Below are 54015 nucleotides of genomic sequence, written 5' to 3'. Positions count from 1 at the left end.
CAGGTCGGTCCGTCCAGTGGGAAACGGGTCCCCGCCTGAACGGGTGATGCGCCCCAGCGAGGCGAGCAGTTCGGCGTTTTCGACGGCGGCACGCGAGGCTGTGCGTGCACCAGCCGCCTGGATGGCGGCGCGTTGCTCTTCCGGGAACGCGTCCAGCGGTTCGTAGACCCGCAGCGTGGAGGAAAAAGGCAGGCCTGCCTGGCCCCGGTAGAGGTTTCCCGTCATCGCGGTCTCCTTATCTGGGTCCAGGTGGCCGTCATCAGTCCGCCAGTTCCACCAGCACGGGGGCGTGGTCCGAAGCGCCCTTGCCCTTGCGTTCCTCGCGGTCAATGGAGGCACCGGTAACCCGGCTGGCCAGCGCGGGGGAGGCGAGGACGAAGTCGATGCGCATGCCTTCCCGCTTGGGGAAGCGCAGCTGGGTGTAGTCCCAGTAGGTGTATACACCGGGGCCGGGAGTGTAGGGGCGCACCACATCGGTGAAGCCGGCGGATTCGAAGGCGTGGAAAGCGGCGCGCTCCGGTGGGCTGACATGGGTGTAGCGGTTGTTCACGAACAGGTCGATGTCCCAGACGTCCTCATCGAACGGCGCGATGTTCCAGTCGCCCATCAAAGCCACCTGAGCCTGCGGGTTCTCGGCGACCAGGCCCTGGGCGTGCGTCTTGAGGCTCTCCAGCCATTTAAGTTTGTAGGGCATGTGCTCGTCATCCAGCGACCGGCCATTGGGAACGTACAGGCTCCAGATCCGGATGCCGGCGCAGGTGGCGGCCATGGCCCGGGCCTCCTGCACGGGGTCCTTTCCGGCCTTGCCGAACGAGGGCTGGTCAAGGAAGGTCCGTTCGACGTCCTCCAGACCCACCCGGGAGGCGATCGCCACGCCGTTCCACTGGTTCACACCGAAGTGGGCCACCTCGTAGCCCATCCGCTCAAACAGTTCCCACGGGAAGTTATCGTCCTTGCACTTCGTCTCCTGGATAGCCAGGACGTCGCAGTCGCTGCGCTGAAGCCAGGCTTCGACGCGGTCTGCGCGGGCACGGAGCGAATTTACATTCCAGGTAGCTATCTTCACAGTTCCTAACTTACCGTGGCTGCACTGCAGCAGGTAAAGCAGGGCGGGGCGTTCCGAAGTTCCCGCGGGCGGGGTATCCGGCTAATGGAACTTAGTTGGAAGTCCGAGTATATTCGCAACCAGAGATGACCTGGGCCACAAAAACCGGAACACTGCGAAGGAGCATCAGCCATGGTGCGCGAGCTGTCCCATTACGTCGGAGGCCGGCATGCGGAGGGTAGGTCCGGACGGTTCGGGGATGTCTTCGACCCCTGCACTGGCCGCGTCCAGGCCCGGGTTCCGCTGGCGGGCCGGGATGAGGTGCAGGACGCCATAGCCGCCGCCGGGAAGGCGCAGCCTGGATGGTCGGCCATGAACCCCCAGCGGCGGGCCAGGATCCTCCTGAAGTTCGTGGACCTGGTGAACTCGCAGATGGACGAGCTGGCGCGGCTGCTGTCCGCGGAGCATGGCAAAACCCTTGCCGACTCCAAGGGGGATATCCAGCGCGGCCTGGAAGTGGTGGAGTTTGCCGCCGGCGCTCCCCACCTGGTCAAGGGCGAGTTTTCCAGTGACGCCGGGGCCGGGATCGACATCCATTCGCTCCGCCAGCCGCTCGGCGTCGTGGCCGGCATTACGCCGTTCAACTTCCCGGCCATGATCCCCCTGTGGAAGTCCGGCCCGGCCCTGGCGGCGGGGAACGCCTTCATCCTCAAACCCTCTGAGCGGGACCCCTCGGTACCGCTCCGGCTGGCGGAACTCTACAGCGAGGCGGGCGTTCCGGACGGCGTGTTCAGCGTGGTCAACGGGGACAAGGAAGCCGTGGATGCCATCCTTGAAGACCCGCGGATTAAGGCGGTCGGCTTTGTTGGGTCCACCCCCATTGCCCGGTACATTTACGCGACGGCGGCCGCGCACGGGAAACGGGCCCAGTGCTTCGGCGGAGCCAAAAACCATATGGTGGTCATGCCGGATGCGGACCTGGACCAGGCCGCGGATGCACTGATCGGTTCCGGTTACGGCTCCGCCGGCGAACGCTGCATGGCCATCTCCGTGGCAGTCCCGGTAGGCCGGGAGACCGCGGACCGGTTGGTGGAAAAACTGCAGGAACGGGTCAAGGAACTCCGGGTGGGCTCCAGCATGGCGCCGGACTCGGACTTCGGGCCCGTGGTGTCAGCCGCTGCCAAGGAACGCATCGAGGGCTACATCGGGGCGGGCGTGGACGAGGGCGCCACCCTCCTGGCCGACGGCCGCGGATTCACTGTGGAAGGCTACGAGGACGGCTTTTGGGTGGGCCCCACGCTCTTCGACCATGTCAGTCCGGATATGGCGGTGTACCGCGAAGAGATTTTCGGGCCGGTCCTGAGCGTGGTCCGCGCGTCCGGCTACGAGGAAGCGCTGCGGCTCTGCACTGACAACCCGTACGGCAATGGCGTCGCCATCTTCACCCGCGACGGTGACGCTGCCCGGGACTTCGCCACCCGCGTGGACGTCGGCATGGTGGGCATCAATGTCCCCATCCCCGTGCCACTGGCCTACTACACCTTCGGCGGCTGGAAGGCGTCCGGCTTCGGCGACCTGAACCAGCACGGCGCGGACGCCTTCCGGTTCTACACCAAGACAAAGACCGTCACCACACGCTGGCCCTCCGGCATCCGGCAGGGATCCAGCTTCATCATGCCGGAAGGAAGCTGATGACGGAACGTGCGCCAGACGGACCGGAGGTGCTGTTCGAGCGGCGGGGCCCGCTGGCGGTGATCACCCTGAACAGACCGCGGGCAGTCAACGCACTCACCGCCGGCATGGTGGGCATGATCCTGCATCAGCTCACTGCGTGGGCGGGCGACGACGGCGTGGCCACCGTCCTGGTCCAGGGCGCCGGAGAGCGGGGCCTCTGCGCAGGCGGGGACATCGTGGCCATCTATGAGGACATCCCGCACGGCGGCAAGCGGACCGCGGACTTCTGGCAGGCCGAGTACCGGATGAACTCCCTGATAGCGCGATACCCCAAACCGTACGTGGCCCTCATGGACGGCCTGGTCCTTGGCGGCGGGGTGGGCATTTCCGCCCACGGCTCCGTCCGCGTGGTCACCGAGCGGACCAGGACAGGGATGCCGGAAACCACCATTGGCTTCGCCCCCGACGTCGGCGGGACTTTCCTGCTCGCCCGCGCGCCGGGGGAGACGGGAACCCACGCGGCGTTGACAGGAGCGCACCTGGACGGACCGGACGCCCTGTACCTGGGCCTTGCCGACCATTACGTCCCGTCCACCCGTTTGCCCCACCTGGTGGCGTCGCTCGAAAGCGAGAGCCCGGTAGCCGCCGTCGGACGCTGGGCCGGGGACGCCCCGCCCTCCGCCCTGGCGGGCCAGCGGGAGTGGATTGACGCCTGCTATGCGGAACCGGATGCCGGGGACATTGTCAGCCGGCTCCGTACCTGGCAGGGCCACGGGTCAGCGGAGGCCAAGCAGGCCGCGGATGCGATTGAGGCAAAATCGCCAACTTCGGTCAAGGTGACGCTGGAATCGGTGCGCCGGGCCCGGGGCCTGACGCTGGATGAGGCCCTCGCCGAGGAATACCGCGTGGGCCTGCGCTTCCTCTCCGGCCCTGACTTCCGGGAGGGCATCCGCGCCCAGGTGGTGGACAAAGACCGTACTCCGCGCTGGCAGCCGCCCACACTCGGCGAGGTACTCCCGGAGCATGTGGCCCGTTTCTTCCAGCCGCTGGACGGCGGGGAACTGGACTTTGGCACAGCGTTGGACAAGGGCACAGCGGCAGACCTGAAGTTAAAGGAGACGGACCATGCCTGACAAGTACACCGTGGCGTTCCTGGGCCTGGGACACATGGGCATTCCCATGGCTGCGAACCTGGTCACGGCAGGGCATGCCGTGGCCGGCTACGACGTGGTGCCTGCCGCGCTGGAGGCCGCCCGCGCCAGGCAGATTCCGGTGGCAGCCGGCGCCACCGAGACGCTCGCCGGTGCCGACGTGGTGCTGACCATGTTCCAGAGCGGCCAGCAGGTGCTCGACGCATACCGCGGGACCGGTGACAGGCCCGGCCTGCTGGCGGCGGCTGCCCCGGAGACCATGTTCCTGGACTGCTCAACCATCAACGTTGACGAGGCACGCGAGGCGGCCCGGCTGGCAGTCGAGGCAGGGCACCGCTCCGTTGATGCCCCCGTTTCCGGTGGCGTGGTGGGAGCCGAGGCGGGAACCCTCACCTTCATGGTGGGCGCGGAGGAGGCGGACTTCGAGGCTGTCCGGCCCCTGTTGGAGGTGATGGGCAAACGGGTGGTGCATTGCGGTGCCCACGGCGCCGGCCAGGCGGCCAAGGTCTGCAACAACCTCATCCTTGGCGTTTCGATGATCGCCGTCAGCGAGGCCTTCGTCCTGGGGGAGAAGCTGGGACTCAGCCACCAGGCGCTCTTCGACGTTGCATCGGCAGCCTCCGGGCAATGCTGGGCATTGACCACGAACTGCCCCGTCCCCGGCCCTGTCCCCACCAGTCCGGCCAACCGCGACTACCAGCCCGGGTTCGCCGGCGCGCTGATGGCCAAGGACCTCAACCTTGCCGCCAACGCCCTGCGCAGCACCGGCGTCACCGGGCGGATGGGGCAGCTGGCAGCCGAGATCTACGATACTTTTGCCGCGGAAGGCGGTGCCGGCCGGGACTTCTCGGCGATCATCACCGACATCCGGGCAAAATCCGTCGCCGGAGCACCGGCGGCACCAGGCGCGGCTGCGCCACCAAACACCGCCGAGTCCGGCACAGCAATGAAAAAGGCACCAACAGAGCATGACGACGGGAGTCCTGAATGACGGAGTACGCCAACATCCTGGTGGAGCAGCAGGGGCGGGTGGGGCTGGTCACCCTCAACCGGCCGCAGGCGCTGAATGCGCTGAACAAGGCCACCATGGAGGAATTGGTCGCCGCCGTCACAGCGATGGATTCAGACCCCGGAGTGGGGGCCGTGGTGATTACCGGATCGGGCAAGGCCTTCGCCGCCGGAGCCGACATCAAGGAGATGGCGGCCCAGGGCTACATGGACATGTACGCGGCCGACTGGTTCCGCGGATGGGAGGACCTCACCCGCCTGCGCATCCCCACCATCGCCGCCGTATCGGGTTTCGCCCTGGGCGGCGGCTGCGAGCTGGCCATGATGTGCGATCTCATCATCGCCGGCGACAACGCCAAGTTCGGCCAGCCCGAGATCAACCTGGGGGTGCTGCCCGGGATGGGCGGGTCGCAGCGCCTGACCCGTGCCGTGGGCAAGGCCAAAGCCATGGACCTGATCCTGACGGGCAGGTTCATCGGTGCCGAAGAGGCCGAACGCAGCGGCCTGGTGTCCCGGGTTGTCCCCGCCGAGGACGTGGTGGCGGAATCCCTCAAAGCCGCGGAGGTCATCGCATCCAAGTCCAAGCCGGTGGCCATGGCGGCTAAGGAAGCCGTGAACGCCGCCTTCGAAACCGGGCTCGCGCAGGGCGTCCTGTTCGAGCGCCGGCTCTTCCACTCCCTGTTTGCCACCGAGGACCAGAAGGAAGGCATGGCGGCGTTCACGGAGAAGCGCCAGCCGGATTTCAAACACCGGTAAGGGCCTGCGACTCCCGGTAGGTGGCGAGGTCCCGTTCCATTTCCTCCGCCATCAGATGGTTGTTGATGGCGACGGCGGTCCATGCGGCTGATGCGGCCGACGCCAGCACCTGCGCCTTCATGTCCGTGACGTTGCCCGCGGCCCAGACGCCGGGAACTGCGGTGGCACCGTCGGCAGCCGTCTCAAGGTAGTCGCCGATTCCCATGGTGTGCGGTGACGGGGACAGGCAACGGCCGGTAAATGCCTGGACCCGGGCAGAGGTCCGTGCACCCACCACCAGGGCGTCAAGGGCAACCTCCGGGCCGCCTGCCAGTGCCACCCCGCGCAGGGCGTCGCCTTCCACCCGGAGGGTTTCCACGGCGCCGGCAACCACCCTGACGCCCCGCGCTGCCAGTTGTTCGAGTTCCGGTTCCGAAGGGATGATGCGCTCGTTGAGGAACAGGGTGATGTTGCTGCTCCACTGCCGGAACAGCAGGGCCTGGTGCACGGACCACGGCCCGTTGCCCAGGACGCCGATCGCCTGGTCCTGCACCTCCCAGCCGTGGCAGAACGGGCAGTGCAGCACGTCCTTGCCCCACCGCTCCCGCAAGCCGGGAACTCCGGCAGTTCGTCCACCAGGCCGGTGGCAACCAGGAGCCGCCGGCCGCGGATCTGCCTCCCGTCGTCGAGCTTTATCCCAAAGCCCTGCCGCACGTCGCCGGTGGCGGCAATTGCCTCTCCGCGGAGAATCACCCCGCCGTAGCCCTCCACCTCGGCGCGTCCGGCGGCCAGCAGGGCTGTGGGGCTGATCCCGTCACGGGAGAAGAAGCCGTGAACGCCGTGCGCGGGGGCGTTGCGCGGATCGCCGCTGTCCACCACGGCCACGGACCGGCGGCTGCGGCCCAGCATCTGGGCTGCACTGAGGCCTGCGGCACCGCCGCCGACGATAATGACGTCATAGAAGGGATCATGGGAGCTTGAATGCGTGTTTTCAGTCATGCGTCCATGGTCCGATCACGCGCTGACTTCCGCAAACAACTTTGCCGTTATGGCAAAATGGGCGGATGGATGAAAACCTCGACGACGTCCTGGCGGCCGTGGGCCCGCGGTTGAAGGCCCTCCGGGTCAGCCGGGACGTCACGCTGACGGCGCTGGCGGAGGCCACCGGAATCTCGGTCAGCACGTTGTCCCGGCTCGAAGCCGGCCAGCGGCGCCCCAACCTCGAACTGCTCCTGCCCCTGGCCAAGGCGTACCACGTGCCGCTTGATGAACTGGTGGGAGCGCCGGCGACGGGCGATCCGCGTGTGCACCTTCGCCCCATCGAAGCACGGGGGATGACCATCATTCCGCTGACCCGGAAACCGGGCGGTATCCAGGCCTACAAGCACATCCTGCCGGCCGGACGGCTGGAGGAACCCAGTCCGCAGGTGCACGAAGGCTACGAGTGGCTGTATGTCCTGAACGGAAAACTGCGCATGGTGCTGGGCAGCCAGGACCTGGTCCTGGGGCCAGGCGAGGCGGCGGAGTTCGATACCCGCATCCCCCACTGGTTCGGCAGGGCTGATGGCGGGGCGGTGGAGTTCCTCAGCCTGTTCGGCACGCAGGGCGAACGGATGCACGTGAGGGCAAAGCCCGCCTCCAAGAGATAGGGGGTTCGCCGGGCTGTCAGGTTTCCCCCAGCCCCGTAAAGTAGACAGGACCGCAGGAAGTTTGCAGCGGAAATGGGGGAGAAGCAGATGCGGGTACCGGCGGCGGGTACGGCGGACGGACTTGGCGGCCTTGTTGGCGTTGCTGTGCAGGCAATCGACAGGCTGGGGGAATGGGGTGTAGGAGCCTTCACCCTCGCCGAAACGGTACTGCCACCCATCCCGAGCGAGGTGATCCTTCCGCTGGCGGGCTACCTTGCCAAGCAGGGGGCCCTCAATCTGTTCCTCGTCTTTGCCACCAGCCTGTTTGGCGCCTACGCCGGTGCGCTGTTGCTCTATTGGCTGGGTGCGAAGCTTGGGCTGGAACGCTCGATCCGCGGGCTGTCCAAACTTCCCCTGGTGGACCGGGAGGATTTCGAGCATGCGGCTGAATGGTTCCGCCGCCATGGCCGGTCTTCCATCTTCTTCGGCCGGCTCCTTCCCGGTGTCCGCAGCCTCATTTCGTTGCCGGCCGGGGCCTCCGCCATGCCACTGGGAACCTTCAGCCTCTACACGCTCGCCGGAAGCGGGCTGTGGAACGGTGCCCTGATCGGACTGGGGTACGCCCTGGGCACCCAGTACCGGCTCATCGAGCAGTACTCCCGGTTCCTCAACTACGCGGTGTATGCGGCACTGGCCGTCACTGTGGTCCTGCTGGCTGTCCGGAGGGTGAAGCGGGCCAAGGCGAACCGCTGACCGGCTGCTCCCCCGCATTCAGTCCGCGAAGTCGCCCGCATTCCTGCGGAAGTCACCCAGGATCCGGATCAGGAGGTCCACGTCCGCGGGGCTGAATCCGGGATCACTGAACACCTCACTGTTCAACGCCGCCGTGGAACGTTTTGCCAGGCTGCGCCCCTCGCCGGTGAGGGCGATCAGCGTGGTGCGGCCATCCGTCGGGTGGGGGGAGCGGGCCACCAGCCCGGCGCGTTCGAGCCGGTCCACGGCGTTGGTGACCGACGTCGGATGGACCTGGAGCAGGGCGCTCGCCTTCTTCATGGGCAGGGATCCCTTCCGCGTAAAACTCAGCAGTGCCAGGAGCTCATAGCGGGCAAACGTGAGGCCGAACGGCTTAAGGGTGGCCTCGATTCTTGCAAGAAGGATCTGCTGCGTCCGCATAACGGCGGTGATGGCTGCCATGGGCGCCGCAACTTCTGCCCACCCGTGCTCCTCCCAGTTGCGCCGGGCCTCGGCAATGGGATCGCGTGGCAAATGCGTGCCCATACAGCCCCTTTCCGGAAAATCCTGTGAATATACTAGGACATCCAACGGTTTGGCGAGGGAGGAATTCCGTGCAGCCCCAGGAGCATGGCGGCAGGCCGCCCTTTCCGGACGCGGACCTGCTCCATGTTGTGGAACTCCTCCCGCCTGCAGAACGGCAACGTTATGCGCGGACCCGGGAATTTCTGCAGGCATCCGTCCGGCCGGCATCCCTCGGCTACTGGAACCGCGAGGAGTTTCCGTTCGGCCTGCTGCAGGACATGGCCGGCCACGGACTGGGGGCCCTGCAGGTGGATGGCAGCTCCGCCCTGTTCAAAGGGCTGATGTACGCGGAGCTGGCCCGCGCCGACGTCTCCCTCTCGGCGGTTGCCGGCATCCACAATGAGCTGATCGTGGGCATGATCAGCCAACTGGGCTCCGAGGAGCAGAAGAGCCGCTGGCTGCCCGGGCTCAGGGGCTTCACCGCACTGGGGGCCTTCGCCCTGACCGAGCCCGGCCACGGTTCGGACATCTCCCGGGGTCTGGAAACCTCCGCCACGCTCGAGGGCGGCGAGTGGGTCCTCAATGGGGTCAAGCGCTGGATCGGCGCCGGGACCATCGCCGATTTTGCCCTCGTCTGGGCGCGGGACCAGGCCGACCAGGAGATCAAGGGCTTCATCGTGGAGACCGGCCGTCCCGGTTTCACTGCTACCAAAATTGCCAACAAAATTGGACTGCGCATCATGCAGAACGCGGACATCACGCTGGAGGATGTCCGGATCCCGGCCGGCAACCTGCTCCCCGGGGCCGCCCACTTTGCAGCCGCCCAAGGACTCCTCCGGGATTCCCGGGCGTGGGTGGGCTGGCAGGCCGCCGGCATCCAGTTCGCCGCGTTCGACGTTGCCCGGGACTATGCGCTGGGCCGGCACCAGTTCGGCCGTCCCCTCGCGGGATTCCAGCTAATCCAGCAGCAACTCGCTGACATCCTGGGCAACGCTTCGGCATCCCTGGCATTGATGGTTCAGCTGGCGCGGCTCCAGGAGGAAGGCCGGCTGGAGATGGCGCAGGCTGCCATGGCCAAGGCCACCACCACGCGGCTGGCCCGGGCAACAGTTGCGATGGGACGGTCGCTGCTGGGCGGCAACGGCATCAGCGGTGACTACGGCATGGCCAAGCTGTTCGGTGATGCCGAGATCCTCTACACCTACGAAGGCAGTTACGAGATCAATTCACTGCTGGTGGGGCGGGCCGTCACCGGCATTTCCGCCTTCACCTAAGCCCCGCCTGTGCCTGCGTGGCGACCAGCGGGCGTTGTCCCAGGCCAACGCCCTCGCTAGCATCGAAGAGGTAAGCCTACTTACTGTTGGTCTGCTCCCCTGGGGATGCGGGAAGGGAAGCCCGATGCGCGTCAAGAACTCCGTCATTGTGATCACCGGTGCGTCGAGCGGCATTGGCCGGGCCACAGCGCTTCGCTGCGCATCCAAAGGCGCCTGCCTGGTCCTGGCCTCGCGCGGTACCAAAGCCCTAGAGGCGGTGGCCCGGGAATGCAGGAAACGCGGGGCGAAAGCCATTGCCGTAGCCACCGACGTGACGGATCCGGCAGCGGTGGACAACCTGGCCGCCCGTGCCGTGGCGGAGTTCGGACGCCTCGACGTATGGGTCAACAACGCAGCAGTGGGCGCATTCGGCCGGCTCCTTGACATTCCGGCCGCGGATTTCCAGCGTGTCCTTGACGTGAATATTTCCGGCTACGTGAATGGTGCGCGCGCTGCCCTGGCCCGGCAGGCTGCCCAGGGTTCGGGGGTACTGGTCAATGTTGCTTCAGTTGTTGGCGAAACCCCGTTGCCCTACTCCGCAGCGTATTCCGTCACCAAGGCGGCGGTCCGGTCCCTTAGTGTCAGCCTGCGCTCGGAACTGGCACTTGAAGGACTGTCCGGGGTGCACGTGTGCACAGTCCTGCCAGCCACCATCGACACCCCGTTCTACCAGCACGCTGCCAACTACACCGGCCGGCGCCCACGTCCCCTGCCCCCGGTCTACACGCCGGAACGCGTGGCCAGGGCAATCGTCAACGTCATCGAGCACCCCCGCCGCGAAACCGTGGCGGGAGGTCCCGTGGCACGCCTGCTGGTCCTGCAGCACAAGGTCACGCCGAAACTGGTGGAAGCGTCCATCGCCCGCCAGGTGGACAAAAAGCAGCTGCCCCGCGGCAAGTCCGCCTCTGTCACCCCGGGAAACCTGCACCGTACTTCGGAATCAATCAGGAAAGGCTCCGTGACCGGCGGCTGGCATGGCCGGAGTAGGACGGCCCGGCGCAGGTTCTTCACCGCGGCGGCAGTGGCTGGCGCCGTGATGGCCGCAGGCAGGCTGCGGGGATGACGGTCCCCGGACGGGTGCTCCGGGAACCTGACCCGGCCTCACGGCCGCGATTCCCGAAAGGGGAGCAAACCCTGTTAAAGGTTCTTGTCCGCGTAGGCGTGCAGGGCGTCCCGCACGAAGCCGGCGCCGGCCTCTCCGCCGTAGTTGGCCGCAAACCGGGCGTCCGCAACGTACATGTCCGCGAGCCCGGTGACGTAGCCTTTGACGTCTCCGCCGCTTTCCGCGGCCGGGGTGCCAGGAATGGACATCAGCCATTCAACGTGGCGACGGGCAAGATCCTGGGCTTCGGGGCTGCCCGGACGGACACCTGATCCGGCCGCGGCCAGCCAGTCCTTCCCCAGCCGTTCAGAGCGTGACTTCCACTCCCTCTTCTCCGCTTCGTCCATGCCCCGCCACCACGAGTCCCCTTTCGCATAGGCGTCCTTGCCCCACCGCTCCTCAACCTCGTCCTTGTACTGTGTGTGGTCGAAGCCGTCGAACATTTCTTCTGCCATGAGTTCTCCTCCTCCTCTAACCGTTTCGATTGTTTGCCGGACGGACGCGATCTGGCGGGACAGCCGGTCCTGCTCCTGCCGCAGCCACTCCAGGTGGCGGGTCAACGCCTTTACGGCGTCCGTCTGCTGCTGGAAGACCTCCGCTATGGCGGGCAGCCCCAGGCCCAGTCCGCGAAGGAGCAGGATCCGCTGCAGTTGCAGGAGGGCGGCGCCGTCGTAGTGGCGGTAGCCGTTGCTGCCCACCCGGCTGGGCTTGAGCAGCCCGATGTCGTCATAGTGCCGAAGGGTGCGGCTGGTGGTGCCGGCCATCCTGGCGACGTCCTGGATGGACCAGTCCTTCGCTGCTTCCGCCGTGGTTTCTTCCATGGTCCGAGCGTAGGGGTTGACGCAGCGTCAAGGTCAAGGGGCGGGCGGGCCAGGTTCAGCGGGCGCGGCGGTTCCGGGGTGACCGGGTGCGGGCCTGGGCCACCAGGCGGCGGAAAGCGAGGATGAAGATAGCTTCGATCAGGAGCATCAGGCACACCAGCAACCACTGCTCCCGGGCAACAAAAACAATGCAGCCGGTCAGCGCCAGGACCGTGCCCAACGCCAGGGTGTACGTTGCGAAGCCGACAGCAACCCGGGCGCTGCGCACTCCCGTGCGGAACCCGAAACCGTGCGGTTCACCGCCGGGGTATCCGGGAACACGGTCCGGCGCGGCAGGTCCCAGGGCATCAAATTCTTCCCAGGGATCCTTGTCCTGCGCTTCTGCGGCCATGCTCCAATTATCCCAAAAAGGGGTTCCCGGAGGGGCCGGGCCGGGAAGCCTCACAAAAACAGCGGCCCCTCCAGCTTTCGCTGGAGGGGCCGCTGGACGGGTACTTCCGGTGCAGGCGCCGGAAGTTGCCCAAGCCTTAGAGGGGGCGGATGTTCTCTGCCTGCGGGCCCTTGGGGCCCTGGGTCACATCGAATTCGACCTTCTGGTTCTCGTCCAGAGAGCGGTAACCGCTGCTGGCGATTGCCGAGTAGTGGGCGAAAACGTCAGCGGACCCGTCATCGGGGGCAATGAAGCCAAAACCCTTTTCGGCGTTGAACCATTTAACTGTGCCTGTTGCCATGGCTGCATTCCTTCATGTGACTCTGATTCTCTCCCCGGGCATCAGCCCGAAGTGTGCGGAGAACGTCCCCCGCTGCTCCCCAACGTACGGGGACAACGGCCTGTGTGCAAGGGGTGGCCGGGCATGGCGTGCTCAGCGCATGCCTTCACGGCGGATCGCGGTGGCTATCGCAGCCGCCCTGGTCTCCACTCCGAGCTTGGCGTATATGTGGGCGAGATGGGTCTTTACAGTGGCTTCGGAGATGAAAAGTCGCTGGCCCAGTTCCCTGTTGCTGAGCCCCTCAGTGAGGAGGCTGAGCAACTCGGCCTCCCGCGGGGTGAGGATCTCGTCCGGGTTGCGCAGCTGCTGGAATAACCGGGACGCCACGGGCGGGCTCATGACGCTTTTGCCCTGCACGGCGCCGCGAATGGCAGCGAAAATTTCCTCCGGCGCGGCATCCTTCAGGAGATAGCCCATGGCGCCGGCGTCCACGGCGCGCACAATGTCCGCATCGGAGTCGTAGGTGGTGAACACCAGGATGGCCTGCCGCTTGTTGAGCCCGCGGATCCTGCGGATGGCCTCGATGCCGTCCATGCCCGCACCCATGGCCAGGTCCATCACCACCACAGCGGGGGAGTGCTCGCGCACCTGGACCAGGGCTTCCTCGCCGGAGGCGGCCTCTGCCGCCACCGCGATGTCCGGCTGGGTGCCGAGCAGGGCGCGGAGACCGCTGCGGACCACCAAATGGTCGTCCACCAGCAGGACGGTGATGGCGCTCATGGTTTACCTCCCGCGGCTTCGCCCGCGGCTGGAGCCGCGGGCAGCTGGGCGGCCACGATGGTCCCTTCACCGGGTGAGCTTTCCACGGAGAAGGTGCCGCCAAGCTGTTCCACCCGCTGGCGCATGGCCCTCAGACCGTACCCTCCGGCGTCCGACGGCGGTGCTGCCGCCGCCGGATCAAACCCGGCGCCGTCGTCGTAAATGTCCAGGGTGACGGCCTCGGGAAGGAATCCCAGGGTCACGGTGGCGGCAGTGGCTGACGCGTGGAGCTTGATGTTGGAGGCGGCGCTTTGCACGACGCGGAGCAGGGCATGGCGGACCTCCCCGGACACGGGCCGCGGTTCGCCGGTCACCAGGAGCCGGGTCTGGGGCACGTACTGCCTCGCGGCGACGAGCAGGGCTTCGGGCAGGGGGGATCCGTCCAACCCCGGGGAGGCCAGTTCGTGGACGAGGCTGCGGGTTTCGGACAGGCTGGTGCGCAGGAGCCCGGCTGCCTGCCGGAGTTCGTCCCGGGAGGCAGGGCTTGGCCAGGCCCGTCCGGCGGCCTCGAGCAGGAGCAGGCTGCTGGCCAGTCCCTGGGTGACGGTGTCGTGAATTTCCCGTGACACGCGTTCGCGTTCGGCAATGGTGCCCGCGCGGCGCTCACTGGCGGCCAACTCGCCCTGCGCCCGCGAGACTTCAGCGTGCAGGCGGCGCTGTTCCTCGGCGTCGTGCTGGATGCGGTCGTAGATCAGTGTCAGCATCAGTCCCACTGCCAGCGGGCCCAGGAGCATGGCGGGGTCCGTGCCGTCGCTCATCCGGAACAGCCCTGCTGCCGTGGCTGCCGCCGTGGTGCCTGCCGCCAGGTAGGCGGCGGTTCCGGCCAAAGCGCTGCGGCAGAGGAAGAAGAGCGCGAACGAGCACCAGGCAAAGCTCGGGGCCGCGACCACCAGCACCGCCCAGACAGCCACCAGGGTGAACATCCACGGCATGCCCGGCCTGCCCCGCGCCGCGAGAACGGCCACGGCGGCATAGAGCATGCTCGCCGCGGCAGCCAGTCCCAGGATCAGCAGGTTGTCGGCGGGGCTGTGCCGCATGACGTAGCGCACCAGCGAGGCCACCAGGAGCACCGCGAATCCCAGGTGCACTGCGGTGCCGATGCTGCCCAGGCCGGTGCGGGGTGTATCCCGCCGGGGCGGGGTTCCCGGGGCGGCAGCGGTGGCCGGGGCAGTGCCGGCGGCTCGGGTAGGCATGGGATGTCCCGTTCTGGCTGGTGGGAAACGCTACCTTCCATGCTATTGCCCCCGCCGATGCTGGTCTCTCAGCCATTTGGCTGATTCGGCTGGCTTTTGGGTGGAGGCTTCAGCAGACGAAGGCCCGATGCCCGTCGCCCCCGCCCCCGGAAGGATTGGTGCGTACCCCCCATGACCGTCCAAGGAGACACCGTGAAGAAGTCGCACAAAGCCTTTGCCGCCGCCGCTGCCGGCGCCCTCGTCCTGACCGCCGGAGCTACGGCGGCAGCCAACGCCGGAACCAGCCCCGCACCGGCAGCGGTCCCCGCCGTCGACGTCCAGCCCGTGCCCGAAACGGTGGTGCAGCAGAACCGCATCAGCGTTGGGGCATCGGCCACAGCCGTCAGCGCAGCCCTGGCCAAATGCCAGGCGGACAAGCTGCCCTTCGTCACCGTCGCGCTGGTGGACCGGTTCGGCACCCTCCAGGCGCTGCTCCGCGGTGACAACGCCGCCGAACACACCATCGAAGCGGCCAAGCAGAAGGCGTATACCGCTGCCGCCTTCGGCGCCCCCACCAGTGAACTCACCAAGCGCATCAACGGCACCGGCCCTTCCATCGCCGACCTCCCGGATACCCTGTTCCTGGCCGGCGGCGTCCCGTTGAAGGTCAACGGCGTCTCGGTGGCGGGCATCGGCGTCGGCGGTGCTCCGGACGGTGCGCTGGATGAAGCCTGCGCCTCGGCAGGGGCTGATGCCATTGCCCGCACTGCCAAGTAGGCTCCGCGTATGAGGCGATTCCGGATGGCCGTGATGCTTGCCGCCGGCGGGCTGTTGCTCAGCGCCTGCCAGGCCGGTCCGCCGGAGCCGCAGCCGGTTGATTCTGCGTCCGCCCCCGCACCCTCCAGCCCGCTGCCCACTCCGGGACAGCCTCCGGCGGCGGCGCCCTCCCCGCCGCCTTCACCGGCCCTGTCCGCCGGGGAACAGGCGCAGCTGGACCAGGAACTGATCGCAGCCGCCAAGGCCAATAACGCCCCGCTGGTGGCCGCGCTGATCGGGAGGGGCGGGAACGTCAACGCCAAGGACGCCATCCAGGATTCCGCGTTCCTCTATGCCGGAGCCGAAGGCTTCAACGAGGTCCTCCGGCTGACGCTGGCGGCGGGTGCGGATGTTGCCAGCACCAACTGCTACGGCGGGACGGCACTGATTCCCGCGAGCGAGCACGGGCACGTGGAGACGGTGCAGATCCTGATTGCGGCCGGGGTACCGGTGCACCACGTCAACAACCTGGGCTGGACGGCCATGCAGGAAGCCATCCTGCTCAACAACGGTGGCCCGCGTCAGCTGGAAGTGGTGCGCCTGCTCCTGGACGCTGGTGGGGACCCGGACATCCGCGATCCGGAGGGCCGTACTGCCCTCCAGAACGCGGAGCGGCTGGGGTTCGCGGAAATCGCGGCCCTGATCCGCTCCCGCAGCTAGAGCGGCCCCTGCTCAGCAGCCGTTGTGGGGCACATTGGCGCGGACACGCCGCCGGCCATGGCCTTAACGGCTGGCCGCGGCTTCAAAGTGCCCCAGCCGGCGGCTCCGAGCTCCGGACTCAGACGGCTTCGAGGATGCTGACGTAGTTGGCGATGCCCACGCCGCCCATGTTCTGGACTGCGGCGCGGCGGGGGCTATTCAGTTGCATGTCGCCGGCGGTGCCGGTGAGCTGCATGGCGGCGAGGACGTGCTGGGAGACGCCGGTGGCGCCCACGGGGTGGCCCTTGGACTTGAGGCCGCCGGAGACGTTGACGGGCAGCTTCCCGTCCTTGAACACCCGACCCTCTTCCAGGGCGCGGAGGCCCTGGCCGGGGTCGGTAAGGCCCATGGCCTCGTACATGAGCAACTCGGCGATGGTGAAGCAGTCGTGGACCTCCGCGAAGTCAAGGTCTGCGATTCCGACGCCGGCCATCGCCAGGGCGCGCTGCCAGGATACGCGGGTGGCTTCGAAGGCCACTGGGTCACGGCGGGAGGCGGGGAAGAAGTCGTTCGCCTGGCCGAAGCCGGCCAACCGCACGGCCGAAGCCGCACCGCCCGTAGGTGATGTGGACAGGACGACGGCGGCAGCGCCGTCGGATACGGGGGAGCAGTCCGTGCGGCGCAGGGGATCAGCCACCATGGGGTTCTTGTCCGAGACAGTGCGGCAGAACTCCTCGCCCAGGTCCTTGCGGAGCTGGGCGTAGGGGTTGTCCACGCCATTGCGGTGGTTCTTGGCCGCGATGGTGCCCAGCACGTCGCCGAGCTTGCCGTGGGGGTCGTAGCGTTTGGCGTAGTGCTTGGCAACGTCGGCGAACAGCCCGGTGAAGCCTGTGGTGGAGGACTTGCCCGCCATGTCGTAGTCGGCGCCCAGCAGCCCGGCGCCCACCACGTCGGCCCCGGCATGGGTCATCTTCTCGGCACCGATCACCAGGACGGTCCTGGCGGTCCCGGCGAGCAGGGACTTGGTGCCCTGCTGGAACGCGGCGGAGCCGGAGGCGCAGGCGTTCTCCACCCGGGTGGCGGGAACGTTGGCGAGGTCGGGGGAGACCTGCAGCGCCAGCGACGACGGGAAGGCCAGGGGCACCATCCCCGAGTTGAACTGGCCCACGTAGACCTCGTCCACCTGCCCGGGATCGATCCCCGCGGTGCTGATGGCGTCGGTGGCCACCTGCACCATCAGGGACTCCAGGGTGTCGTCGGTGAGCTTGCCAAACTTGCTGTGCCCCCATCCGGTGATGAGGATGTCCTTGCCGAACTGTTCCTTGAGGCTCATGCGATGGCTCCTTCGCGCTCGAGGGCGATGTCGAATTCCGCGCCGGTCTTGTCATGGATCTCGCTGAGCGTCACGTCCGGAGCGAGGCGGGTGAGGGTGAGCCGCCGCCCGCCGTCGTCCTTCTTCACCAGGTCGAAGACGGCAAGGTCTGTGATGATGCGGTCCACGCAGTCCAGCCCGGTAAGTGGCAGCGTGCATTCGCGGACGATCTTTGGGGTGCCATCTTTGGCGTTGTGTTCGCTGAGGACCACGACCCGGGGTGTGCCGGCCACCAGGTCCATGGCACCGCCCATGCCCTTGACCATCTTGCCGGGGATGGTCCAGTTGGCCAGGTCACCGGTGCCGGAGACCTGCATGGCGCCGAGGATGGCGACCTTGACGTGCCCCCCGCGGATCATGCCGAACGAGGTTGCGGAGTCGAAGATGCTGCCGCCGGGCAGGACGGTGACGGTCTGCTTGCCTGCGTTGATCAGGTCAGCGTCCTCTTCGCCCTCGTAGGGGAACGGGCCCATGCCCAGCAGGCCGTTTTCGCTCTGCAGGACCACGCGTACGCCGTCTGGCAGGTTGTTGGCCACCAGCGTGGGGATGCCGATGCCCAGGTTCACGTAGTCGCCGTCGTTCAGTTCCTCGGCCGCGATGGCGGCCATTTCATCCCTGGTCCAGGCCATGGGGTTTCTCCTTTGAAAAAGTGGTGGGTGTTCAGACTGCCAGCGCTTCAGCGGCGGGCTCGGTGCGGGGCCGGACGGTGCGCTGTTCGATGTCCTTGGCCCGCGCGGTGGCCTGCACCAGGCGCTGGACGAACACGCCGGGGGTGACGATGTGGTTCGGGTCCAGGGCGCCGGGCGGGAGGATGACCTCGGCCTCGGCGATGGTGAGCTTCCCGGCGGTGGCCACCACGGGGTTGAAGTTGCGTGCGGTGTAGCGGTAGATGAGGTTGCCGTCGGTGTCGGCGGTGTGGGCGTGGACCAGTGCGACGTCGGCCACGATGCCGCGCTCCTGGACGTACGTTTCGCCGTCGAACACCTCGTGCGGCTTGCCGTCGGCAACCAAGGTGCCGACGCCGGTCCTCGTGTAGAAGGCGGGGATACCGGCACCGCCGGCGCGCAGCCGCTCGGCCAGGGTGCCCTGCGGGGTGAACTCCACCTCGAGCTTTCCGGCCAGGTACTGCTCCGCGAACAGCTTGTTCTCGCCCACATAGGACGCGATGACTTTGCGGACCTGGCCCGCTTCAATCAGGATGCCCAGGCCCTTGCCGTCCACACCCATGTTGTTCGAGACCACCGTCAGGTCCTTTACCCCGGAATCCCGCACGGCCTCAATCAGGTCGGAGGGAATACCGCTCAGGCCGAACCCGCCCACGGCCAGGGTCATCCCGTCCTCAAGCGCCCCCTGCAGGGCCGCAGCGGCCGTGGGGTGAAGTTTGCTCATGGTTTCTCCTCGTCGAGCGTCCGCGTGTCCACTTTATGGACCAATGGTTGTGCCTTCGAGGCTAAAGAGGCTGATTTGGGGTGTCAAGAGGCGGAATCTGGGCAAAACGTGCGCATCTACACTGTGGACGGTAGGCTTCTGAATGTCCATATTATGGACGAAAGGAGCAGGAATGGGTGCAGTTCAGGTGCAGGGAGCGCAGGTGGTCAGCAGGATCGCCGGATTGTTACGCCTGGTGTCGCGCAGTGCGGAGGGCATGCCGCTGGCCGGCCTGGTCCGCGAATCCGGGCTGACCCGGCCCACGGTCCATCGGCTGCTGACCTCCCTGGCGGGCGAGGGACTGCTGGACCAGGATCCGGCATCCGGCAACTGGGTGCTGGGGCCGGAAGTCCTTTTGATGGGGTCGGTCGCCTCTGCCCGGTTCCCGCTGGAGGACATTGCGCGCCCCAGCCTGCGCCGCCTCGCCGAAGCCACCGGGGAGAGTGCCTTCTTTTCCGTCCGCCGCGGCACGGAGACCGTCTGCCTGCTGCGGGAGGAGGGCAGCTTTCCGGTCCGGTCTTTCGTCCTGCATGAGGGCGTCCGGTTCCCCCTGGGTGTGGCCTCCGCCGGCACGGCCATCATGGCGTTCCTGCCTGAGGCCGAGCAGGAGGAGTTGCTGGCGGACTGGACAAAGCATGCGGGCACCTTCGCCGCAAACCACACGGAGCAGCTTGTCCGCGAGAACCTGGCCCGTACCCGGTTGCAGGGCTACTCACTGAACCCCGGCCTGGTGCTTGAAGGCAGTTGGGGGATGGGCGCGGCCGTGTTCGACCGGTCAGGCCGGCCCGCCTGGGCCCTGTCCCTGACGGGGATCGAGCCCCGGTTCCGGCCGGACCGCCAGGAAGAGCTGGGCGCGCTGTTGATGGCGGAGGCCCACCGGATTACCCAGCAGCTGGCCGGCACCGAGGGCGCAGTGGTGCCCTACTGAGACCCTTGGCCTGCCTGGACCTCGGTCTGTTTCCGGGTTTTGCTGCGGACGTACCATCAGGCATGGAAAAGCTGAAATTCGAGGTAGAAATTAGCGCTCCCGCAGAGACCGTCTGGGCCACGATGCTCGATGATGCAACATACCGGGAATGGACGAGTGCGTTCAACGAGTCGGGTTCCTACTATGAGGGTGAGTGGAACCGGGGCAGTGAGATTCGGTTCCTTGGCCCTGACGATGAAGGGTCCACGGGCGGGATGATCGCAACGGTTGAGGAAAGCAGGCCGCATGAGTTTATCTCCCTGAGATATCTCGGCCAGATCGTCGACGGTGTGGATGACAGGACCAGCGACGCGGCGAAGCAGTTCATCGGGGCGCACGAAAACTATGCATTCACCGAGGCTGATGGGGTGACGACAGTGGAGGTGGAGCTTGACAGTGAGGAAGAATGGGCGGCCATGCTGAAGGAAGCATGGCCTGTGGCCCTCGGTAAGCTCAAGGACCTCGCCGAAGCCCGGTCCTCCAGCTGACGCCGCTCAAGGCGAACCACCGTTAACCAAAATGCGCGACGGCGCGCCACTCCTGAAGGTGCGGCGCGCCGCTTCGCGCTTCCTGAAGGGTAAGGAAGCCCAGTGGAGGGCGGGCTCTTTGTGTCAGAGTCCGGTGCGTGCCTCTTCGGGGCCCTCGCCCTTCCACCAGGTGTCAAAGATACTGACGGGCACAGTGCGCTTGTGCCGGGTACGCAGGTACTTCTGTTCGATGCGTTCCGCGACGTCCCCGGGAACGTCCCGGCCCTCCAGGTAGTCGTCGATCTGGTCGTAGGTCAAGCCCAGCTCGTCTTCATCCGTGCGGCCCGGCTGGTCGTCCAGGAGGTCTGCGGTGGGTACCTTTTCCCAGATCCGTGCAGGGGCGCCAAGCTCTGCCAGCAGGGCGCGGTTTTGCCGCTTGTTCAAGCCGAACAACGGAAGGATGTCCGCGCCGCCGTCGCCATATTTGGTGAAGAATCCGGTGACGGACTCCGCGCCGTGGTCGGTGCCGACCACCAGGTAGTTGTGCTCGCCTGCCAGCGCGTACTGGGCGATCATGCGGGTCCGGGCCTTGGTGTTTCCCTTGTGGAAGTCGGAAATTTCGTTGCCCACGGTCTTTTCGAACTCGTCCTCGAAACCGTCAACGGCGGCGGAAATGTTGAAGGTCCATTCCGTCTTGGGCCTGATGAAATCAAGGGCGGCCTGGGCGTCCTCCTCGTCGTGCTGGACACCGTAGGGAAGGCGCACCGCCACGAAATTGGCCTCCACGCCCTCGGCCTCCAGCTCGTCAACAGCCAGCTGGGCGAGCTTTCCGGCCAGGGACGAATCCAGGCCGCCGGAAATACCCAGGACAAATCCCCTGGTCTGTGTTGCCTTGAGGTAGTCCTTAAGGAACGTGACACGCTTGCGCACCTCCCCGGCGGGATCGATCCGGGGCTGTACGCCCATTTCCTTGATGATGGTGGCCTGGAGTTCGCGCATGTGCTCCAGCCTAGCCAGCGGCGTTGACAGTGCTCAAGCATGTCCACCGGCCTGTCCCGACTAAACTGGAACCCATGACTTCCCCCAGTGAGACTGCAGTGGATGCTGCAGCTGCCCGTGCCCGCCTGCTCGAACTGATCAAGGAACTTGCCGTGGTCCGTGGCAAGGTGATCCTCTCCAGCGGAGCGGAGGCTGACTACTACATCGACCTCCGCCGGATCACACTGCACCATGAGGCATCCAAGCTGGTGGGCCAGGTAATGCTTGCGCTTGCCGACGACGCCGGGATCGACTTCGAATGCGCCGGTGGCCTTACCATGGGGGCTGACCCGGTGGGGACGGCCGTGATGCATGCAGCCGCCGACGCCGGCCGCGCCGTTGACGCCTTCGTGGTCCGCAAGGCGCAGAAGTCCTACGGCATGGGCCGCCAGGTGGAAGGCCCGTCCGTGGAAGGCCGCAAAGTCCTGGTCCTGGAAGACACCTCCACCACCGGCGGCTCCGCCCTGACGGCCGTCGAGGGCGTCCGCAACGCCGGCGGCAATGTTGTTGCGGTGGCAGTGATCGTGGACCGCGATACCGGAGCCAAAGAAAAGATTGAAGCCGAAACCGGTGTTCCCTACCTGTTTGCGTTCAGCAAGGACGAGCTGGGACTTTCCTAGCCACAGCCGTCCACCCCGCACGCCGGAGGGCGGCGGGGGTCAGCTGTAGCAGCGTTCCGGGGACTGGGGCTGCACCCTTTGTTGGATGACCGGCTGAGGCTGGCCTATCATTTGCCATAACCCCTCAACTCCCCGTACGGAGAACTTGCCCCATGCTCCCCTCTGAACAGCCCTTGAACACCAACGAGCAGATCCAGAACCTCATCCTGGACAGTGCCGATTTCGAGGACTTCCTCAACGAGCTGGCGCGGTTCTCCGCGCACCAGGTGGCAGGCGATGGAGAAGACGCCCTCTGTGGTATTACCCTTCTGCGTGACCGCAAGGCGGCCACCATCGGCTGGAGCAGCGACTCGGCGCGGGAAGTGGACGAGATCCAGTACTCCCTGGCACAGGGCCCCTGCCTGACTGCGGCCGAGGAGGAGCGTGAGGTCCACGTGCCGGACCTCCTTCAGGAGAACCGCTGGGGTCCCGACTACGCGAATGCGGTGGCCTCGCATGGCCTCCGGTCCGTGCTGTCCCTGCCCTTCAACCTGCAGGGTGAAGCCAAAGCGGCGCTCAACCTGTACTCCGACGTTCCGCGCAAGTTCGATGAAAAGGCTGCCGCGAAGGCCCGCGGCTACACCCGGGAGATCTCCCAGGCCCTGCGGCTGGCGGTGCGGTTCTCGCTGCATACGGACAGTGCGGCCAACCTCCGTGCCACGCTGGAGTCCCGCACTATCATCGATATCGCCGTGGGAATCGTGATGGCCCAGAACCGGTGCAGCCAGCAGGCGGCAGTGCAGATCCTCACCGAGGCTTCAAGCAACAGCAATACGAAACTGCGGGATATTGCGCGGTCCCTGGTTGATTCAGTGGGTGGCAGCGGCACCCGGACGCATTACCAGGAGCCAAGCCAGAGGCAGTCCGACCAGACTGCCTGAGGCCCGGCGACGTTACCGGCGGGTTGTGCCCGGCTCGGACTCGGGGTTACGCTTACCGAGGTTGAGCCGTCGGCCATAGACACCCTTTTTTGGAGTACCTATGGACCGCACACTGAACGCCCTCGTTAATCTCGACGTCCCCGCCGATACCGTGCGGATTGATGTCCGGGGGAGCCTGAACAACGAGTCACGCCCCGACCTTGTGCACATCATCCGCCGCGTCAGGCGCATGGGCATCCGCTCGCACATCCGGGTTGACCTTTCCCGGGCTGCGCTGGTGGAGTCGGCGGCACTGGCGGGGCTGCGGAGCGACCTCAACGCCATGGACATCACCGCGCTGGCAGGAATTGACGGTGCCGGCGTGTCCCTCCAGGTCTCCACACCCACTGCCAGTTGGGCAACTCCTGCCGGTCCGGCGGGCCGGACTTTCCCTGTTCCCGTCGACGATTCCCCCCTTCCTGACGTCAACCGGGACTTCCTGGGCGTCCCGGCTGCCCGGCTGGAGGAGCTGTTTTGCCGGCCGCTGCAGGAATACTCGGGTGAAGAGCTCCTTGCGGCCAGCGACACCCTGTTCGCCCTGCTGGACAACCCCAGGGCACTCGCAGGCTCGGACCTCCTGGGCCGCTACAACGACATTGGCCGGGAAATCCTCCGGCGCAGGCAGCATCCGGAAGCGCCGTCAAGCGCGGCAGAGGACCGGACAGCCATCTGACCCGGCGTCACTGAATGGTTACACCCCGCTGCTTGCGGTGGTGTCTTCGGTTGTGCCTACGGTAGAGGCGTGCCGTATGAGGGGGACGTAAATCCGCAGGACCGGCGCGGGTCTTCCGCGGCCCGCCTGCTGGCGGAAGCGGCTGCCCTGAAACGCTTTTCCCGGCGCACGTTCCTCACTGTTGCCGGCGCCTCAGGATTGCTGGCGGCGGACATGCTCCTCACCCGGGAGGTCCAGTCGCAGCGCCGGACCAATAGGATCCTGCCCGTAACGGACAACTTCGCAGATGCGTACTATCCGGACGCCAGCTGGTTCCTCTTCCCCGGCTACAAAACCAGCTGGGAAGAAGCGCAGTGGATACTGAACTCCCTGCGCGGGTCCCTAAACAAGCGGGCCCGGCTGGCCGCCGTCGGATACTCCAACCAAGGGCTGGATATTGATCGGGTGGTGATCGCAGTGATCGAGTACGTCCGCGCCCAAAAGCTCACCAAGCTCTTCTTCTACGGGCACAGTTTCGGCGGCATGGTGGCAACCCAGGTGGCCGCCCGGCTCCTGGAGCTCCACGGCGTGGAGGTGCAGTTCATCGTGCTGGACTCCAGCCCGTACAGCAAGCATGACGTCCTCGACCAGAGCTGGTTCGATGGCGTGGTGTTCCTCTACGAGCGCGGCTTCCGGTTCCCGTCCGCCCTCCGTGGCGGCTACGAACTGGGCGAACGCGTGATCCACAAGGACGAGCGCAGTTGGCGGCAGATACTGGACCAGACGCTGGAACAGCTGTCCCCGATCGCACCGTCCAGCGTGCTGGTCCAGACGGAATCCGCCTACATCTACTACTTCGACGGGTCCCGGTTCGCAGGCCGGATCGGCAACGCCAAGATGGCCTACATCGGGAACCCGAGAGACCGCACCGTGCGTTACCAGACCGCAGCCGAGGCCTGGGCCGTGGCGTTCAAGGACAACATGGTCTCCACCGACCTGCAGACCACAGATGCAGCCCCCGCCCACGCCAGCCCCGGCTGGAATCCCAACGTGTACAACCCCATCCTGGAGGAACTGATGAACGGCTTCTTCCCGCTGCCCCGGGGCGGGTCCAGGGTGAGTGTGTTCTAGAGCTGGTTTTTCAGGTCCGCCACCGAGTTCAGGACCTGGTTGGGCCGGAACGGGTAGGCGCCGATGTCATCCCGTCCGGTGATCCCCGTGAGGACCAGGACGGTATGCAGGCCCGCCTCCATGCCCGCAATGATGTCCGTGTCCATCCGGTCCCCGATCATGGCGGTGGTCTCGGAGTGCGCATCGATCTGGTTCATGGCGGAACGGAACATCATGGGGTTCGGTTTGCCGACGATGTACGGTTCCCTGCCGGTGGCCTTGGTGATCAAAGCTGCGATTGCCCCTGTTGCGGGCATGGGGCCGTCCTTGGACGGACCGGTGGCATCCGGGTTGGTTGCGATGAAGCGGGCACCGGCGAGGATCAGCCGGATGGCGGTGGTAATGGCCTCGAAGGAATAGGTGCGCGTCTCGCCAAGCACCACGAAGTCCGGGTTCTGGTCGGTGAGGATGAAGCCTGCCTCGTGGAGCGCCGTCGTAAGCCCTGCCTCGCCGATTGTGTAGGCCCTGTTGCCGGCTTCCGAACGCACCTGGTCCTTGAGGAACTGCGCGGTGGCCAAGGCCGAGGTCCAAATGTTCTCCTCGGGGACCTCCAGGCCGGAGGAACGCAGCCGGGCGGCAAGGTCGCGCGGGGTGAAAATGGAGTTGTTGGTCAGCACCAGGAAGCGCTTGGATGTGTCCACCCACCGCTGGATCAGTTCAGCTGCACCCGGGATTGGCTGGTTCTCGTGGACCAGGACGCCGTCCATGTCCGTCAGCCAGCACTCAATGTCCTGGCCGCTGCGGTAAACCGCCGGGTTGCCTACTACCTGGTCTGCTTCTGCCACGCTTGCCTCCACCCGTTGATGTTTGGTCCAGTGGTCCAGTCTAGTGTTGAGGGGTGAACCCAACGCCCGGCACGCCTGACCCCGCCAACCCGCAGCCCGAGGAGGCCGGGGCACCTAACGCGGAAGTCGGCGTCGGACCCTGGGAAGGCGACCTGCCGGAAGGCGACCACTGGGACCCGGACCTGCTGGCCGACGGCGACCGCCGCAACGTGCTGGACAAGTACCGCTACTGGAAGCACGAGGCGATCGTGGCGGAACTGGATTCCCGCCGGCACAACTTCCATGTGGCCATCGAGAACTGGCAGCACGACCTCAACATCGGCACGGTGGTGCGGACCGCCAACGCGTTCCTCGCCAAAGAGGTCCACATCATCGGACGACGGCGGTGGAACCGGCGCGGCGCCATGGTCACCGACCGCTACCAGCACGTCCGCCACCATCCCACCGTGGAGGACTTCGTGGCGTGGGCGCAGGGCGAGGGCCTGGCGATCATAGGAATCGACATCTTTCCCGACTCCGTGCCCCTGGAAACCTACGAACTGCCCAGGGACTGCGTGCTGGTTTTCGGCCAGGAAGGTCCGGGCCTCACGCCCGAGGTCCACGCTGCGGCCGAGGCCACCTTGTCCATTGAACAGTTCGGCTCCACCAGGTCCATCAACGCCGCCTCCGCAGCAGCCATCGCCATGCACGCCTGGGTCCGCCGGCACGTCTTCAACCAGCATGTGTAGCGGGCAGCGGGGCACGTCATCCCAACTCGCTGGAGTGTTACCGAGGGCTGACCCGAATCGCCTGGGCTGTGGCGGATATCGCTAGGATGGTGCTAGCCGTAAAGCGGTCTACGGGTTACCAGCCCTCAGACGAAACTCAGCATAGGAGTCAGCATGCCCATTGCAACCCCAGAGATCTACTCCGAAATGATCGACCGCGCGAAGGCAGGCGGCTTCGCTTACCCGGCCGTGAACGTGACCTCCTCGCAGACCCTGAACGCCGCACTGCGGGGTTTCGCCGAGGCTGAGTCCGACGGCATCGTCCAGGTTTCCACCGGCGGTGCCGCCTACTGGTCCGGCGCCTCCACCAAGGACATGGTGGCCGGTTCCCTGGGCTTTGCAGCCTTCGCCCGCGAGGTGGCAAAGAACTACGGCGTGAACATCGCGCTGCACACCGACCACTGCCCCAAGGACAAGCTGGACGGCTTCGTCCTGCCGCTGCTGGCCGCCTCCGAGGCTGAGGTCAAGGCCGGCCGCAACCCGCTGTTCAACTCCCACATGTGGGACGGCTCCGCCGAGACGCTGCAGGAAAACCTGCGCATCGCCCGCGAGCTGCTGGAGCGCACCGCCGCCGCCAAGATGATCCTCGAGGTTGAAATCGGCACCGTGGGCGGTGAAGAGGACGGCGTTGAGAACGAGATCAACGAAAAGCTCTACACCACCGTTGAGGACGCCCTGGCCACCGTTGAGGCGCTGGGTGCCGGCGACCACGGCCGCTACATCACCGCGCTGACCTTCGGCAACGTCCACGGCGTCTACAAGCCCGGCGGCGTCAAGCTCCGCCCGGAGATCCTCAAGGACATCCAGGCCCAGGTAGGCGCGAAGATCGGCAAGGAAAACCCGTTCGACCTGGTGTTCCACGGCGGCTCCGGCTCCTCGGACCAGGAAATCGCGGACGCGGTCTCCTACGGCACCATCAAGATGAACATCGACACCGACACCCAGTACGCCTACACCCGTCCGGTGGCCGACCACATGTTCAAGAACTACGACGGTGTCCTGAAGGTGGACGGCGAAGTGGGCAACAAGAAGACCTACGACCCCCGCGTCTGGGGCGCCTCCGCCGAAGCCGGGCTCGCAGCCCGCGTGGTGGAAGCCACCAAGCAGCTCGGCTCGGCCGGAAAGACCTTCTAAATGTCGGACGAGTTCCGCAGGAACCTCATGGGTCCGGAGCCCACGCTCCTGCCCGCCGAGACCGAGGTGTACCAGCATCTCGCCCTGGGCCAGGAAGCTGTGGACCTGGTGGCGAAGAACCCCACGTCCTCGCTCCTGTGGGCCATCCTGGCCGAAGAGGCGTGGGCAGAGGGGCGCACCATCGACTCCTACGCCTACGCCCGGGTGGGCTACCACCGCGGGCTCGACGCGCTGCGCCGCAACGGCTGGCGCGGCGCCGGCCCCATCCCCTGGGAGCATGAGCCCAACCGCGGGTTCTTGCGCGCCCTGTACTCGCTGGGGCGGGCCTCGGCAGCCATCGGTGAGCCGGAGGAGCCGGAGCGCATCGAGAAGTTCCTCAAGGACTCCGATCCCACGGCCAAGGCAGCCATCGAAGGCGCCTAATTACTGGGCCCACGCCCGCAGGGGGCGGGTGGGGACGACGGCGGGCGGCCACCTTGGTGAAAGGTGACCGCCCGCCGTCGTACGTCCCGGGTGGGGTTAGCTGGATTTCTGCAGACCCGTCCGGGCCATGGCGTCGGCGTAGGCGACGCGCATGTCCTCCAGGTATTCCGCCTGGCGGGCCGGGGAACCGGCAAACGCGCGGCCGCTGAGGGAGCGCACCTTGTAGGTCTTGAGCCCCCGGCGCCACAGGAGGGGCACCTCGGTCTTCAGCAGCAGGTTTGCCAGGCGGTTGGCTTCGGTGCCATGAGCCACGATCACGGATGCGCGGGGCACCAGCGCCAGGAATTTGAGCAGCGGCTTGAGGCCGGACTGGATCTGGTCCGGAGTGAACTTCCCGTTGGCCTCGCCGGGGACGTGCCACGGGTGGACGTTCCACGGGATCACGAACTCCGGGCGGAGGCCCAGCTTCCACTGGATCCCGAGCATGCGGGTGGCGGCATCCTGGTCGCCGGCGGTGATGAAACCTGACGGATCTGCTTCACCGATGTTCGAGAACAGGCTGATGATGCGGCATTCTTCGACGTCGTGCATGGGATCGACGTAGGGAACCGTGGTGCCGGGCCTGGTCTCCTGCAGGGAATCGCACAGTTCGTTGACGGCGGCGACGTTGGGCTCGTAGCGGCGGCTCAGGAGTTGGTCATGGAATGATTCGGGGGCCAGTGCTGTCATGTACTGCTGGGTCTCCTGCGGGGATTGGCGGTGCGTCCGCCGGCGGAGTCGGGCGCGAGGAGGCGCGGCGCATCAGCGGCGGTAATTGGGGGTGGGCCGGTTCCTGGCCGGCCTTGTCCAGTCTACCAAGCCCCGCGAAGCGAAACGCCGGTGGTCCCGCTTCGCGGCAAAAGGAAGCAAACCCGACAAACCTCGACAAACAGCTGTCGAGGTTTGTCGAATTGATTGACAGAAACCGTTTACCTTGGTTGGCTGTTGTCACAGTCGCAATGGGGGACATGGCGGCTGGAGGCACCTAATGCACTCGAAAGAGGTAACGCGCTGTGAAAAAATCCTTGAGGGTCCTTGCTGTGTCCGGAGCGCTGGCACTCGCCGTCGTCGCGGGACCGGCCCCGCTGGCTCAGGCCGTGGGCGAAGGCCCCAACTATGACGGCAACGGACAGATCACCACCTCTAAGCTGGCCACCTATGACCAGATGGTTTCCTTCCTGAAGGACCAGGACGCCAAGCAGCAGGCGATGGAGCTGGAAGTCATCGGGCAGACCGTCAAGGGGCGGGACATCCACCTGGTCAAGTACATCTCGGACCCGGCCAAGCCCACCATCCTCTACCTCACGCAGCAGCATGGCAACGAACAGCTCACCACCGAGGGTGCGCTGGAATTCGTCAAGCACCTGGGGACGGGCAAGTCAGGGGACCTCCTGGCCGGCGTCAATATCCTGATCGTTCCCATGCTGAACGCAGACGGAGCCATGGGGGACGTGAACTTCCCGCTTGACGATTATGTTGCCAAGGGTGACCGCAACCTGACCCGCTACAACGCCGAGGGCGTGGACCTGAACCGCGACCATGTGGCCAAGGTCCAGCCCGAAACGCAGGCACTGCACAACAATGTAATGCGCAAGTACGACATCGACTACATGATCGACCTGCACCACCAGGGCACCCGGAGCGAGCGTGACGGCGAACTGGTTTCCGGCTCCATCCTGTACCCCACCACCCCCAACGCGGACCCCGCCGTCGTCGAAAGGTCCAAACAGCTGGGTGCCGTGGTGTTCGACAACGTTGACTCCACGGGCTGGGGCCACCTGGGCAAGTACCAGGGCGGCAGCGCCGAAACCATCAGCCGCAACGGCATCGCCGTGGAGTACGGGATTGCCACCCTGCTGTTCGAGATGCGCGGCATGTCCGACCACTACGCGGACGGCGTTGCGCTGGGCCTTCGCAGCAACGGCTACCTGATCAAGCAGACGGTCACCACCCTGACGTCCACCGCGGCGGCCATCGCGGACGGTTCAATCGCCGACGCCGACACCTCCTTCTGGGACAGCCTCGCCGAGCAGACCTCCCGGCCGGGCGGGGAAGCCGACGACGAGTAAGGCATAAGCCGCCGGCCATTGCCCTCCTTTACCTTCCGTAAAGGAGGGCGGTGGCCAAACGAGGGGACAAGGAGTGCCATCCGCTAAACTTGGGTGGTAAGGGCCCCGGGGCCATCGCGCCGCAGTTCCGTCCGCGGGACAATGCACGCCGGTCCACTCGGGGCATTCTCATGAACGGCGCTGCCCCAGGACTGCCACGATGTGGCGGGCTACCGGAGAGCCCGAACGAATGGGGGAGGATCCCATGCCAGCAATTGTGATCGTAGGAGCCCAGTGGGGCGACGAAGGTAAAGGCAAAGCCACCGACCTGCTGGGCGGCCGCGTCGATTACGTCGTCAAGCCGAACGGCGGCAACAACGCCGGGCACACCGTCGTCGTAGGCGGTGAAAAGTACGAACTCAAGCTGCTGCCGGCAGGCATTCTCAGCCCCAATGCCGTTCCCATCATCGGCAACGGCTGCGTAGTGAACCTCGAAGCACTGTTCCAGGAAATCGACGGGCTCCAGGCCCGCGGCGCCGACACCTCCAAGCTCCGCGTCTCCGCCAACGCCCACCTCGTGGCCCCGTACCATCAGGTGCTGGACAAGGTCACCGAGCGCTTCCTGGGCAAGCGTGCCATCGGCACCACCGGCCGCGGCATCGGCCCCGCGTACATGGACAAGGTTGCCCGCCTTGGCATCCGCGTGCAGGACGTCTTCGACGAGTCCATCCTCCGCCAGAAAGTGGAAGGCTCACTGCGGCAGAAGAACGAACTCCTGGTCAAGGTCTACAACCGCCGCGGCGTGGTGGTGGACGAGATCGTGGAGTACTTCCTGTCCTTCGCCGAGCGGCTGCGCCCGCTGGTCATCGACAGCACTCTGGTCCTGAACACCGCCCTTGACGAAGGAAAGGTGGTCCTGATGGAAGGCGGCCAGGCCACGTTCCTGGACGTCGACCACGGCACCTACCCCTTCGTCACCTCCTCCAACCCGACCGCAGGCGGCGCCTCGGTGGGCTCGGGCATCGGTCCCACCCGTATCTCCCGGTCCATCGGCATCATCAAGGCCTACACCACGCGCGTCGGCGCCGGCCCGTTCCCCACCGAGCTCTTCGACGACATGGGCCTGTACCTGCAGAAGACCGGCGGCGAGTTCGGCGTCAACACCGGGCGCCCGCGCCGCTGCGGCTGGTACGACGCCGTCCTGGCCCGCCATGCCTCCCGGGTTAACGGTTTCACGGACTACTTCGTCACCAAGCTGGACGTCCTCACCGGCATCGAGCAGATCCCCGTGTGCGTGGCCTACGACGTCGACGGCGTGCGCCATGACGAGATGCCGATGACGCAGACCGAGTTCCACCACGCCAAGCCGATCTTCGAGTACTTCGACGGCTGGACCGAGGACATCACCGGTGCCCGCACCCTGGCTGACCTGCCGGACAACGCGCGCAACTACGTCCTCGCCCTGGAGAAGCTTTCCGGCACGCGTTTCTCCGCCATCGGCGTGGGACCTGACCGGGACCAGACCATCGTGGTGAACGACCTCATCAACGACTGATCCCCCCAGCACAGCCAGTCCTGAAGCGGCGGCGGCGGACCACCATCCCTGGGTCCGCCGCCGCGGCATTTAAGCCGCATTTGAGGTGGCAGGCAATTTACACAGGGTTAACCGTCCCGGTCTTGTAGGGCAGCGGACGCGGGCCGCAAACTTTTCTCATACTTGGTGTACCGATCACCTGCAGTTCCACATAATCCGCGGAAAGATCGCAGCGAGCCGTGCGTGCCGGCCGGCACGAGGGCATCGCCAGCATGATTCCCCTCTGGAAGGATGACGCTATGGCCGGGAACTTCGAAGTGTTTGTCGACGCGGACTCACTGTACAGGTTCCGGCTGCTGGGGCCCGACGGAACGGTAATGGCCGTCTCCCAGGCGTTCAAGGACAAGCACGCCGTCAAGGCAGGTATCGATTCCGTCCGTGAATGCGCCGGCACCGGATTGGTGACAGATCTTTGTCCGGCCGGGACAGTTTCCCCACCGGCGCCTCGTCCTGTCCACGAGGCTGCGCCGGCTGCTTCGCAAAGCGACTGCGGGCCGCGTGCCGCCGCGAGAGTGCACATTTCCAGCCTTGCCAAGGGTCCGCGCCGGCTGTCGGCGGCCCCGCGTTGGACCCGCGCCCTGGCACAGTAAAACACTTCCAAAAGTTTTTTGAGATTTTTCTGGATCCGCGTAACCCTTCCGCCCGCCCCGGCGATTACCTTTATGTAGCGCCGGCCTGGAACTTGTCCCCCATCACGTTCCAGGCCGGCTCTTCCCTTTCATCCGGCGGCAGGGGCAGCTCCTATTTCCGGAACCGGTGCCGCCGTGGCGATCCCGGTGAAGCAGTTACTGAGGGGTAAAGTTGGCCGGGGACAAGGCATTCCGTCTTGCGTGGTCTGTACTTGAACCAGCGTCCCCTCTTTGACTGAAAGCACTACGTCCGTGACTGATGCACTGACAGACGAGGCGCTCCGGGACCAGTCCCGGCAGCCCGCCGTTTACAGCCTCGTGTACCGGACATACGCGTCACAGGTCCTGGGCTACCTTACGGCCCGTGGAGTCGAAGATCCGGAGGCGGCAATGCAGGAAGTGTTCCTCTCCGTCCTGCCCCGGGTGGGCTCCGTGCATGGCGGTGCGGCAGGGCTTCGCACTTTCATCTTCTCGGTGGCCCACGCCCGAATGGTGGACGATCACCGCCGCCAGAGCCGCACTCCTGCGCACCTTACATTCGAGCCGGACCTCGACCACCGGGAGCATGCGTCGGCCGAATCCGAAGCACTGGAACGCATTTCGCCGCAGGAAGTCCTTCGGCTGCTTGAGGGCCTCCCCGATGACCAGCGGGAGGCCCTCTCGCTGCGCCTTGTTGCCGGGCTCACGGTGGAGCAGGCAGCGGAAGCAATGGACAAGAGCGCCGGCGCCGTCAAGCAGCTGCAGCGGCGGGCGCTCCTCAAATTGCGGGACCTCTCGGCAGTGAAGGAGTACCTCAAGCCATGACCCCCCACGTTTCCGGCCTGCCCGCGCTGGTCGATGACATGCTCGTCGACGCCGGCCATGCCGAAGATGCGGAACTCCGCGCCGCCCTTCTCACCCTGGGAACCCTGGCATCCCTTCCTGTGCCGGCGCCGTCGGGGGAACTTGCCAAGCTTTTGGCCGGCGACATCACCTCCGGTGCGCCGGACGATGAACTCGCCCGCCGCCGTCGCCGTCGCATCCAACGGCCCACCGTGCTGGGGCTTGCCCTCGCAGCGGGCATGGCAACAGGGATAGGCGGAGTCGCTGCCAGTTCCCCGGTGGCTATGCACGCCGGCAGCTCCTCGGTGCAGGAACTGCTCGAAGACTGGCGGCCGTCCTGGAGCATTGCGGTCCAGGCTGCTTCCGGATTCCCGCAGCCGGACACCCCGGGCGTGGATCCCGCGTCGGCGGCAGTTGACCCCGGGAGTGACGGACCCGCCGTCCCTGCCACTGGTTTCGACGGGCAGCCTGCCGGGCAGCAACCTGCTCCCCACCGGGTACCGGGGACACCCGGCCCGGAGCAGCAAGCGCCGCAGGAAAAGGGCGACGTTTCCAACGGCGGCCGGGAGGACAACCCGCAGGCGCCAGGGCAGGACCGTGGCCCCTCAGGAAGTTCGGCCACCGACCTCCCCGGCGCCGGACAGTCCCGCGGAGACAGCTTCCCCGGTGAGGAAAAGCTGGCAGGGGAAGGCAGCCTCGCCGGGGATGCGGTGAAGCCGCGGGCGGAAGCCGCAGAGCTCGTGAACGGCACCCCTGCAACCGCCGGCAAGCAAGCACCTGGCGACAACTGGCGGCAGAAATTCGATCGGTGACAGTCACGGCAATACTGACCGGCAGCCGCGGCGACCAATGGACACGCAGGTAGGCTAAGCCCATGGGCCACACTAACGATCCAGCTGTCATCGAACGACTGATGCGGACGAAGGGCCGTTGGGCCATCGTGGGCCTCACCACCAACGAATGGCGCGCCGCCTACGACACGTCACTGTTCATCCGCGACCGGCTGGGGATGGACATCATCCCGGTCAACCTGCCCGGCGACCCGGTGCACGGCGAAGAGGGGTACCGCAGGCTCAGGGACATTCCCCCTGAAAAGCACCCCATCGACGTCGTGGACTGCTTTGTGAACTCCCAGCGGGTGGGAGCGGTGGTGGACGAGGCGATCGCCGTGGGGGCGAAGGCAGTTTGGCTTCAGCTTGGCGTGATCGATGAGGACGCGGCGGCGCGGGCCAAGGCAGCGGGCCTGGACGTGGTGATGGACGTCTGTCCCGCGCAGGTGGCCTGGCAGTTCAACCTTTGACCCCTGCCGGCGGTTGAAGTGCACCCTAGCGCTTCATCAGCTCCGGATAGTGCCGTTCGGTGACATCCGGGTGGGCGCGCATCCGGCCCTTGAGCATATTCATCCCGAAGGATGACAGCAGAGGGTTCGCCGGATCATCGGTGATGCCGCGCGCTGCCGCCCTGAGCTCCGGCGGCAGCGGAACTGGGCCGATGACGGCGTCGAGCCGGGGCGACCAGAAGAACGGCACCGAGTAGCGGTCCACCCCGGGCGGAGGCGCCTGGACCCGGTGGATGGTGGCAGCAAGGTACCCCTCCGTGGCCACTTCCAGCATTTCGCCCAAATTGACCACCAGCGCGCCGGGGATGGGTTTCACCGGTATCCATCCCGTGGTGCCGGGCGGCTGTACTTCCAGCCCGCCCACCTCGTCCTGCAGCAGGAGGGTGACGAAGCCGTAGTCTGCATGCGAACCTACCCCCTGGTCGCCGGCCTCCTCCACCACACCGCCCACGTAGTGGACCAGCTTCCCCATCCACGCAGGGGAATCACGGAACGGCTCGTCAAAGTAGTCCTCGGGCAGCTGGAGTGAGACAGCGATGGCGCGGAGGAGCTCCATGCCTACCGAGGACATCAGCTCCGCCCATGCCATCGCAGCCGGCTTGAGCTCCGGAAAAGACTCGTCCGGCCAGAGGTTGGGGCCCTGGAGCAGCCAATACGGTTCGTCCGGCGGATAGTCGCTGACCGGCTCACGTTCAGGGGAGTAGTCAATCTGCTCGCGCGCGTCCGCCTTTCCCTGGGTCACTTCGGTGCCCATGCGCGTGTACCCGCGGAAATGGGGCGACAGCCGGTTGTCCAGCTTCAGCCGTTCCTCAAGGGGAAGGTCGAAGAAGCGCCTGATGACGTCCAGGAGGTGGTCCGCCTGGCCGGGCGCCCCGCCGTACCCCGTAATCTGGAAGAAACCGACGTTGTGGGTGGCGTGCCGCAGCTGCTCGATGAATTCCGGACTGAAAGACCCGTAGGGCTGCCGTGCGGTGCTTAGGTCCAGAACAGGAATGCTGCCCTGATCGTTCGACATCCTCGCAGACTAGCACCGCTGCGGCCTGCTTTATAGGCTGGCTTCATGGACCCCGACGCGCTACGGATGATCTGCCTGTCCTTCCCGGGCGCCTACGAGGATTACCCGTTCGGGCCGGAGACGGCAGTATTCAAGGTCCGTGCCCGCAGCGGCGGCGGAACTGCGTCCGGGGGCAAGCTCTTCGCCTTGTCCTCGCTGGACCTCCGGGACTTCTACGTGAACCTCAAATGTGAGCCGTCCCTGGCCGTCCAACTGCGTGCAGCACACCCCGAGATCACGGGTGCCTGGCATATGAACAAGACCCACTGGAACGGCGTGCGCCTGGACGGGGCACTGCCGGATGACATGGTCCGCGACATGGTGGAAGACTCCTACGACCTGGTGGTGGCGGGCCTCAACCGGAAGCAGCAGGAACAGCTGGGGTGGGCGCGCCTGTCCGGTGCCGACGGGACAAAGCAGTGACCGGGAAGCCGCTGGTGAAGGGCACCGTGAACTACCCGGGCGTGGGGAGCACGGAGCGCGGTGCAGTTCCTGCAGGATTCACGGGCGTCCTGGAAGAAGCCCGCCTGGGCACCGGCATGGACGTCTACCGGCGCGTGGCGCAAGGCATCCTGGTGTGGGAGCTGCACAGGCGGGCGGGGCTGCGGGTCCGGACTGATTCACCCGCAGTTGTGCCCGGAGCCCGGGTGGTGAGCGGGTTCGGTGCGGGGCCATTCCGCCTCAACGCACCATGCGAGGTGGTCTGGGTCCATGAGCCTTCCCCGGACGGCATGCCGCAGGCGGCCGGTTTCGGCTACGGGACCCTGCCGGGGCACCCTGCCCGCGGCGAGGAGTCCTTCGAGGTGGAAATCAACAGGGCCGGTGAGGTGTTCCTTCGGATCCGGGCCTTCAGCAAGCCCGGCAACTGGTTCTACGCCGCGGGCGGACTGGTGACCAGGGCCGCGCAGCGCTATGTGACTTCCCGGTACATTGAAGGGGCACGAACACTCGCCGCGGAAGGAACTCCCCAGTGATCTTTATCGTCGTCAAGTTCAAGGTGAAGCCGGAATGGTCGGAGCGCTGGCTGGGCCTGGTGGATGGCTTCACGGAGGCCACCAGGGAGGAACCCGGAAACCTCTGGTTCGACTGGTCCCGCAGCGTGGACGATCCCAACGAGTTCGTCCTGGTGGAAGCCTTCAAGGACGATGCCGCGGGTGACCACGTCAACAGCGTCCATTTCAAGCAGGCCATGGTTGACATGCCGCAGGCGCTCGCCGAAACCCCCAGGATCATCAGCCGCCAGCTCGAGGGCGACGGCTGGGACCGGATGGGTGAGCTCACCATCGAGTAGGAAGGCCCGGACCTGTGTGGATCGGCTGGATCGAGTTCGACATCCTCCTGGGCGACGTCCACAGCCTGAAGGGGAAACGGTCCGTCGTCAGGCCCCTGCTCGCCGAACTCAAGCGCCGCTTCGATGTCTCGGTGGCAGAAGTGGGCGACCATGACCAGTACCGGCGCTCAAAGGTTGGCGTTGGCCTGGTGGCCGCGGACCGAGCGCACCTCGTTGAGGTGCTCGACGCCGTCGACCGCTTCGTTGCCGGGCGCCCTGAAATCGAACTGCTTAGCGCCCGGCAGCGGGAGATCCACAGCGAGGACTGACGCGGCTACCAGGCCGCGTTCCAGGTGATTTCGGCCAACCTGGCCTGCCCCTGGAGGCTGGGGTGGAAGTAATCCAGCGTGCTCACGTCGGCAGGGCTGGGTACGTGGGCGAAAACAGCCCCGCCATCGGTGCGGCAGCCCTCGTACCGGGCACAGGTTTCGGCCAGCACGGAGTTGAAGGCCTGATGGCGCTGGAGGAGCTGCTGCCGCTGCTCTTCGGTCGCTGAGGCACCGAACATGGCCGGGCAGATCCGGCCGGCGGACCAGGCCGACAGGGCGGCGGGCTCGGCACGCAGGACAATCCACAGCTGATGGATATCCGGGATGCTGCTGACCAGCACCCTGGGTGGAGGTGACATTTGATCCAGGATCATCAACGCCTCAGCCACATGCGAGCGGAACTCGTCCACGGGTGTCATGCTTTCCACGGAAGCCGTACACAGATCGTTGGCCCCTGCCAGAACGGTGACGTATGCGGCATGGCTTTCGGCTGCTTGGGCGGCTTGCCGGGGCAAATCTGCAACCTTCGCCCCGCTGACGGAGTGGTTGAAGTTGTTCCCCCTGATGGCCGGCTCCAGACGGAGCAGCCGTTCGTAATGGCTGGCCACGCCGTCGCCGGGGACGTCACCGGTGGACCAGGACTGTCCGGGGTGGTCACCGGCGCTGCAGCAGGCGCTGTTGGCCTGGGATATGGAATCACCCAGGGCGGCAATGCTGCGGGGGAAGGCTGTCCCGGTGGCAGGAGGCGGAGTCGGTGCGGCCGCGATCACGATAAGGACCGGCAACAGCAGCACAGCCAGGAACCTTGCCAGCTTGCCCATAGGACGATTAAAGCGGAAATCCGCGTCCCCTCCGGAGGGAACGCGGATTTCCGCTTTGCGGGTGGGGAATCAGCCGAAGTACTTCGGCAGGGTCCCTTCATGGGCTTCGCGGAGGGCGTCCAGGGACAGGCTCTCCACGCCGTTGATCTCAAGCGCGCCGCTGGCCGCATCCACCACACCGATGCGGGTGTGGGCAAAGCCGCGGGCGGTGCACATGTCCGTGAACCGCACTTCCTCGGAGCGGGGAACGCCAACAACTGCGCGGCCCTGGGACTCGGAGAACAGCGCCGTGAACAAGTCCACGCCGTCGCGGTCCAGGACGTCCTGCAGCGCGATCCTGGCACCCACGCCGTAACGGAGCGAGGACTCCACCAGGGCTGCGGCGAGGCCGCCCTCGGAGAGGTCGTGCGCCGAGTCGATCATGCCATCACGTGAGGCGTTGATGAGGATCTCGCCCAGGGCGCGCTCGGCGTCGAGGTCCACCTTCGGCGGCTGACCGCCCAGGTGGCCGCGCATGTTGGCCCATTCGGAACCGTCCAGTTCGGCCGCGGTGGTGCCCAGCAGGTAGATGGCCTGGCCATCCTCGCGCCAGCCCGACGGCGTGCGGCGGGCGACGTCGTCGAGCTTGCCCAGCACTGCCACCACGGGGGAGGGGTGGATGGGCGTGGTGCCCGTCTGGTTGTACAGCGAGACGTTGCCGCCGGTGACCGGGATGCCCAGCACCATGCAGGCGTCCGACAGGCCGCGGATGGCCTCGGCCAGCTGCCACATGACGTCCGGGTCCTCGGGGGAGCCGAAGTTCAGGCAGTCGCTGACAGCCATGGGCACCGCGCCGGAGGTGGCAACGTTGCGGTAGGCCTCAGCCAGCGCCAGCTGCGCACCGTGGTAGGGGTCCAGGTAGGTGTAGCGGCCGTTGGCGTCGGTGGCCAGGGCAACGCCCAGGCCCGTTTCCTCGTCCACGCGGACCACGCCGGCGTCATCCGGGAATGCCATGGCGGTGTTGCCGCCCACGTACCGGTCGTACTGGTCCGTGATCCATGACTTGGAGCACATGTTCGGCGACGCCACGAGTTCGGTGACGGCCTTGGCCAATTCCGCGGGGGCTGCGGGCCGGCCGGCGTCCTGCACGGATCCGGTGAAGGTGTCGGCCTGCAGGGCGTCCTGCCACTCGGGGCGGGCAAACGGACGGTCGTAGACCGGCCCGTCGTGCGCCACGGTGCGGGGATCGACGTCGACGATTACTTCGCCTTCCCAGGTGATGATGAGGCGGCCGGTGTCGGTCACTTCGCCGAGCCAGGAGTACTCCACCGCCCACTTGTCCATGACGGCCTCAAACGCTTCCACGTTCTCCGGGGTCACCACGGCCATCATGCGTTCCTGCGACTCGGACATCAGGATCTCGCCCGGGGTCAGGGTGGGGTCGCGCAGCAGGACGGAGGTCAGCTCAACCTGCATGCCGCCGTCGCCGTTGGAGGCAAGCTCCGACGTTGCGCAGGAAATGCCTGCGGCGCCCAGGTCCTGGATGCCCTCCACGAGGGAGCCCTTGAACAGTTCAAGGCAGCACTCGATCAGGACCTTCTCGGCGAAGGGGTCGCCCACCTGGACGGCGGGACGCTTGGACGGCTTGGTGTCGTCGAAGGACTCGGAGGCCAGCACGGAGGCGCCGCCGATGCCGTCACCGCCGGTGCGTGCACCGAACAGGACCACCTTGTTGCCCTTGCCCGAGGCGTTGGCCAGGCGGATGTCCTCGTGGCGCATGACGCCAACGGCGAGGGCGTTGACCAGCGGGTTGCCCTGGTAGACGGAGTCGAAGACCATCTCGCCGCCGATGTTCGGCAGGCCCAGCGAGTTGCCGTAGCCGCCGATGCCGGCCACTGCACCGTGCATCACGCGTGCCGTGTCCGGGTGGTCGATGGCGCCGAAACGCAGCGGGTCCATGACCGCCACCGGACGGGCGCCCATGGAGATGATGTCGCGGACAATGCCGCCGATGCCGGTCGCGGCGCCCTGGTAGGGCTCAACGAACGACGGCGAGTTGTGCGATTCGATCTTGAAGGTCACGGCCCAGCCGTCCCCCAGGTTGGTGACTCCGGCGTTCTCGCCGATGCCCACCAGCATGTCCTTCTTCATCTCCTCGGTGACCTTCTGGCCGAACTGGCGCAGGTGGTTCTTGGAGGACTTGTAGGAGCAGTGCTCGCTCCACATCACCGAGTACATGGCCAGTTCCGCGCCGGTGGGGCGGCGGCCCAGGACCTTGACGATCTCGTCGAATTCGTTCTGCTTGAGGCCCAGCTCGGCCCAGGGCAGCTCGGTGTCCGGGGTCTTGGCCGCGTTCTCGACCGTGTCGATGTTGAACTTCTTGGTGGTGTCGATGCTCACTTGTCGCCTCCCACAATCTTGGTCAATACGGAGGTGAAGAAGCCCAGGCCGTCAGTGTCGGAGCCGCCGATGCCGTCCAGCGATTCCGGCCCAAAACCGGGTTCGGTGGCGTGCTCCGGGTGCGGCATGAGGCCCACCACGTTGCCCGCGGCGTTGGAGATACCCGCGATGTCGCGGCGGGACCCGTTCGGGTTGAAGCCGACATAGCGGAACACCACGCGGCCCTCGGCCTCCAGTGCGTCGAGGGTTTTCTCGTCCGCGATGTACTGGCCGTCCTGGTTCTTCAGCGGGATGGTGATTTCCTGGCCCGCCTGGTAGTCCAGGGTCCAGGCCGTCGCGTTGTTTTCCACGCGCAGCACCTGGTCCCGGCACAGGAACTTCAGGTGGTCGTTCTTGATCATCGAACCGGGCAGCAGGTGCGACTCGGTAAGGATCTGGAAGCCGTTGCAGATGCCAAGGACGGGAAGCTTGGCGTCGCTGTTGGCGGCGTCGATGATCCTGGACATGAGCGGGGCGAAGCGGGCGATTGCGCCGGCACGCAGGTAGTCACCGTAGGAGAAACCGCCGGGGATGACGACGGCGTCCACGTCACCAAGTTCGGTATCGCCGTGCCACAGTTCGACGGCGGTGCCGCCGGCGAGGCGCACGGCGCGGGCGGCGTCACGGTCATCCAGTGTTCCGGGGAAGGTGACAACGCCGATCTTCGCGCCCGCAAGCCGCGGGTTGGCGGCGACGGCCACAGCCTCGCCGATCAGGGGGAGTTCAGTCATCTCAGGCCTCGACGACCTCGACGTTGACGACGTCCTCGATCACGGGGTTGGAGAGGAGGGTCTCGGCGGCGTCGCGTGCCTGGGCCAGGATGGCCTCGGTCACCTCTCCGTCGACCGTCAGTTCAAATCGCTTGCCCTGGCGGACAGAGCTGAAGCTGGTGAAGCCCAGCCGGGGGAGAGCGCCAACGATCGCCTTCCCCTGGGGGTCCAGAATCTCGGGCTTGGGCATGACGTCAACAACGATCCGGGGCATCCGGTAACTCCTGTGCGTGAGCTTGGGTAATGGCGCAGCGGAGTGGTGCCGTCTCACGCCGTGCCGGGGTGTTGAGGGGCATGGTGGTCTTGCCTTGGACAACGTTGAGGACGGGCGCTCCGCGAGCTTGCCTTATCATTCTACCGGCCGGAACGGGCCTGCCTGTATTCGGCGGTTTCCGGGCCGGGGACCGTCCCGGCGTCGGCCATCGCCAGGCTGTCCGCCGGAGGTTCTGGAGTTGCTGGACCGGCTTCACTAGGATTGCTGGATGGCAGAGAATTCGAAGTCCGTCCTGTTGCCCGTAGTCGCCGTGGCGGTGTTCGCCGGACTGGGCAGGATGGTCCTGCAAAAACTGAAAGCGGACCGCCTGGCCAGGCAAAACCGTGTGGCGGGGCCCGTTGACGAGAAGACCCGGCAGTGGATCAGCGAGGTGGTCCGGACTCCCCGGCAGTAGCCGCTCCCTCCCTGCCGCAGTGTGTTGGGCGTCCTTCGGGATGCCCTTTTTTATGCCCGGCGCCCGCAGAAATAAGGCCTGTGACAACAAATACAATCTCCCACTGTGGCCTATGTCATATTCGTCTCTCACTCTGTACTGTTTGAACCGGCTGGTGTCATCCAATTACAAGATCTGTAAACCGATGTGCCATGCCAGTCGTTTCTGGCCCGCAACCATGGCTGGGCCGGTACATCGTGAAAGGGTTGCACGTGAGATCAACTGGAAGAAGCCCCTTGCGGGGCAGGGGGTTCCGGAAGGCGGCGGTAATGGCCGCCGGGTTGCCGCTCCTCCTGGGGTCCTTGGCCATACCTCCCGCCACCGCGGCACCGGCCAGCCCTGGTAGCGGGGCTGCCACCAGTCCGGGGACCACGCAGTTCAAGGACGGCCGCTACATCGTGGTTCTGGCGGGTGCGGCAGCAGCAGCCTATGAGGGGGAAACTGCGGGCCTGGGGGCCACCAGGCCCCAGGCGGGCAGGAAGCTCGATGCCGGAAGTCCCAACTACAAGGCCTATGACGCACATCTGCGCAAGGTCCAGCGCGATGTTGCCGCCAGCCAGGGCGTAACCCCGGGGAAGCAGTACACCGCTGCGCTTAACGGTTTCACGGCTGAACTCACGGCTGCCCAGGCCATGGAGCTGTCGAAGGACCAGCGGGTCCTGGCGGTCGCACCCGACGTGGAGAACACTCCTGACTACACCACCACCGACTTCCTGAGGCTGACCGGCCCGGACGGGGTATGGGCCAAGCAGTTCGGCGGCGAAGCGAATGCGGGCAAGGGAGTTGTTGTCGGTGTCATCGACTCCGGCTACGCGCCGGACAACCCCTTCCTCCAGGGTGATCCCGTCCAGCCGCTGAGCGGCCCTGCGCAGGTGGGCGTTCCCTACCGCACTGCCGATGGCAAGATCGCCATGCTCAAGGCCGACGGCACCACCTTCGAGGGTGAATGCCAGGAGGGCCAGGGGGCCGGGGCGTCCTTTGACGGCTCCCAGTGCAACTCGAAGGTGATAGGTGCCAGGTACTTCGCTGATACCTTCCTGCAGTATGTGGCGCCCGAAAACAGGGCGCCGGAGGAGCTCATCTCCCCGGTCGATGTCGGAAGCCACGGCACCCACACGGCCACCACGGCTGCCGGCAATGACAACGTGGACCAGGTGATCGACGGCTCAGGCTTCGGCAAGAGTTCCGGTGTTGCTCCTGCAGCCAAGGTTTCCGTGTACAAGGTCTGCTGGGAAGACACCAATCCCGACACCGGAGGCTGTTACTCCTCAGCGTCGGTGGAAGCCGTTGAAGCTGCCATCAAGGACGGCGTGGACGTCCTGAACTACTCGATTTCCGGCAATAACAACAACACGACGGACCCCGTGGCCCTGGCGTTCCTGAACGCAGCAGCTGCCGGCGTCTTCGTCTCGGCCTCGGCCGGCAACTCAGGTCCCACTGTCTCAACGGTCAACCACGCCTCACCCTGGCTCACCACCGTTGCCGCCTCGACCTTCCCCAGCGACCTGCTGGGCACCGTCAAGGTCTCCGACGGCTCGCTCTACCGTGGTGCGTCCATCATGAAAACAGAAGTGGCGGACAAACCAGTGATCGTCGCGGCCGCAGCAGCCGCGGCGGGCGCCACCAATGCCAACCTCTGCGCTCCCGGGACGCTTGATGCGGCGAAGGTAGCCGGCAAGGTGGTGGTCTGCGACCGGGGTGTGGTGGACCGGACGGCCAAGAGCCAGGAAGTCCAGGACAAGGGTGGAGCGGGCATGATCCTGGTAAATCTCACCAGCAGCTCCGAAGATGCCGACAACCATGTGCTGCCCACTGTCCATGTCAACGCACCCAAGAGCCTGGCGCTGAAGTCCAAGCTTGAGGCAAACCCATCCCTGACGGTCAGCCTGGTGAAGGGTGACCTCACCGGCGAACCGCCGGCTCCGGCGCCGCAGATTGCCGGGTTCTCCTCCCGCGGGCCCACCCTTGCGTCCGGCGGCGACCTGCTGAAACCGGATATCGCAGCCCCCGGGGTCAACGTCCTGGCGGGCGTATCAACCATCGGCAACAACGGCGACCAGTTCGGCTTCATGTCCGGAACCTCCATGGCCGCGCCGCACATCGCCGGCTTCGGCGCCCTGGTGCTCGGCAAGCAACCAGCCTGGAGCCCGGCTATGGTCAAGTCCGCGATGATGACCAGCGCCTACCCGCTCGTTAACCCGGACGGCTCCGCCAACACAGACCCGTTCCAGGGCGGCGCAGGCCACATCGACTCCACCCGCGTCCTCGATCCGGGGCTTGTTTACACCTCCGGCGTCAGGGACTGGCTCGGCTTCCTCAACGGCCAGGGCGTGGAAACCGGAGTTCCGCAGGCAGGCACCATCGCGGCCCGTGATTTGAATGTGCCGTCCATCGCACTCGGCAGCCTGGTGGGAGAAGTCCAGGTGAAACGCCAGCTGACCGCCCTGGTTCCGGGAATTTACCGGCCGGAAGTGAACATGGCAGGCTTCAATATCCAGGTGGAGCCGAAGGCACTGAACTTCGCCAAGGCCGGCCAGACCCGGGAGGTCACCCTGACCATCCGGAACGCCACCGCCCCGGTGGGTAAATTCAGCACCGGCACCCTGACCTGGAGGGGCCCCCGGACTGTCAGCTCGCCCATCGCCATCCGTCCTGTTGACGCCCAGATCGCCCCGTCGTTCTCCTTCAGCTCGGCTGCAGGTGACGGCAGCGGCACGCTGGAGCTGGTTTCGGGTTCCGATGGTCCCATCAATGTGGGAGTGGAAGGCCTGGCGCCCTTGAGCGTGACCGCCATCACCAAGACTCCCGGCGAATACGCACCGGGGAACGACGCGCATAACGCGCTGCTTCAGGTGACTGTTCCGCAGGGGGCCTCGTTCGCCCGGATGGGTGTCCAGGCTCAGTCGGAAGACGTCGACTGGGACATGGTGGTGTACGCGCCGAACGCTTCGGGCGGCCTCACCGCCACCCAGGTGGCCACGGCCTCCGCCAGCGAGTTCCTGGATCTTGAGTCCCCGCGGGCGGGCACGTACTACATCGTGGTCAACCTTTACTCGACGCCTGACAATGGTGCCGCGAGTGCCTCGGTGCAGGCCGTGACCTTCGCGGGCGACGCCGGAAACCTCAGCGTGGAGCCGAACCCGATCGTGGCTCCGAACGGCACCGCAACGTCGGCGACGCTGTCCTGGACCGGCCTCTCCCAAGGCGCCTACCTGTCCCGCCTGAGCCTCGGCGACAACGGAATCAGGACCTGGGTCAACGTCCGGGTGGGCGACGCGCCTGCTGCGCCCACCGGAGCCCGCTCCATTGCCCTTGCCCAAGCCGTCCCGGGAGCGTGACAGGCGAAGCTCGAAAAGGATGACATGGCCCCGGCGGTGGAAACCGCCCGGGCCATGTCATCCTGCAGGGAGTTCAGGTGGCGCGGCCGCCGCCCAAGGGACCCCCGCCCAGGAGGGGTGCCATGGCATTCCACCTGGAAATTTCGCAGCCGTCCGTCCGGGTGAAGACCGATTCCACCTGGCGGCCATGGAAGGTGCCGGTGACCACGGCGACCTGTGGCCCGCCGTACTGCTGCGTACACAGCTGTGGCGGTCCCGGCTGCGGAAAGAACACCTGGCCACCGAACTGCTCCGCTGCTGCCAGGGCCGCGTACGGGTCGGGCAAAGTGGTGTCACCATACACAACGCCGTCACGGGCCTTCAGCCGGAACACGTACTCGACGCCGGCGGGGTCCTCTCTGAGCCTTATGGTGAGGTCGATCATTCAGGGACCGGCGCCGAAGCCGCTGCCAGTTCCAGTGCCAGCCTGTCGCGCAGCACCGCTGCCTCGGCGGCGAAGGAGCGCTGGTGCTCCACGTAGGCGGCCTTGCCCTGTGGCGTCTCGATGGGTATCGCGGGATAGTCCCACTCGGCAAGGTCGTAAGGGGAGGCCTGCATGTCCATGGCCCGGATCCGCCAGGACAGTTCAAAGCAATCCATCACCAGTTCACTGGAGAGCAGCGGGAGCAGCTTATAGGCCCACTTGTACAGATCCATGTTGGCGTGCAGGCAGCCCGGCTGTTCCAGAAGCCGCTGGGTCTCGCGGCTCGGCGCAAACTCGTTCAGGGGCATCGCATCCGGGGTGTAAAAGCGGAAGGCATCGAAGTGCGTGCAACGGATCCGGTTGTCCTCCACCACCTTGTCCGTGCCCTCCGGACCCAGCCGGAGCCGCAGGTACTCGTGGCGCAGGTCGAACCTGTCCTGGTGGTAAACCATTGCCCATTCGTGCAGGCCGAAGCAGCCGAACTGCGCCGGCCGCGCCGCGGTGCCCCGCAAGATGATGCCGGCAAAAGCCACCGCGTCCCTGCGGTCTTCAAGGAAGGCGGCCACGTCAACGGTCACCGCGTTGCTTTCCGGCGGAAGGCCCAGGGAGGCGAGTTCGCCGTCGTCGAGCGTGCGGTAGTGCTTCCAGCCGCTGCGGGCGGCCGCGGCATCGCCTAACAGGACCATCCCGGCGCCGGGATGCCAGCGCCGCAACTGCCCGGGCTTCTGGGTGTAGTACGTGAAGAGGAAGTCTTCAACCGGGTGCTTTTGGCCGGCGGAACGTCGTGCCAGGTAGGGGTCGGCGTAGCGGCTGACGCGCTGCTGGTGGGCATCCTCCAGTGCCCGCCATTCGTCGGCCGCCAGCAGCCTAAGCTGCTCCACCGGAGGCACCCAGGACATCCTTCGCAGCATCCCAGGCGCTGATTTCGCACCCGTTGGTGCGGGAAAACTCGGCCTCCACGGGCACGCCGTCAAGCACGCCGCTGACTGTGGCCGTCTGGGGCCCGCCGTACTGTTCGGTGCACGCCTGGGCGGTCCCGCGGATTTCGGGACTCAGCAGCGCGGTGTTTTCCTTCAGGGCGGAGCAGGCAGCCTCGGCGGCCGGATGGCTGCTCTCGGCGGCAGGGACGCCGGCCTGGCATACCAGGGTGTAGTTCACGGCGGGTTCGCCTTCAGCGGGAGTCACGGCGATAGCCAACTCTGCATTGCCCTGGCCTGGACCCGCGGCCGGGCGGGAACTGTCAGGCGGCGGCGCGGGAACGGAGGTTTCCGTGTCCGGGGACGGTTCGGCCGTTGCGGTGGTAGTCGTTGGGGACGGGGATGTGGGCTGTGCCGGCGATGTGGCCGGGCTGCCGCCGTCGGGAGTGGGGGAGCAGGAGGACATCAGCAGCGCAGCAATTGCCAGCCCTGCCATCTGCAGCCGTGTCCTGCGCACCGCCCTAGTCACCCTTCGATTCTAGCTGCAATACCGTGCCTTCCCGGTGGTTCCGTCCCAACGGGGCGGGCAGCCCGCTACGGGGTTCCGCCGGACGTGGCGGCAATGAGCCCCATCATGGAGGCATGCAGTTCCGTGACCTGGCTCCGCGTCAGGCCGAGCCGTTCCATCATGGTTCCGGGAACCTCCAAAGCCTGTTGCCTCAACGCGGCCCCTTCAGGCGTCAGTTCGACGGCGAGTGCCCGCTCATTGCCGTCGGCCCGGCGGCGGGTGATGTATCCGGCTGCCTCCAGCCGGCGGAGCAGCGGCGAAATGGTGGCAGGTTCCTGGGCCAGGGCGTCGCTGATGTTCCGGACCGTCCTGGGGCTTGTCTCCCACAGGCTCAGCATCACCAGGTACTGGGGATGGGTCAGTTTCAGCTTCTCCAGAACCGGCTTGTACGCCCCCACGATGCTGCGGGCTGCAACCGTCAGCGCGAAACAAAGCTGGTGTTCCAGGAGCAGGTCGTCATCCTGGCCGGTGTCGGCCGTAGCGGCGGCATCCATGAAGTCCTCCAATTATTAGTGCTCTAACTATTAGCGTACTCTGGTTGATAGAGAACCAGTGGCAGCGGAAGGAACCGAACATGGCCAAGGGCAAGCCGGACAACGAGGACAACGCGTCGCAGCGCTTCATGCGCGCCACCGGCAAGCTGAGGGCTATCTTCGGGCCTGCGAACCGCTCCTCCCTGGTCCACGACATGACAGAGGAGAACCGGAGACTCCTGGCACAGCGCCAGGCCGAAAGCCGGCAGTGGGAAACCATCACGCGGCCCGACGGCAGCACCTACGTGGTTCCCAGGAACCCGGAAGACAAGTCGCTGCGCTGAAAGTTCGTATCCGGGCGCCCCGCCCAGTAGCACCCGCGGCCATGCCTGCCGCTCCGTTACCCGGCTCCATTTCCCGGCTTCGGGCGTAAAATGGGGGCACTGGCTCCGGCAGGAGGCAGCAGCTCTTTGCCCCGGAAACCGGGAAGGGGGTGGAAAACAGTGGCTCGTGTAATGAGCGGATTCATGAACGCGACGGAGAGGCTCCGCTTCTTCTTCGGACCTGCCACGCAGCTGGACGCCGATTCGCCGGTAGTGCACAAACATGATGCGTTTGAGCAGGCCTCCGAAGAGGAGCTTTCGCACTTCGTGGTCGAAACGGATTCGTCCGGCCATCACTACGCTGTCCGCCGCGAGGACCTTGAGCGGGAAACCTGAGAAATAGGTGCGTAACCGGAAAAGCCGGGCCAGCCTCCGAATGAACGGAGGCTGGCCCGGCTTTTCTCGTAGGGAGGTCCGGGTTAGCGGCCGGTTCCGCCGTACACGGTGGCCTCGTTGTCGGCGTCCAGGTCGAAGGCCTTGTGGATCACGCGTACCGCTTCATCCAGCAGGTCAGCGTGGGTGACCACGGAGATGCGGATTTCAGAGGTGGAGATCATGTTGATGTTGATGCCGGCGTCGGACAGCGCCTTGAAGAAGGTGGCGGAAACGCCGGGGTGGGAGCGCATGCCCGCACCGATGAGGGAGAGCTTGCCGATCTGCTCGTTGTATTCGATGCTCTCGAAGCCGATCTGGTCCTGCGCGGCGTGCAGGGCGGCCAGGGCGTCGGCGCCTTCCACGATGGGCAGGGTGAACGAGATGTCCGTCCGGCCCGTCCCGTGCGTGGACACGTTCTGCACGATCATGTCGATGTTCGAGTGCGCGTCGGCGATGACCTGGAAAATGGCGGCGGCCTTGCCGGGGATGTCCGGGACGCCCACAACCGTGACCTTGGCTTCGGAACGGTCGTGCGCAACGCCGGAGATGATTGGCTGCTCCAAGGCAACTCCCTCTTGAGTGGTGATCTTGTCTTCGGCGCTGGGGATGACCCAGGTGCCTTCATGCTGGCTGAATGAGGAGCGGACGTGCAGCGGGACGCCGAACCGGCGGGCGTACTCCACGCAGCGCAGGTGCAGGATCTTTGCGCCCGAGGCGGCAAGTTCGAGCATCTCCTCGCTGGAAATGGTGTCGATCTTCTGGGCCGAGGGCACTACCCGGGGGTCCGCGGTGTAGACGCCGTCAACGTCGGTGTAGATCTCGCAGACGTCGGCCTCGAGCGCCGCAGCCAGCGCCACGGCGGTGGTGTCGGAGCCGCCGCGTCCCAGGGTGGTGATCTCGTTGGTGGTACGGCTCATGCCCTGGAAGCCCGCCACGATGGCGATGTTGCCCTTGTCGAGGGCTGTCCGGATGCGGTGGGGATCGACGTCGATGATCCGGGCCTTGCCATGGATGCCATCGGTGATCATGCCGGCCTGGGAACCCGTGAAGGACTGGGCAGAGGCGCCGAGCTTGTTGATGGCCATGGCCAGCAGTGCCATCGAAATGCGCTCTCCGGCGGAGAGCAGCATGTCCATCTCCCGGGCGGGAGCGGAATCGGTCACCTGCGCGGCGAGGTCCAGGAGTTCGTCGGTGGTGTCACCCATGGCGGACACCACAACCACAACTTCGTTACCGGCTTCCTGCGCGTCAACCACGCGCTTGGCAACACGTTTGATGCCGTCGGCGTCAGCCACGGAGGAGCCACCGAATTTCTGCACGATGAGCTGTTTGGTCACCGCACCGCCAGCGGACAGCCCATGCTGCTGTGTTGCGTTGTGCACTTCGGTAGTGGGCGTACTCATGCGCGTACCTTCGTTGGATCGGTTCTTGAGGCCAGGCAGCCTGACGCCGGGACGGCGCGACTTTCCCGGGACAGTTTATCGCCGCCTGCAGTGAGGCGTTGAATTGTGACCGAATCTCAGCCCGCAGGAGGAGCGCCGCGGAGGGGCCGCAGGCGTACGCTCAAGGGGTCAACGTGCTCAGGACTGTGGGGGACAGGTGCGCAAAACATGGCAATAGCGCCGGAAACATCAGAACAGCCGGACGGCCAGGCTTCCTTTGGCGGTATTACAGCCCGGGCGGTGAGCAGGAGCTTCGGGGCGGTACGTGCCGTCGAGCACATGGACTTCCACGCCCCGGCCGGCAAGGTGACGGCCTTGATCGGCCCCAACGGCGCGGGCAAGACCACGCTGCTGCTGATGCTGGCATCGCTGCTGGCGCCGGACGGCGGCACCATCAGCGTGGGCGGGCTGGATCCGGCCCGGCACCGTGCAGAGGTCCGGAGCCGGCTCGGCTGGATGCCGGACACCCTGGGCGTCTGGGAGTCACTGACGGCCCGCGAAATCCTGACCCAGATGGCGCGTTTCTACCGGCTTCCCGCTCCCGGGATCGGAGAGCGGGTGGCGGACATGCTGCAACGCGTCCGGTTGTCCGACCTCGCCGACCAGCCGGCCCGGGTCCTGTCCCGGGGCCAGCAGCAGCGGCTCAGCCTGGCGCGGGCACTGATCCACGATCCCTCTGTCCTGCTCCTCGATGAACCTGCATCAGGCCTGGACCCGGGGTCCCGTGTGGAGCTGCGGAGAACGCTGAGGCAGCTTGCGGCCGAGGGCAAGGCCGTGGTGGTTTCCTCCCACGTCCTCAGTGAGCTTGACGAAATTGCGGACGGTGCCGTCTTCGTCAACAACGGGAGGACGGTGCGGCAACAAACCACCGAGGAAGCTGCGGCGTCCGGCCGGCGGTACTCGATCTCTGCGTCGGACACGGCTGCGCTCGCCGCCAAGCTCACTGAACTGGGGCTGGTGTTCCGGCAGGAGGACGGGCGCCGGCCGGGCGTGAGCCTGCTGCTCCTGAACGACGCCGATGCGGAACGGCTGCTGCGCGACCTGGTGCTTGCCGGCGTCGGAATCACGTCCTTCGCCCCGGCCTCCGGCGCCCTGGAAGAGACCTACATGAACCTTGAGGGGGAGCGGCAGTGAGCACGGTGGCGCAGAAGCGGCAGGAACCGTCCCGATCCGGCAACACCGGGGCCTACCTGGCAGGCATCGGCCATGTGGTGGCCCTCGAACTGAAACAGAGGCTCCGTTCACGCGGCTGGTACATCATGCTTGCCATCTGGTTCGTCCTGACGGCACTGGTCACGTGGCTGACCTGGGCCAGCTGGAACGCACAGCAGGCGGCCCAGCGGGCCTACGGCAGCTACATCCCGCCGGAATCAGCAGGCCCTGGATCAATGATTTTCGAGGTAGTGCTGGCGTTCGTCCTGCTCTTTGCCTTGCTGGTGGCCCCGGCCTTGTCTGCGAACGCCGTGAACGGCGACCGCACCGGCGGAACGCTTGCCATACTCCAGGTGACGCTGCTGGAACCCGGCCAGATCCTGTGGGGAAAGTTCTTTGCCGCCTGGCTGGCAGCCCTCGCGTTCCTTGTCGCCAGCACGCCGTTCCTGGTCATCGGGGTGGCGCTCGGCGGGCTGACACCGGGCCACGTGCTGGTGTCCCTGCTGATGCTCGCCGTGGAAGTGGGTGTTGTCTGCGCCTTGGGTGTCGGCATTTCGGCCCTCGCCGGCCGGACGCTCTTTTCCATCGTGGTGACCTACCTTGCGGTGGCCGGGCTGGCGGTGGGAACGCTGATTGCCTTCGGGCTGGGCGCCGGGCTCGCCCAAGGGACGGTTATGGCCAACAATGCGCAGTACCGGACTTACGAGCCGCTGGCCAACGAACCGGTCCAGCCGGAGTACACCTGCGTCGGCCCGATGCGGGAGCAGCCTGCCACCCGGACCGAACGGGTGGCCTGGCTCCTGGCAATGAACCCCTACGTGGTGGTGGCGGATGCGATCCCCTACCCGGACCGCAGCATGCAGCAAGGCTTCCCCACATCGGGTGCCATCGAGGGCATCAGCCAGGGCGCCCGCTACGCACTGGCCGGACCTGAGGGCACCTACCCGTGCGCCAATGGGGTTGTCCAGCCCGCCTACCTGAACCAGAAGACACCTCTGTGGCCGCTGGGCCTCGGGCTGCAGCTTGTGCTGTCAGGGCTCCTGATGTGGCTTGGATGGCGTGCCCTCCGGACGCCTGCCCACCGGCTGGCCCCCGGCACCCGGATCGCCTAGGAGTCTGCCGGCGAGCCGCGGCGGGGCTTGGATCTGGACAGCCCACTGTCGCTGGACCACCATGGAGGCAGTTGCTATTCAGGTGGCCGGTACCGCCCGGCCACAGCCGGGGCTGGGGCTGTCCTTCGAAAGGTGGGCTTCCCGTGGCCGATGACCAGCAGGATGGCGCCAAATCCACGCCTGAGCCCTACTTCGAGCCGATAGGGCCGCGGTCCGACGAGTGGTTCCAGCCCGCAGATGACGACGACGGCGGCGAGCCCCGGCGCCGGGGGCCGGGCCTCGGGGCTGCGGTACTTGCGGCTGCAGCCGACTGGGCCGCAAGCCTGGGGACCCTGCGTTTCTGGGCAGTGGCAGTTGGGTCGCTTTGCGCCACCTGGGTCGTCGTCGCTGGCCTGGTCCTCCTGCCCGGACCTGACGGGGACTCAGCTGAATGGATGCCCGTCCCAATGCTCACCTACGTGCTGGCGTCGTCGTTGCTTCCGGCCTCGGCCGCCCTGACGGCGGTTCATTGGGGAATGTCCGCCCAAGGAGTGGCAACCGGCCCGGAACACGGCCGCAGCCTTTCCACGGCAGTGCTCGCCGGTGCGCTGCGCAGCCTGGTATTCGCCCTGCTCGTCCTGTTGACGCTGCTGATGCAAGCGGCTGCCGCCGGCCTGCCCGGAAACGTAGCGGCCATTTCGGCCGGCCTGGCAGCGGTCGAAGGTGCCATCTTCGTTGGCATGGGGGTGGCGGTTGCAGCACTGGCGCGCCACAGGTTCGTGAGCAGGCTGGCGGGGTGGTCGCTGGCTTTGTTCCTGGTTGTGGGGACAGTTGCGGCCACCTCCCTCCTGGTCCCGGCCGTGCGGTCAGAGGAGCCGGTGACGGTGGCCCTCAACGTGGTGCGCGCAGCGGACGGAACTCCCGTGGCCTATGAGTGCAGCGGTATTCCGGCCGGGACCGTCGAGGTCCACCGGACGGAACGGATCACCTGGCTGGCCACTGCCAGCCCAACCGTGGTGTTCGTTGCACTCGCCGGCCAGCCGGGCGCCGGCGCCGAGCTGCTCGGATGGCTTTCGGCGGCGCTGCAGGAAGCGGCGGACGGTACCGCGGTTCCCTGTGTCAATGGTGAACCGCGAAGCCAGGACTCCCCGCGGTTGCCGTTGGCAGCGCTGGGCCTTCTCCTCCAGGCAGGCGTGGCAGCCGCCCTGCTGGCCGCTGCCCGCGCTGCTGCTGCGGCCCGCCGTCGAAACGCGCCGCAAGGTGCCTAGCGGCGCTGGTTGACCGCTTGCGGATCAGGTCAGCGCGTTGCGGCGGCCTTCGAAAGCACGTCCCAGGGTGACCTCATCCGCGTACTCAAGGTCTCCGCCAACGGGAAGGCCCGATGCCAGCCTGGTGACCGTGATGCCGATGGTCTTGAGCATTCGGGCCAGATAGGTGGCCGTTGCCTCTCCCTCGAGGTTGGGGTCGGTGGCGATGATGACTTCCTGGATGGCGCCGTCGTTCAGCCGGGTCAGCAGTTCACGGATCCGCAGTTGCTCCGGTCCGATGCCGGCGATCGGGTTGATGGCCCCGCCCAGCACGTGGTAGCGGCCGCGGAACGAACGCGTGCGCTCCACCGCCAGTACGTCCTTGGACTCCTCCACCACGCAGATGACGGCGGGATCCCGGCGGGGGTCGCGGCAGATATTGCAGAGCTCCTGCTCGGTGACGTTTCCGCACACGGTGCAGAACTTGACCCGGTCCTTGACGGTGGTGATCGCGTCCACCAGCCGTTTCATATCCTGGGGATCCGCTTCAAGGATGTGGAACGCCAGCCGCTGTGCGGACTTGGGACCCACGCCTGGAAGGCGTCCAAGCTCATCGATCAGCTCCTGGACAGCACCTTCGTACACAGTTTCCTCTTTAGCTTGGAATGGACAGCGGGTCGTGCAACAGCGGTTCCATCCGGTTCACGCCGGACAGCGGGGTCAGTACCGGGGCGGGAGGGGGCTTCCGTCCGCGGAGCGCTCCTCGATCAGCTTTCCGCCCAGAATACGCTCCACCGCTGCACGGCCGAACACCCCGGACTCCTCGATGGTCTCATCGTCGGCGCTCGGAATGTCCTGGACGTAGGTGGCCGCCGCCACGGCTGCGCGTGCCGGGGCCTTGGCCCGCCCGGCTTCAGCTTCGGGGCTGTTGGACAGCCGCTGGTACAGGCTTTGCCGGCTACCGGTTCCCGGTGCAGGGGAAACGGCCGGAGATGGTGCGCCGGCCCTGGACGGGACGGCGGCGGGAGCAGCCGAAGGAGCCTGCCGCGCCGGG

The 54015-nt window shown here is 66.3% G+C and carries 61 protein-coding genes and 2 pseudogenes (1 of these 63 only partly in view); 36 read left to right on the top strand and 27 right to left on the bottom strand.

All coding sequences use genetic code 11. From position 1 onward, the window contains the following. Both AC5RTT_RS04870 and AC5RTT_RS04865 read right to left on the bottom strand, forming a co-directional pair. Positions 1-225: the start of a DUF8083 family protein gene (locus AC5RTT_RS04870; protein WP_494010905.1), read on the bottom strand. Its footprint begins 660 nt before the window's first position; the window shows 225 of its 885 coding nt (coding positions 1-225); the start codon lies at positions 223-225; its stop codon lies off the left edge, out of view. Positions 226-259: 34 nt separating this feature from the next. Beyond that, positions 260-1066, bottom strand: a complete 807-nt coding sequence (locus AC5RTT_RS04865; protein ID WP_494010904.1) for an exodeoxyribonuclease III — start codon at positions 1064-1066, stop codon at positions 260-262. Positions 1067-1237: 171 nt separating this feature from the next. Between AC5RTT_RS04865 and AC5RTT_RS04860 the strand changes: the two genes are divergently transcribed. Genes AC5RTT_RS04860 through AC5RTT_RS04845 form a run of 4 tightly spaced genes read left to right on the top strand, consistent with a single transcriptional unit; the run spans position 1238 to position 5634 of the window. Beyond that, positions 1238-2737, top strand: coding sequence for a CoA-acylating methylmalonate-semialdehyde dehydrogenase (locus AC5RTT_RS04860; RefSeq protein WP_494144246.1), 1500 nt, complete (start codon positions 1238-1240; stop codon positions 2735-2737). Then, on the top strand, positions 2737-3852 hold the full coding sequence (locus AC5RTT_RS04855; RefSeq protein WP_494144245.1) for an enoyl-CoA hydratase/isomerase family protein: 1116 nt from the start codon (positions 2737-2739) through the stop codon (positions 3850-3852). Before AC5RTT_RS04860 ends, AC5RTT_RS04855 begins: the two co-directional genes overlap by 1 nt. Next, positions 3845-4861, top strand: a complete 1017-nt coding sequence (gene mmsB, locus AC5RTT_RS04850) for a 3-hydroxyisobutyrate dehydrogenase (protein ID WP_494144244.1) — start codon at positions 3845-3847, stop codon at positions 4859-4861. Before AC5RTT_RS04855 ends, mmsB begins: the two co-directional genes overlap by 8 nt. Continuing rightward, entirely contained in the window at positions 4858-5634 is a 777-nt protein-coding gene (locus AC5RTT_RS04845; protein WP_494144243.1) for an enoyl-CoA hydratase, read from the top strand. Before mmsB ends, AC5RTT_RS04845 begins: the two co-directional genes overlap by 4 nt. Here the strand turns inward: AC5RTT_RS04845 and AC5RTT_RS04840 are convergent. Beyond that, positions 5621-6522 (bottom strand): annotated as a pseudogene (locus AC5RTT_RS04840) (NAD(P)/FAD-dependent oxidoreductase). The gene AC5RTT_RS04845 and the pseudogene AC5RTT_RS04840 sit on opposite strands and share 14 nt — an antisense overlap. Before the next feature lie 155 nt (positions 6523-6677). On the opposite strand from AC5RTT_RS04840, the gene AC5RTT_RS04835 reads away from it, so the two are divergent. Both AC5RTT_RS04835 and AC5RTT_RS04830 read left to right on the top strand, forming a co-directional pair. Next, positions 6678-7262: a helix-turn-helix domain-containing protein gene (locus AC5RTT_RS04835; protein WP_494144242.1), complete on the top strand. Its 585-nt coding sequence runs from the start codon at positions 6678-6680 to the stop codon at positions 7260-7262. A gap of 72 nt (positions 7263-7334) precedes the next feature. Then, entirely contained in the window at positions 7335-7994 is a 660-nt protein-coding gene (locus tag AC5RTT_RS04830) for a DedA family protein (protein WP_494144241.1), read from the top strand. Positions 7995-8012: 18 nt separating this feature from the next. Here AC5RTT_RS04830 and AC5RTT_RS04825 read toward each other — a convergent pair whose 3' ends face one another. Beyond that, complete coding sequence (locus AC5RTT_RS04825; RefSeq protein WP_494144240.1) at positions 8013-8519, bottom strand: MarR family winged helix-turn-helix transcriptional regulator; 507 nt, start codon at positions 8517-8519, stop codon at positions 8013-8015. 68 nt (positions 8520-8587) lie between these two features. Here AC5RTT_RS04825 and AC5RTT_RS04820 point away from each other — a divergent pair, with 68 nt between their 5' ends. Both AC5RTT_RS04820 and AC5RTT_RS04815 read left to right on the top strand, forming a co-directional pair. Beyond that, positions 8588-9772, top strand: a complete 1185-nt coding sequence (locus AC5RTT_RS04820) for an acyl-CoA dehydrogenase family protein (RefSeq protein ID WP_494144239.1) — start codon at positions 8588-8590, stop codon at positions 9770-9772. 124 nt (positions 9773-9896) lie between these two features. Continuing rightward, a complete protein-coding gene (locus AC5RTT_RS04815; protein WP_494144238.1) occupies positions 9897-10874 on the top strand; it encodes an SDR family oxidoreductase in 978 nt (325 codons plus the stop codon). A 74-nt stretch (positions 10875-10948) separates the two neighbouring features. Here AC5RTT_RS04815 and AC5RTT_RS04810 read toward each other — a convergent pair whose 3' ends face one another. From AC5RTT_RS04810 to AC5RTT_RS04790, 5 genes are all read right to left on the bottom strand, one after another. Then, positions 10949-11734: a MerR family transcriptional regulator gene (locus AC5RTT_RS04810; protein ID WP_494144237.1), complete on the bottom strand. Its 786-nt coding sequence runs from the start codon at positions 11732-11734 to the stop codon at positions 10949-10951. A gap of 55 nt (positions 11735-11789) precedes the next feature. After that, complete coding sequence (locus tag AC5RTT_RS04805) at positions 11790-12125, bottom strand: hypothetical protein (protein ID WP_494144236.1); 336 nt, start codon at positions 12123-12125, stop codon at positions 11790-11792. Positions 12126-12261: 136 nt separating this feature from the next. Then, positions 12262-12465: a cold-shock protein gene (locus AC5RTT_RS04800; protein ID WP_013599688.1), complete on the bottom strand. Its 204-nt coding sequence runs from the start codon at positions 12463-12465 to the stop codon at positions 12262-12264. Between the two features lie 132 nt (positions 12466-12597). Further along, positions 12598-13224 (bottom strand): response regulator, encoded by a 627-nt coding sequence (locus AC5RTT_RS04795; RefSeq protein WP_494144235.1) that lies wholly within the window; start codon positions 13222-13224, stop codon positions 12598-12600. Further along, positions 13221-14456, bottom strand: a complete 1236-nt coding sequence (locus AC5RTT_RS04790) for a sensor histidine kinase (protein ID WP_494144234.1) — start codon at positions 14454-14456, stop codon at positions 13221-13223. The genes AC5RTT_RS04795 and AC5RTT_RS04790 overlap by 4 nt, the downstream gene beginning before the upstream one ends. Positions 14457-14648: 192 nt before the next feature. Between AC5RTT_RS04790 and AC5RTT_RS04785 the strand changes: the two genes are divergently transcribed. Next, positions 14649-15212, top strand: coding sequence for a GlcG/HbpS family heme-binding protein (locus AC5RTT_RS04785; protein WP_494144233.1), 564 nt, complete (start codon positions 14649-14651; stop codon positions 15210-15212). Between the two features lie 9 nt (positions 15213-15221). Next, positions 15222-15911, top strand: a complete 690-nt coding sequence (locus AC5RTT_RS04780) for an ankyrin repeat domain-containing protein (protein ID WP_494144232.1) — start codon at positions 15222-15224, stop codon at positions 15909-15911. Between the two features lie 118 nt (positions 15912-16029). Here the strand turns inward: AC5RTT_RS04780 and AC5RTT_RS04775 are convergent, their stop codons facing one another. The 3 genes from AC5RTT_RS04775 to AC5RTT_RS04765 are packed head-to-tail and all read right to left on the bottom strand — an operon-like array spanning position 16030 to position 18651. Next, complete coding sequence (locus tag AC5RTT_RS04775) at positions 16030-17223, bottom strand: acetyl-CoA acetyltransferase (protein ID WP_494144231.1); 1194 nt, start codon at positions 17221-17223, stop codon at positions 16030-16032. Beyond that, entirely contained in the window at positions 17220-17891 is a 672-nt protein-coding gene (locus AC5RTT_RS04770) for a 3-oxoacid CoA-transferase subunit B (RefSeq protein ID WP_494144230.1), read from the bottom strand. Before AC5RTT_RS04770 ends, AC5RTT_RS04775 begins: the two co-directional genes overlap by 4 nt. Before the next feature lie 31 nt (positions 17892-17922). Next, a complete protein-coding gene (locus AC5RTT_RS04765) occupies positions 17923-18651 on the bottom strand; it encodes a CoA transferase subunit A (protein ID WP_494144229.1) in 729 nt (242 codons plus the stop codon). A gap of 172 nt (positions 18652-18823) precedes the next feature. Here AC5RTT_RS04765 and AC5RTT_RS04760 point away from each other — a divergent pair, with 172 nt between their 5' ends. Further along, the gene (locus tag AC5RTT_RS04760) at positions 18824-19618 is read left to right on the top strand and encodes an IclR family transcriptional regulator (protein WP_494144228.1); all 795 of its coding nucleotides are present in this window, start codon (positions 18824-18826) and stop codon (positions 19616-19618) included. Positions 19619-19680: 62 nt separating this feature from the next. Continuing rightward, on the top strand, positions 19681-20145 hold the full coding sequence (locus AC5RTT_RS04755) for an SRPBCC family protein (RefSeq protein ID WP_494144227.1): 465 nt from the start codon (positions 19681-19683) through the stop codon (positions 20143-20145). Between the two features lie 123 nt (positions 20146-20268). Here the strand turns inward: AC5RTT_RS04755 and nadE are convergent, their stop codons facing one another. Beyond that, positions 20269-21123 (bottom strand): NAD(+) synthase, encoded by an 855-nt coding sequence (gene nadE, locus AC5RTT_RS04750; protein WP_494144226.1) that lies wholly within the window; start codon positions 21121-21123, stop codon positions 20269-20271. Between the two features lie 74 nt (positions 21124-21197). Between nadE and pyrE the strand changes: the two genes are divergently transcribed. The 4 genes from pyrE to AC5RTT_RS04730 all read left to right on the top strand — a co-directional run bounded on the left by pyrE (position 21198) and on the right by AC5RTT_RS04730 (position 24524). Further along, positions 21198-21782, top strand: a complete 585-nt coding sequence (gene pyrE / locus AC5RTT_RS04745) for an orotate phosphoribosyltransferase (protein WP_009357201.1) — start codon at positions 21198-21200, stop codon at positions 21780-21782. Positions 21783-21934: 152 nt separating this feature from the next. After that, positions 21935-22702: a GAF and ANTAR domain-containing protein gene (locus AC5RTT_RS04740; RefSeq protein WP_494144225.1), complete on the top strand. Its 768-nt coding sequence runs from the start codon at positions 21935-21937 to the stop codon at positions 22700-22702. Between the two features lie 100 nt (positions 22703-22802). Beyond that, a complete protein-coding gene (locus AC5RTT_RS04735) occupies positions 22803-23414 on the top strand; it encodes a hypothetical protein (protein ID WP_494144224.1) in 612 nt (203 codons plus the stop codon). Positions 23415-23483: 69 nt separating this feature from the next. After that, positions 23484-24524 carry an alpha/beta fold hydrolase gene (locus AC5RTT_RS04730; protein WP_494144223.1) on the top strand — a complete coding sequence of 347 codons (1041 nt, stop codon included), beginning with the start codon at positions 23484-23486 and terminating at the stop codon, positions 24522-24524. On the opposite strand, the gene AC5RTT_RS04725 is transcribed toward AC5RTT_RS04730, so the two are convergent. After that, a complete protein-coding gene (locus AC5RTT_RS04725) occupies positions 24521-25348 on the bottom strand; it encodes an HAD-IIA family hydrolase (RefSeq protein WP_494010880.1) in 828 nt (275 codons plus the stop codon). The two genes, AC5RTT_RS04730 and AC5RTT_RS04725, sit on opposite strands and share 4 nt — an antisense overlap. Positions 25349-25401: 53 nt before the next feature. On the opposite strand from AC5RTT_RS04725, the gene AC5RTT_RS04720 reads away from it, so the two are divergent. From AC5RTT_RS04720 to AC5RTT_RS04710, 3 genes are all read left to right on the top strand, one after another. Continuing rightward, entirely contained in the window at positions 25402-26076 is a 675-nt protein-coding gene (locus AC5RTT_RS04720; protein ID WP_494144222.1) for a TrmH family RNA methyltransferase, read from the top strand. Positions 26077-26229: 153 nt separating this feature from the next. Beyond that, on the top strand, positions 26230-27249 hold the full coding sequence (gene fbaA / locus AC5RTT_RS04715) for a class II fructose-bisphosphate aldolase (RefSeq protein ID WP_494144221.1): 1020 nt from the start codon (positions 26230-26232) through the stop codon (positions 27247-27249). Beyond that, the gene (locus AC5RTT_RS04710; RefSeq protein WP_494144220.1) at positions 27250-27672 is read left to right on the top strand and encodes a DUF3151 domain-containing protein; all 423 of its coding nucleotides are present in this window, start codon (positions 27250-27252) and stop codon (positions 27670-27672) included. A 96-nt stretch (positions 27673-27768) separates the two neighbouring features. Here AC5RTT_RS04710 and AC5RTT_RS04705 read toward each other — a convergent pair whose 3' ends face one another. Further along, a complete protein-coding gene (locus AC5RTT_RS04705; RefSeq protein ID WP_494144219.1) occupies positions 27769-28401 on the bottom strand; it encodes a uracil-DNA glycosylase family protein in 633 nt (210 codons plus the stop codon). A 323-nt stretch (positions 28402-28724) separates the two neighbouring features. On the opposite strand from AC5RTT_RS04705, the gene AC5RTT_RS04700 reads away from it, so the two are divergent. The 6 genes from AC5RTT_RS04700 to AC5RTT_RS04675 all read left to right on the top strand — a co-directional run bounded on the left by AC5RTT_RS04700 (position 28725) and on the right by AC5RTT_RS04675 (position 34104). Next, the gene (locus AC5RTT_RS04700) at positions 28725-29780 is read left to right on the top strand and encodes a M14 family zinc carboxypeptidase (RefSeq protein ID WP_494144218.1); all 1056 of its coding nucleotides are present in this window, start codon (positions 28725-28727) and stop codon (positions 29778-29780) included. A gap of 244 nt (positions 29781-30024) precedes the next feature. Beyond that, entirely contained in the window at positions 30025-31314 is a 1290-nt protein-coding gene (locus AC5RTT_RS04695) for an adenylosuccinate synthase (RefSeq protein WP_494010874.1), read from the top strand. Between the two features lie 278 nt (positions 31315-31592). Beyond that, on the top strand, positions 31593-31943 hold the full coding sequence (locus AC5RTT_RS04690; protein ID WP_494144217.1) for a YegP family protein: 351 nt from the start codon (positions 31593-31595) through the stop codon (positions 31941-31943). Between the two features lie 291 nt (positions 31944-32234). After that, a complete protein-coding gene (locus tag AC5RTT_RS04685) occupies positions 32235-32786 on the top strand; it encodes an RNA polymerase sigma factor (protein ID WP_494144263.1) in 552 nt (183 codons plus the stop codon). Next, complete coding sequence (locus AC5RTT_RS04680; RefSeq protein WP_494144216.1) at positions 32783-33616, top strand: hypothetical protein; 834 nt, start codon at positions 32783-32785, stop codon at positions 33614-33616. The genes AC5RTT_RS04685 and AC5RTT_RS04680 overlap by 4 nt, the downstream gene beginning before the upstream one ends. Before the next feature lie 62 nt (positions 33617-33678). Then, entirely contained in the window at positions 33679-34104 is a 426-nt protein-coding gene (locus AC5RTT_RS04675) for a CoA-binding protein (RefSeq protein ID WP_494144215.1), read from the top strand. A gap of 25 nt (positions 34105-34129) precedes the next feature. On the opposite strand, the gene AC5RTT_RS04670 is transcribed toward AC5RTT_RS04675, so the two are convergent. Further along, on the bottom strand, positions 34130-35158 hold the full coding sequence (locus tag AC5RTT_RS04670) for an isopenicillin N synthase family dioxygenase (RefSeq protein WP_494144214.1): 1029 nt from the start codon (positions 35156-35158) through the stop codon (positions 34130-34132). Positions 35159-35203: 45 nt separating this feature from the next. Here AC5RTT_RS04670 and AC5RTT_RS04665 point away from each other — a divergent pair, with 45 nt between their 5' ends. From AC5RTT_RS04665 to AC5RTT_RS04650, 4 genes are read left to right on the top strand one after another with little or no spacing between them, the layout of a single operon-like run. Beyond that, complete coding sequence (locus tag AC5RTT_RS04665) at positions 35204-35620, top strand: MmcQ/YjbR family DNA-binding protein (protein WP_494144213.1); 417 nt, start codon at positions 35204-35206, stop codon at positions 35618-35620. Further along, the gene (locus AC5RTT_RS04660; protein ID WP_494144212.1) at positions 35617-36171 is read left to right on the top strand and encodes a DUF1990 domain-containing protein; all 555 of its coding nucleotides are present in this window, start codon (positions 35617-35619) and stop codon (positions 36169-36171) included. Before AC5RTT_RS04665 ends, AC5RTT_RS04660 begins: the two co-directional genes overlap by 4 nt. Further along, positions 36168-36488 carry a putative quinol monooxygenase gene (locus AC5RTT_RS04655; protein WP_494144211.1) on the top strand — a complete coding sequence of 107 codons (321 nt, stop codon included), beginning with the start codon at positions 36168-36170 and terminating at the stop codon, positions 36486-36488. The genes AC5RTT_RS04660 and AC5RTT_RS04655 overlap by 4 nt, the downstream gene beginning before the upstream one ends. A 14-nt stretch (positions 36489-36502) precedes the next feature. Further along, positions 36503-36796, top strand: a complete 294-nt coding sequence (locus AC5RTT_RS04650) for a DUF503 domain-containing protein (RefSeq protein WP_494010865.1) — start codon at positions 36503-36505, stop codon at positions 36794-36796. A 5-nt stretch (positions 36797-36801) separates the two neighbouring features. Here AC5RTT_RS04650 and AC5RTT_RS04645 read toward each other — a convergent pair whose 3' ends face one another. From AC5RTT_RS04645 to purS, 4 genes are all read right to left on the bottom strand, one after another. Beyond that, positions 36802-37617 (bottom strand): SGNH/GDSL hydrolase family protein, encoded by an 816-nt coding sequence (locus AC5RTT_RS04645; protein ID WP_494144210.1) that lies wholly within the window; start codon positions 37615-37617, stop codon positions 36802-36804. A 69-nt stretch (positions 37618-37686) separates the two neighbouring features. Next, positions 37687-39996, bottom strand: a complete 2310-nt coding sequence (purL, locus tag AC5RTT_RS04640; RefSeq protein WP_494144209.1) for a phosphoribosylformylglycinamidine synthase subunit PurL — start codon at positions 39994-39996, stop codon at positions 37687-37689. Beyond that, positions 39993-40766, bottom strand: coding sequence for a phosphoribosylformylglycinamidine synthase subunit PurQ (gene purQ / locus AC5RTT_RS04635; RefSeq protein ID WP_494010862.1), 774 nt, complete (start codon positions 40764-40766; stop codon positions 39993-39995). The genes purL and purQ overlap by 4 nt, the downstream gene beginning before the upstream one ends. Position 40767: 1 nt before the next feature. Beyond that, positions 40768-41019 carry a phosphoribosylformylglycinamidine synthase subunit PurS gene (gene purS, locus AC5RTT_RS04630; protein WP_009359059.1) on the bottom strand — a complete coding sequence of 84 codons (252 nt, stop codon included), beginning with the start codon at positions 41017-41019 and terminating at the stop codon, positions 40768-40770. A 268-nt stretch (positions 41020-41287) separates the two neighbouring features. Between purS and AC5RTT_RS04625 the strand changes: the two genes are divergently transcribed. Continuing rightward, the gene (locus AC5RTT_RS04625; protein ID WP_494144208.1) at positions 41288-41473 is read left to right on the top strand and encodes a hypothetical protein; all 186 of its coding nucleotides are present in this window, start codon (positions 41288-41290) and stop codon (positions 41471-41473) included. Between the two features lie 308 nt (positions 41474-41781). Continuing rightward, a complete protein-coding gene (locus AC5RTT_RS04620; protein ID WP_494144207.1) occupies positions 41782-44850 on the top strand; it encodes a S8 family serine peptidase in 3069 nt (1022 codons plus the stop codon). 73 nt (positions 44851-44923) lie between these two features. On the opposite strand, the gene AC5RTT_RS04615 is transcribed toward AC5RTT_RS04620, so the two are convergent. The 4 genes from AC5RTT_RS04615 to AC5RTT_RS04600 form a co-directional block, all read right to left on the bottom strand. Next, positions 44924-45274 carry a serine protease inhibitor gene (locus tag AC5RTT_RS04615; RefSeq protein WP_494144206.1) on the bottom strand — a complete coding sequence of 117 codons (351 nt, stop codon included), beginning with the start codon at positions 45272-45274 and terminating at the stop codon, positions 44924-44926. Then, entirely contained in the window at positions 45271-46212 is a 942-nt protein-coding gene (locus AC5RTT_RS04610; RefSeq protein ID WP_494144205.1) for a 3-methyladenine DNA glycosylase, read from the bottom strand. The genes AC5RTT_RS04615 and AC5RTT_RS04610 overlap by 4 nt, the downstream gene beginning before the upstream one ends. Further along, on the bottom strand, positions 46181-46726 hold the full coding sequence (locus AC5RTT_RS04605; protein WP_494144262.1) for an SSI family serine proteinase inhibitor: 546 nt from the start codon (positions 46724-46726) through the stop codon (positions 46181-46183). Before AC5RTT_RS04605 ends, AC5RTT_RS04610 begins: the two co-directional genes overlap by 32 nt. 98 nt (positions 46727-46824) lie before the next feature. After that, the gene (locus tag AC5RTT_RS04600) at positions 46825-47292 is read right to left on the bottom strand and encodes a MarR family winged helix-turn-helix transcriptional regulator (RefSeq protein ID WP_494144204.1); all 468 of its coding nucleotides are present in this window, start codon (positions 47290-47292) and stop codon (positions 46825-46827) included. Between the two features lie 80 nt (positions 47293-47372). On the opposite strand from AC5RTT_RS04600, the gene AC5RTT_RS04595 reads away from it, so the two are divergent. Both AC5RTT_RS04595 and AC5RTT_RS04590 read left to right on the top strand, forming a co-directional pair. Continuing rightward, positions 47373-47615 carry a hypothetical protein gene (locus tag AC5RTT_RS04595; RefSeq protein WP_494144261.1) on the top strand — a complete coding sequence of 81 codons (243 nt, stop codon included), beginning with the start codon at positions 47373-47375 and terminating at the stop codon, positions 47613-47615. Positions 47616-47774: 159 nt separating this feature from the next. Next, on the top strand, positions 47775-47990 hold the full coding sequence (locus tag AC5RTT_RS04590; protein WP_494144203.1) for a hypothetical protein: 216 nt from the start codon (positions 47775-47777) through the stop codon (positions 47988-47990). Positions 47991-48073: 83 nt separating this feature from the next. Here AC5RTT_RS04590 and AC5RTT_RS04585 read toward each other — a convergent pair whose 3' ends face one another. Then, complete coding sequence (locus AC5RTT_RS04585; RefSeq protein WP_494144202.1) at positions 48074-49432, bottom strand: aspartate kinase; 1359 nt, start codon at positions 49430-49432, stop codon at positions 48074-48076. A gap of 207 nt (positions 49433-49639) precedes the next feature. Here AC5RTT_RS04585 and AC5RTT_RS04580 point away from each other — a divergent pair, with 207 nt between their 5' ends. From AC5RTT_RS04580 to AC5RTT_RS04570, 3 genes are all read left to right on the top strand, one after another. Beyond that, complete coding sequence (locus AC5RTT_RS04580) at positions 49640-50605, top strand: ABC transporter ATP-binding protein (RefSeq protein ID WP_494144201.1); 966 nt, start codon at positions 49640-49642, stop codon at positions 50603-50605. Continuing rightward, on the top strand, positions 50602-51735 hold the full coding sequence (locus AC5RTT_RS04575) for an ABC transporter permease (protein ID WP_494144200.1): 1134 nt from the start codon (positions 50602-50604) through the stop codon (positions 51733-51735). Before AC5RTT_RS04580 ends, AC5RTT_RS04575 begins: the two co-directional genes overlap by 4 nt. Before the next feature lie 143 nt (positions 51736-51878). Beyond that, the gene (locus AC5RTT_RS04570; protein ID WP_494144199.1) at positions 51879-52982 is read left to right on the top strand and encodes a hypothetical protein; all 1104 of its coding nucleotides are present in this window, start codon (positions 51879-51881) and stop codon (positions 52980-52982) included. A gap of 24 nt (positions 52983-53006) precedes the next feature. Here the strand turns inward: AC5RTT_RS04570 and recR are convergent, their stop codons facing one another. Then, positions 53007-53606 (bottom strand): recombination mediator RecR, encoded by a 600-nt coding sequence (gene recR, locus AC5RTT_RS04565; RefSeq protein WP_009359069.1) that lies wholly within the window; start codon positions 53604-53606, stop codon positions 53007-53009. 75 nt (positions 53607-53681) lie between these two features. After that, positions 53682-54015: pseudogene (locus AC5RTT_RS04560) on the bottom strand (DNA polymerase III subunit gamma and tau); the annotation flags it as partial.

This window comes from Arthrobacter sp. Y3221157 (assembly GCF_059089865.1).
Note: the sequence above shows the minus strand (reverse complement) of the source record. Positions and strands in the feature narration are given on the sequence as shown.

What these genes read in the sequence shown, in the direction of transcription:
- AC5RTT_RS04765 (WP_494144229.1), bottom strand. Translation starts at nt 18,651, where the DNA reads ATGAGCAAACTTCACCCCACGGCCGCTGCGGCCCTGCAGGGGGCGCTT.
- AC5RTT_RS04625 (WP_494144208.1), top strand. Translation starts at nt 41,288, where the DNA reads ATGGCAGAGAATTCGAAGTCCGTCCTGTTGCCCGTAGTCGCCGTGGCG.
- AC5RTT_RS04825 (WP_494144240.1), bottom strand. Translation starts at nt 8,519, where the DNA reads ATGGGCACGCATTTGCCACGCGATCCCATTGCCGAGGCCCGGCGCAAC.
- AC5RTT_RS04755 (WP_494144227.1), top strand. Translation starts at nt 19,681, where the DNA reads ATGGAAAAGCTGAAATTCGAGGTAGAAATTAGCGCTCCCGCAGAGACC.
- fbaA (WP_494144221.1), top strand. Translation starts at nt 26,230, where the DNA reads ATGCCCATTGCAACCCCAGAGATCTACTCCGAAATGATCGACCGCGCG.
- AC5RTT_RS04610 (WP_494144205.1), bottom strand. Translation starts at nt 46,212, where the DNA reads ATGTCCTGGGTGCCTCCGGTGGAGCAGCTTAGGCTGCTGGCGGCCGAC.
- AC5RTT_RS04835 (WP_494144242.1), top strand. Translation starts at nt 6,678, where the DNA reads ATGGATGAAAACCTCGACGACGTCCTGGCGGCCGTGGGCCCGCGGTTG.
- AC5RTT_RS04760 (WP_494144228.1), top strand. Translation starts at nt 18,824, where the DNA reads ATGGGTGCAGTTCAGGTGCAGGGAGCGCAGGTGGTCAGCAGGATCGCC.
- pyrE (WP_009357201.1), top strand. Translation starts at nt 21,198, where the DNA reads ATGACTTCCCCCAGTGAGACTGCAGTGGATGCTGCAGCTGCCCGTGCC.
- AC5RTT_RS04810 (WP_494144237.1), bottom strand. Translation starts at nt 11,734, where the DNA reads ATGGAAGAAACCACGGCGGAAGCAGCGAAGGACTGGTCCATCCAGGAC.
- AC5RTT_RS04705 (WP_494144219.1), bottom strand. Translation starts at nt 28,401, where the DNA reads ATGACAGCACTGGCCCCCGAATCATTCCATGACCAACTCCTGAGCCGC.
- AC5RTT_RS04780 (WP_494144232.1), top strand. Translation starts at nt 15,222, where the DNA reads ATGAGGCGATTCCGGATGGCCGTGATGCTTGCCGCCGGCGGGCTGTTG.
- AC5RTT_RS04740 (WP_494144225.1), top strand. Translation starts at nt 21,935, where the DNA reads ATGCTCCCCTCTGAACAGCCCTTGAACACCAACGAGCAGATCCAGAAC.
- AC5RTT_RS04775 (WP_494144231.1), bottom strand. Translation starts at nt 17,223, where the DNA reads ATGAGCCTCAAGGAACAGTTCGGCAAGGACATCCTCATCACCGGATGG.
- AC5RTT_RS04665 (WP_494144213.1), top strand. Translation starts at nt 35,204, where the DNA reads ATGGACCCCGACGCGCTACGGATGATCTGCCTGTCCTTCCCGGGCGCC.
- AC5RTT_RS04595 (WP_494144261.1), top strand. Translation starts at nt 47,373, where the DNA reads ATGGCCAAGGGCAAGCCGGACAACGAGGACAACGCGTCGCAGCGCTTC.
- AC5RTT_RS04815 (WP_494144238.1), top strand. Translation starts at nt 9,897, where the DNA reads ATGCGCGTCAAGAACTCCGTCATTGTGATCACCGGTGCGTCGAGCGGC.
- AC5RTT_RS04830 (WP_494144241.1), top strand. Translation starts at nt 7,335, where the DNA reads ATGGGGGAGAAGCAGATGCGGGTACCGGCGGCGGGTACGGCGGACGGA.
- purS (WP_009359059.1), bottom strand. Translation starts at nt 41,019, where the DNA reads ATGCCCCGGATCGTTGTTGACGTCATGCCCAAGCCCGAGATTCTGGAC.
- AC5RTT_RS04645 (WP_494144210.1), bottom strand. Translation starts at nt 37,617, where the DNA reads ATGGGCAAGCTGGCAAGGTTCCTGGCTGTGCTGCTGTTGCCGGTCCTT.
- AC5RTT_RS04845 (WP_494144243.1), top strand. Translation starts at nt 4,858, where the DNA reads ATGACGGAGTACGCCAACATCCTGGTGGAGCAGCAGGGGCGGGTGGGG.
- AC5RTT_RS04805 (WP_494144236.1), bottom strand. Translation starts at nt 12,125, where the DNA reads ATGGCCGCAGAAGCGCAGGACAAGGATCCCTGGGAAGAATTTGATGCC.
- AC5RTT_RS04680 (WP_494144216.1), top strand. Translation starts at nt 32,783, where the DNA reads ATGACCCCCCACGTTTCCGGCCTGCCCGCGCTGGTCGATGACATGCTC.
- AC5RTT_RS04690 (WP_494144217.1), top strand. Translation starts at nt 31,593, where the DNA reads ATGGCCGGGAACTTCGAAGTGTTTGTCGACGCGGACTCACTGTACAGG.
- AC5RTT_RS04710 (WP_494144220.1), top strand. Translation starts at nt 27,250, where the DNA reads ATGTCGGACGAGTTCCGCAGGAACCTCATGGGTCCGGAGCCCACGCTC.
- AC5RTT_RS04580 (WP_494144201.1), top strand. Translation starts at nt 49,640, where the DNA reads ATGGCAATAGCGCCGGAAACATCAGAACAGCCGGACGGCCAGGCTTCC.
- AC5RTT_RS04695 (WP_494010874.1), top strand. Translation starts at nt 30,025, where the DNA reads ATGCCAGCAATTGTGATCGTAGGAGCCCAGTGGGGCGACGAAGGTAAA.
- AC5RTT_RS04615 (WP_494144206.1), bottom strand. Translation starts at nt 45,274, where the DNA reads ATGATCGACCTCACCATAAGGCTCAGAGAGGACCCCGCCGGCGTCGAG.
- AC5RTT_RS04735 (WP_494144224.1), top strand. Translation starts at nt 22,803, where the DNA reads ATGGACCGCACACTGAACGCCCTCGTTAATCTCGACGTCCCCGCCGAT.
- AC5RTT_RS04790 (WP_494144234.1), bottom strand. Translation starts at nt 14,456, where the DNA reads ATGCCTACCCGAGCCGCCGGCACTGCCCCGGCCACCGCTGCCGCCCCG.
- AC5RTT_RS04860 (WP_494144246.1), top strand. Translation starts at nt 1,238, where the DNA reads ATGGTGCGCGAGCTGTCCCATTACGTCGGAGGCCGGCATGCGGAGGGT.
- AC5RTT_RS04620 (WP_494144207.1), top strand. Translation starts at nt 41,782, where the DNA reads ATGGCCGCCGGGTTGCCGCTCCTCCTGGGGTCCTTGGCCATACCTCCC.
- AC5RTT_RS04585 (WP_494144202.1), bottom strand. Translation starts at nt 49,432, where the DNA reads ATGAGTACGCCCACTACCGAAGTGCACAACGCAACACAGCAGCATGGG.
- AC5RTT_RS04675 (WP_494144215.1), top strand. Translation starts at nt 33,679, where the DNA reads ATGGGCCACACTAACGATCCAGCTGTCATCGAACGACTGATGCGGACG.
- nadE (WP_494144226.1), bottom strand. Translation starts at nt 21,123, where the DNA reads ATGCGCGAACTCCAGGCCACCATCATCAAGGAAATGGGCGTACAGCCC.
- AC5RTT_RS04605 (WP_494144262.1), bottom strand. Translation starts at nt 46,726, where the DNA reads ATGGCAGGGCTGGCAATTGCTGCGCTGCTGATGTCCTCCTGCTCCCCC.
- AC5RTT_RS04600 (WP_494144204.1), bottom strand. Translation starts at nt 47,292, where the DNA reads ATGGATGCCGCCGCTACGGCCGACACCGGCCAGGATGACGACCTGCTC.
- mmsB (WP_494144244.1), top strand. Translation starts at nt 3,845, where the DNA reads ATGCCTGACAAGTACACCGTGGCGTTCCTGGGCCTGGGACACATGGGC.
- AC5RTT_RS04670 (WP_494144214.1), bottom strand. Translation starts at nt 35,158, where the DNA reads ATGTCGAACGATCAGGGCAGCATTCCTGTTCTGGACCTAAGCACCGCA.
- AC5RTT_RS04770 (WP_494144230.1), bottom strand. Translation starts at nt 17,891, where the DNA reads ATGGCCTGGACCAGGGATGAAATGGCCGCCATCGCGGCCGAGGAACTG.
- AC5RTT_RS04800 (WP_013599688.1), bottom strand. Translation starts at nt 12,465, where the DNA reads ATGGCAACAGGCACAGTTAAATGGTTCAACGCCGAAAAGGGTTTTGGC.
- AC5RTT_RS04795 (WP_494144235.1), bottom strand. Translation starts at nt 13,224, where the DNA reads ATGAGCGCCATCACCGTCCTGCTGGTGGACGACCATTTGGTGGTCCGC.
- purQ (WP_494010862.1), bottom strand. Translation starts at nt 40,766, where the DNA reads ATGACTGAACTCCCCCTGATCGGCGAGGCTGTGGCCGTCGCCGCCAAC.
- AC5RTT_RS04855 (WP_494144245.1), top strand. Translation starts at nt 2,737, where the DNA reads ATGACGGAACGTGCGCCAGACGGACCGGAGGTGCTGTTCGAGCGGCGG.